This window comes from Photobacterium sp. MCCC 1A19761, from assembly GCF_037389125.1.
In the GTDB taxonomy this organism is placed as follows: Bacteria; Pseudomonadota; Gammaproteobacteria; order Enterobacterales; family Vibrionaceae; genus Photobacterium.
Genome location: NZ_JAZGTF010000019.1, coordinates 114434 through 166633 on the forward strand (window position 1 = coordinate 114434; position 52200 = coordinate 166633).

The 52200-nt window shown below is 52.9% G+C and carries 51 protein-coding genes (1 of these 51 running past the window's edge); 17 read left to right on the forward strand and 34 right to left on the reverse strand.

Annotation, left to right across the window (positions count from 1 at the left end):
- From VV869_RS17000 to yghU, 14 genes are all read right to left on the reverse strand, one after another.
- Positions 1-245 carry the start of a phytanoyl-CoA dioxygenase family protein gene (locus VV869_RS17000; protein WP_337736161.1) on the reverse strand. The gene continues 775 nt to the left of window position 1, outside the view, so 245 of the gene's 1020 nt are visible here — the first part of the coding sequence; the start codon lies at positions 243-245; its stop codon lies off the left edge, out of view.
- 154 nt (positions 246-399) lie between these two features.
- On the reverse strand, positions 400-801 hold the full coding sequence (locus tag VV869_RS17005) for a cupin domain-containing protein (RefSeq protein WP_337736113.1): 402 nt from the start codon (positions 799-801) through the stop codon (positions 400-402).
- Between the two features lie 83 nt (positions 802-884).
- Positions 885-1487 carry a nucleoside deaminase gene (locus VV869_RS17010; RefSeq protein ID WP_337736114.1) on the reverse strand — a complete coding sequence of 201 codons (603 nt, stop codon included), beginning with the start codon at positions 1485-1487 and terminating at the stop codon, positions 885-887.
- An 88-nt stretch (positions 1488-1575) separates the two neighbouring features.
- Positions 1576-1956 carry a DUF1801 domain-containing protein gene (locus VV869_RS17015; RefSeq protein ID WP_337736115.1) on the reverse strand — a complete coding sequence of 127 codons (381 nt, stop codon included), beginning with the start codon at positions 1954-1956 and terminating at the stop codon, positions 1576-1578.
- A gap of 99 nt (positions 1957-2055) precedes the next feature.
- The gene (locus VV869_RS17020) at positions 2056-2472 is read right to left on the reverse strand and encodes an ester cyclase (protein ID WP_337736116.1); all 417 of its coding nucleotides are present in this window, start codon (positions 2470-2472) and stop codon (positions 2056-2058) included.
- 144 nt (positions 2473-2616) lie between these two features.
- Positions 2617-3003 (reverse strand): nuclear transport factor 2 family protein, encoded by a 387-nt coding sequence (locus VV869_RS17025; RefSeq protein WP_337736117.1) that lies wholly within the window; start codon positions 3001-3003, stop codon positions 2617-2619.
- A 1-nt stretch (position 3004) separates the two neighbouring features.
- A complete protein-coding gene (locus tag VV869_RS17030) occupies positions 3005-3547 on the reverse strand; it encodes a GNAT family N-acetyltransferase (RefSeq protein ID WP_337736162.1) in 543 nt (180 codons plus the stop codon).
- 75 nt (positions 3548-3622) lie between these two features.
- Positions 3623-4030 (reverse strand): GFA family protein, encoded by a 408-nt coding sequence (locus VV869_RS17035; protein WP_337736118.1) that lies wholly within the window; start codon positions 4028-4030, stop codon positions 3623-3625.
- Positions 4031-4047: 17 nt separating this feature from the next.
- Positions 4048-4866 (reverse strand): class I SAM-dependent methyltransferase, encoded by an 819-nt coding sequence (locus VV869_RS17040; RefSeq protein ID WP_337736119.1) that lies wholly within the window; start codon positions 4864-4866, stop codon positions 4048-4050.
- A gap of 33 nt (positions 4867-4899) precedes the next feature.
- The gene (locus VV869_RS17045; RefSeq protein WP_337736120.1) at positions 4900-5934 is read right to left on the reverse strand and encodes an alpha/beta hydrolase family protein; all 1035 of its coding nucleotides are present in this window, start codon (positions 5932-5934) and stop codon (positions 4900-4902) included.
- A gap of 57 nt (positions 5935-5991) precedes the next feature.
- On the reverse strand, positions 5992-6474 hold the full coding sequence (locus VV869_RS17050) for a cupin domain-containing protein (RefSeq protein ID WP_337736121.1): 483 nt from the start codon (positions 6472-6474) through the stop codon (positions 5992-5994).
- Between the two features lie 398 nt (positions 6475-6872).
- The gene (locus tag VV869_RS17055; RefSeq protein ID WP_337736122.1) at positions 6873-7172 is read right to left on the reverse strand and encodes a hypothetical protein; all 300 of its coding nucleotides are present in this window, start codon (positions 7170-7172) and stop codon (positions 6873-6875) included.
- Between the two features lie 29 nt (positions 7173-7201).
- Complete coding sequence (locus VV869_RS17060; protein ID WP_337736123.1) at positions 7202-7666, reverse strand: hypothetical protein; 465 nt, start codon at positions 7664-7666, stop codon at positions 7202-7204.
- Positions 7667-7993: 327 nt separating this feature from the next.
- Positions 7994-8851: a glutathione-dependent disulfide-bond oxidoreductase gene (yghU, locus tag VV869_RS17065; protein ID WP_337736124.1), complete on the reverse strand. Its 858-nt coding sequence runs from the start codon at positions 8849-8851 to the stop codon at positions 7994-7996.
- A 379-nt stretch (positions 8852-9230) separates the two neighbouring features.
- On the opposite strand from yghU, the gene VV869_RS17070 reads away from it, so the two are divergent.
- The 3 genes from VV869_RS17070 (at position 9231) to VV869_RS17080 (ending at position 13331) form a co-directional block, all read left to right on the forward strand.
- Positions 9231-10796: a sensor domain-containing diguanylate cyclase gene (locus tag VV869_RS17070; protein WP_337736125.1), complete on the forward strand. Its 1566-nt coding sequence runs from the start codon at positions 9231-9233 to the stop codon at positions 10794-10796.
- Between the two features lie 445 nt (positions 10797-11241).
- The gene (locus tag VV869_RS17075) at positions 11242-11715 is read left to right on the forward strand and encodes a cell division inhibitor SulA (protein ID WP_337736126.1); all 474 of its coding nucleotides are present in this window, start codon (positions 11242-11244) and stop codon (positions 11713-11715) included.
- 212 nt (positions 11716-11927) lie between these two features.
- Positions 11928-13331, forward strand: a complete 1404-nt coding sequence (locus VV869_RS17080) for a basic amino acid/polyamine antiporter (RefSeq protein WP_337736127.1) — start codon at positions 11928-11930, stop codon at positions 13329-13331.
- A gap of 134 nt (positions 13332-13465) precedes the next feature.
- Here the strand turns inward: VV869_RS17080 and VV869_RS17085 are convergent, their stop codons facing one another.
- The 5 genes from VV869_RS17085 to phnW form a co-directional block, all read right to left on the reverse strand.
- A complete protein-coding gene (locus VV869_RS17085; RefSeq protein WP_337736128.1) occupies positions 13466-13870 on the reverse strand; it encodes a hypothetical protein in 405 nt (134 codons plus the stop codon).
- Positions 13871-14291: 421 nt separating this feature from the next.
- On the reverse strand, positions 14292-15530 hold the full coding sequence (glgC, locus tag VV869_RS17090) for a glucose-1-phosphate adenylyltransferase (RefSeq protein ID WP_337736129.1): 1239 nt from the start codon (positions 15528-15530) through the stop codon (positions 14292-14294).
- A gap of 340 nt (positions 15531-15870) precedes the next feature.
- On the reverse strand, positions 15871-16680 hold the full coding sequence (gene phnX, locus VV869_RS17095) for a phosphonoacetaldehyde hydrolase (RefSeq protein ID WP_337736130.1): 810 nt from the start codon (positions 16678-16680) through the stop codon (positions 15871-15873).
- 76 nt (positions 16681-16756) lie between these two features.
- Positions 16757-18157 carry an aspartate aminotransferase family protein gene (locus VV869_RS17100; RefSeq protein ID WP_337736131.1) on the reverse strand — a complete coding sequence of 467 codons (1401 nt, stop codon included), beginning with the start codon at positions 18155-18157 and terminating at the stop codon, positions 16757-16759.
- Positions 18154-19308, reverse strand: coding sequence for a 2-aminoethylphosphonate--pyruvate transaminase (phnW, locus tag VV869_RS17105; protein ID WP_337736132.1), 1155 nt, complete (start codon positions 19306-19308; stop codon positions 18154-18156). The genes VV869_RS17100 and phnW overlap by 4 nt, the downstream gene beginning before the upstream one ends.
- 267 nt (positions 19309-19575) lie before the next feature.
- On the opposite strand from phnW, the gene VV869_RS17110 reads away from it, so the two are divergent.
- Positions 19576-20589 (forward strand): putative 2-aminoethylphosphonate ABC transporter substrate-binding protein, encoded by a 1014-nt coding sequence (locus VV869_RS17110; protein WP_337736133.1) that lies wholly within the window; start codon positions 19576-19578, stop codon positions 20587-20589.
- Between the two features lie 161 nt (positions 20590-20750).
- On the opposite strand, the gene VV869_RS17115 is transcribed toward VV869_RS17110, so the two are convergent.
- The gene (locus tag VV869_RS17115; RefSeq protein WP_337736134.1) at positions 20751-20909 is read right to left on the reverse strand and encodes a hypothetical protein; all 159 of its coding nucleotides are present in this window, start codon (positions 20907-20909) and stop codon (positions 20751-20753) included.
- A gap of 242 nt (positions 20910-21151) precedes the next feature.
- Here VV869_RS17115 and VV869_RS17120 point away from each other — a divergent pair, with 242 nt between their 5' ends.
- Complete coding sequence (locus VV869_RS17120) at positions 21152-22231, forward strand: putative 2-aminoethylphosphonate ABC transporter ATP-binding protein (RefSeq protein ID WP_337736135.1); 1080 nt, start codon at positions 21152-21154, stop codon at positions 22229-22231.
- Between the two features lie 38 nt (positions 22232-22269).
- Positions 22270-23979, forward strand: a complete 1710-nt coding sequence (locus tag VV869_RS17125; protein WP_337736163.1) for a putative 2-aminoethylphosphonate ABC transporter permease subunit — start codon at positions 22270-22272, stop codon at positions 23977-23979.
- A gap of 39 nt (positions 23980-24018) precedes the next feature.
- On the opposite strand, the gene VV869_RS17130 is transcribed toward VV869_RS17125, so the two are convergent.
- Positions 24019-24252, reverse strand: a complete 234-nt coding sequence (locus VV869_RS17130) for a hypothetical protein (protein ID WP_337736136.1) — start codon at positions 24250-24252, stop codon at positions 24019-24021.
- Here VV869_RS17130 and phnR point away from each other — a divergent pair.
- Positions 24247-24948: a phosphonate utilization transcriptional regulator PhnR gene (gene phnR / locus VV869_RS17135; protein WP_337736137.1), complete on the forward strand. Its 702-nt coding sequence runs from the start codon at positions 24247-24249 to the stop codon at positions 24946-24948. The two genes, VV869_RS17130 and phnR, sit on opposite strands and share 6 nt — an antisense overlap.
- Positions 24949-25078: 130 nt before the next feature.
- Here phnR and VV869_RS17140 read toward each other — a convergent pair whose 3' ends face one another.
- From VV869_RS17140 to VV869_RS17165, 6 genes are all read right to left on the reverse strand, one after another.
- On the reverse strand, positions 25079-26491 hold the full coding sequence (locus VV869_RS17140) for an FAD-dependent oxidoreductase (RefSeq protein WP_337736138.1): 1413 nt from the start codon (positions 26489-26491) through the stop codon (positions 25079-25081).
- 157 nt (positions 26492-26648) lie between these two features.
- Positions 26649-28310, reverse strand: a complete 1662-nt coding sequence (locus VV869_RS17145; RefSeq protein WP_337736139.1) for a L,D-transpeptidase family protein — start codon at positions 28308-28310, stop codon at positions 26649-26651.
- Between the two features lie 354 nt (positions 28311-28664).
- Positions 28665-29318, reverse strand: a complete 654-nt coding sequence (gene folE / locus VV869_RS17150; protein ID WP_261600067.1) for a GTP cyclohydrolase I FolE — start codon at positions 29316-29318, stop codon at positions 28665-28667.
- Positions 29319-29549: 231 nt separating this feature from the next.
- The gene (locus tag VV869_RS17155; protein ID WP_337736140.1) at positions 29550-30074 is read right to left on the reverse strand and encodes a DoxX family protein; all 525 of its coding nucleotides are present in this window, start codon (positions 30072-30074) and stop codon (positions 29550-29552) included.
- A complete protein-coding gene (locus VV869_RS17160) occupies positions 30071-30940 on the reverse strand; it encodes an NAD-dependent epimerase/dehydratase family protein (RefSeq protein ID WP_337736141.1) in 870 nt (289 codons plus the stop codon). The genes VV869_RS17155 and VV869_RS17160 overlap by 4 nt, the downstream gene beginning before the upstream one ends.
- Positions 30941-31075: 135 nt before the next feature.
- Positions 31076-32056 (reverse strand): AraC family transcriptional regulator, encoded by a 981-nt coding sequence (locus VV869_RS17165; protein ID WP_337736142.1) that lies wholly within the window; start codon positions 32054-32056, stop codon positions 31076-31078.
- Between the two features lie 288 nt (positions 32057-32344).
- Here VV869_RS17165 and moeA point away from each other — a divergent pair, with 288 nt between their 5' ends.
- Both moeA and moeB read left to right on the forward strand, forming a co-directional pair.
- On the forward strand, positions 32345-33577 hold the full coding sequence (moeA, locus tag VV869_RS17170) for a molybdopterin molybdotransferase MoeA (RefSeq protein WP_337736143.1): 1233 nt from the start codon (positions 32345-32347) through the stop codon (positions 33575-33577).
- A gap of 46 nt (positions 33578-33623) precedes the next feature.
- On the forward strand, positions 33624-34370 hold the full coding sequence (moeB, locus tag VV869_RS17175) for a molybdopterin-synthase adenylyltransferase MoeB (protein WP_337736144.1): 747 nt from the start codon (positions 33624-33626) through the stop codon (positions 34368-34370).
- A 123-nt stretch (positions 34371-34493) separates the two neighbouring features.
- Here moeB and VV869_RS17180 read toward each other — a convergent pair whose 3' ends face one another.
- A complete protein-coding gene (locus VV869_RS17180; RefSeq protein WP_337736145.1) occupies positions 34494-35333 on the reverse strand; it encodes a CvfB family protein in 840 nt (279 codons plus the stop codon).
- 312 nt (positions 35334-35645) lie between these two features.
- Between VV869_RS17180 and VV869_RS17185 the strand changes: the two genes are divergently transcribed.
- Both VV869_RS17185 and VV869_RS17190 read left to right on the forward strand, forming a co-directional pair.
- Positions 35646-36989: a hypothetical protein gene (locus tag VV869_RS17185; RefSeq protein ID WP_337736146.1), complete on the forward strand. Its 1344-nt coding sequence runs from the start codon at positions 35646-35648 to the stop codon at positions 36987-36989.
- 160 nt (positions 36990-37149) lie between these two features.
- Positions 37150-38643 carry a protein adenylyltransferase SelO gene (locus VV869_RS17190; protein ID WP_337736147.1) on the forward strand — a complete coding sequence of 498 codons (1494 nt, stop codon included), beginning with the start codon at positions 37150-37152 and terminating at the stop codon, positions 38641-38643.
- Between the two features lie 124 nt (positions 38644-38767).
- Here the strand turns inward: VV869_RS17190 and VV869_RS17195 are convergent, their stop codons facing one another.
- Positions 38768-39559 carry a putative PEP-binding protein gene (locus tag VV869_RS17195; protein WP_337736148.1) on the reverse strand — a complete coding sequence of 264 codons (792 nt, stop codon included), beginning with the start codon at positions 39557-39559 and terminating at the stop codon, positions 38768-38770.
- Between the two features lie 363 nt (positions 39560-39922).
- On the opposite strand from VV869_RS17195, the gene VV869_RS17200 reads away from it, so the two are divergent.
- The 6 genes from VV869_RS17200 (at position 39923) to VV869_RS17225 (ending at position 47153) form a co-directional block, all read left to right on the forward strand.
- Positions 39923-40978, forward strand: a complete 1056-nt coding sequence (locus VV869_RS17200; protein WP_337736149.1) for a 3-deoxy-7-phosphoheptulonate synthase — start codon at positions 39923-39925, stop codon at positions 40976-40978.
- A 340-nt stretch (positions 40979-41318) separates the two neighbouring features.
- Positions 41319-41801, forward strand: a complete 483-nt coding sequence (locus tag VV869_RS17205; protein WP_337736150.1) for a YajQ family cyclic di-GMP-binding protein — start codon at positions 41319-41321, stop codon at positions 41799-41801.
- 254 nt (positions 41802-42055) lie between these two features.
- A complete protein-coding gene (locus VV869_RS17210; protein WP_337736151.1) occupies positions 42056-43288 on the forward strand; it encodes an HDOD domain-containing protein in 1233 nt (410 codons plus the stop codon).
- A 236-nt stretch (positions 43289-43524) separates the two neighbouring features.
- The gene (locus tag VV869_RS17215) at positions 43525-45186 is read left to right on the forward strand and encodes a glycoside hydrolase family 19 protein (RefSeq protein ID WP_337736152.1); all 1662 of its coding nucleotides are present in this window, start codon (positions 43525-43527) and stop codon (positions 45184-45186) included.
- A gap of 355 nt (positions 45187-45541) precedes the next feature.
- Positions 45542-46144, forward strand: coding sequence for a DNA-J related domain-containing protein (locus tag VV869_RS17220; RefSeq protein ID WP_337736153.1), 603 nt, complete (start codon positions 45542-45544; stop codon positions 46142-46144).
- A gap of 157 nt (positions 46145-46301) precedes the next feature.
- Positions 46302-47153: a pirin family protein gene (locus tag VV869_RS17225; protein ID WP_337736154.1), complete on the forward strand. Its 852-nt coding sequence runs from the start codon at positions 46302-46304 to the stop codon at positions 47151-47153.
- 106 nt (positions 47154-47259) lie between these two features.
- Here VV869_RS17225 and lpxL read toward each other — a convergent pair whose 3' ends face one another.
- From lpxL to VV869_RS17250, 5 genes are all read right to left on the reverse strand, one after another.
- Positions 47260-48186, reverse strand: coding sequence for an LpxL/LpxP family Kdo(2)-lipid IV(A) lauroyl/palmitoleoyl acyltransferase (lpxL, locus tag VV869_RS17230; protein ID WP_337736155.1), 927 nt, complete (start codon positions 48184-48186; stop codon positions 47260-47262).
- A 244-nt stretch (positions 48187-48430) separates the two neighbouring features.
- A complete protein-coding gene (locus VV869_RS17235; protein WP_337736156.1) occupies positions 48431-49012 on the reverse strand; it encodes a NapC/NirT family cytochrome c in 582 nt (193 codons plus the stop codon).
- 12 nt (positions 49013-49024) lie between these two features.
- Positions 49025-49513: a nitrate reductase cytochrome c-type subunit gene (locus VV869_RS17240; RefSeq protein WP_337736157.1), complete on the reverse strand. Its 489-nt coding sequence runs from the start codon at positions 49511-49513 to the stop codon at positions 49025-49027.
- A gap of 10 nt (positions 49514-49523) precedes the next feature.
- A complete protein-coding gene (gene napA, locus VV869_RS17245; RefSeq protein WP_337736158.1) occupies positions 49524-52016 on the reverse strand; it encodes a nitrate reductase catalytic subunit NapA in 2493 nt (830 codons plus the stop codon).
- Between the two features lie 46 nt (positions 52017-52062).
- Entirely contained in the window at positions 52063-52200 is a 138-nt protein-coding gene (locus VV869_RS17250) for a periplasmic nitrate reductase, NapE protein (protein ID WP_337736164.1), read from the reverse strand.

Below are 52200 nucleotides of genomic sequence, written 5' to 3' on the forward strand. Positions count from 1 at the left end.
GCAGTCGCCATGATCCATGCTTCAAACTCGGAAAACGTCGGCGCATTTGCATATAGAAAATTTAAGGTTTGGTGTAAGCCGATCCCTAACGCATCAAAGACAGCCCTATCCCATAGCTCTTCACCCGGCCTGTCGATTTTCTTGCCATTTAAAATGGCTTGTGAGGCCGACCACACCCTTTTGATATGTGGAACACCATCTAATCCCAATGCCGTTGAAGGTGCAATCGTATTTAAACTCTGCATCACAGAAGATCCTTTCTTTCATTGTTGGGTACATCTTTCTTGTCATGATTGAGTATTGCTGACCATGGATGATTTATATTTCAACGTTCATGAGTCACAACGACAGCGATGACGAAATGCAGGACAGAAATACCCGACGATTCTGCCAGTTTAATCACTCAATCGGCGAAATCGAGGATTGATTATCAACAACCGTCACACCGGCTTTCTCAGCGATCGTGATATATTGGCTGGGTTCTATTGCCTCCAATTCATGACTGGTCTCTGCATCGACGAATACAAAATCATGAGCGTAATATAAAGCACCATTTACTTTCAGTACGCCTTCAAGCACATATATCTGCTCCCAACCGGGGTGAAAATGCAGGGGGAGCTTCGCGCCTTTTTCAAACTTTAACAAGGCGGATCGTCCAGACTCGGAATCTTCCGAGAGCCAACTGAATTCAACACCGGCATAAGGTGTTTGCGCCCATTGACGATTTTTATTTAAACTTTCATGAATCACAATCACAGCCTCCAAAGAGCGTACAACAAAGAACCTCGTGTATTCAGCCATTTTAAAAGCCAAATACACGACGTTGGGAGTTCACAATTTCAATCGGAATGTTTAGGGTAGTGCGACTTGATACATCACCGGGCTTACTTTTTATCGCGATGGCTGTGACCACATTGTTTTTTGACCGCACTAAGTCCTTGCCAGTCTTCTAAGTCCTGGTCCGGTTTTTCAGCTCGGAATTTTGCATACTGCTCAATCCCCAGTTTATCTTCCAGAATATCAACTTGAATACCCTTTTCCCGAAGCAAGGCCTCATTCCCGCCAGCATTGATAACGTCGCCGACAACGACACGGCTGAAGCCGCGCATATACAGTAAGGTGGCGCAAACATCGCACGGGCTCAGGCTGGTAAACAAAGTCGTTTGGCTGAAGTCGAGACGTCCCGCATCCCGAATGGCTGAGGTTTCACCATGATTATAAGGATGATCTTCCTGAACCAGGGTGTTATGCCCTTTACCAACAATCTGTCCTGTGGCGTTATCAACAATCACCGCACCAATCGGACAACCGCCTTCCTCGTCACTCTTTTGTGCAAGATAAACAGCAATCCGCATGTAATCCGCATCCGTTAATTCTTGCGCAAAGTCTGGGCCAATCAACACCGGTAAACTTTGCGTCGGCATATGGGCAATGGCTCTTAAGACTGCTTCATTGTTCTCGGAATAAGATTTGAACAAGGCTTCCATCTGTTTTTCTCCAACATTTCACTGAGGCCGACTTGCATCATAAAACACCACCGCCGGAATCTATACCCGCATTCAACCCAAAGACACATTAAGTCTTTTTCTTCAATGTTTGATTGTAGTGAACTGCGGCATGAATAAGAGCCTTCAACGCTTCCGTCTCTATGGTATCGTCCTGATAGATATCGATTGCACGCCTGACTTTCCCTTCAAGGCCGGCATTAAATAACGGTGTCGGATCCGGCAGTGCAGCACCATGTGCAAACGTCAGCTTGACTTTAGATGTGTAGGTTTCTCCCGTACAAACAATCCCGGTATGAGACCAAACCGGCACCCCCGCGGGGTTACTGGGCTTACACCACTTACGCTCTTCAACCATTTCCGGCACTGCGTCCAAAATCAGCTCGCGGACCTGACTCAACACATCAGCACGCCAATCGCTCCGTTCGGTCATCTTTTCGTGTTCCAGCATGAACAGCCTCCCAACAAAAAAGACGATCTGAGCGCCTTTTTACCCAATTGCAACGCCTCCGCGACAGCGGCCCGATCCACGAGCCGCTTAACGGGAAAATTAAGACCACCCCAGTTGCTGTAAGCTCACCGTGTCATTCCAGACTTTGGTCATATGCCGGATCAGCTTGCCTTCAAACTGCATGATATAGACATAATCAGCCGCAACGACTTTCCCCGTTGGCTCAACAGGGCCACCTGGTCCGGTATTTGTGCCATGAAAAACAGCGTAAACCGCGACACACGAGCGTTTTTCATCCTCGGCACAAAACTTCAACTCATAATGACCATCCGGAATGGGGGTCAGTAGATTCTTCGTCCACTCGGTATAAGCCTGTAGCGTGTCAATCTCGGCCAGAGCCGCAGCCTGAGCCGAAAATGTTGCCTCAGGATGGCAAAACGTCTTGCAGACCTCCCATCCTTTGCCGGTTTCACACGCATCGTAAAAATGCATCGCCTGCTGCTGTCGATCACTCATCACGGTCACCTTCGGTTATCTGAAAGCCATCAGCATAAGTGTGGTTCTTCCGGCGATTGTTGCGTGATTCATTTGCAATCATCACGGCGCGGCCAGAGACTCAGCACCCACCACAACCAGACCGTTCAATTGAGATAACAGGGTTTACATGATTGATGATGCCACTTGCGTCGAATGCACAGCATGGACTTTCAAACGCCCATCCTGCGGTGCCCAGACGCGAGAAAACACAAACTCCCCGCTGGCATCCATACCATCGTAGGTTCCGTGAATTGTCGCCCGAACCTGCACCACCCCAACCGACTCAATCAACTGAACGGTCATCTCTGAGAGTTCAATGGCCTCTAATTGCAACAGGCCCGACTGATGCAGGGCTAAGTCCTGTGCTTTGGTCACGACATGGCCTAAGTGATTCACAAACACCAAATCGTCTGTCAACAAGTCAGAAAGGGCCTGAGTATCAGACCGGAGCATTGCAGACTTCAATGTTTCTTCCGCTGCGACAATTTTCTCTTTTGATAACGAATTCATCTTATCTCCAACATTCATGTGTCGTTTCCCATTCCTGTCTGAGGACGCCATATTTCACGGAGTCATAGTACTGCCCTTGGTAATAGCGGACTTTTCGCAAGCAAGCTTCTTGTTGAAAACCCAGCTTTTCAGCACATGCCATCATTCTGGGATTCCCGGACCAGGTCGTTAGACCCACACGCTCGATCTCCAAGGCTGCAAAGAGCTGACTGACCCAAAGTTTCAGGGCACTGACTGCAATCCCCTGTCCCCAGAAGCGCGAGTCGTAAATGACGACGCCGGCTTCTAACCATCGGGTTGCCTCACATTCCCAGTAATAGCTGACAGAGCCGACCGGCTGATCATTGACCGTAATGAGCCGCATGCGCCTTCCGGCACTCAATGAAGGAAATAGACCTTGCTTAAATTCGCAACGCGACGGCGTTGCGTATGGGAAATAGGGTCCGTTGAATTGGGTCCATTGTTCATCCGTCGTCACCAGCAGGAACAGGGACTCGAACTCATCTGAGCGTGCAGCCCTTAGTTGAACGGTATCGACCAATATTGAGGCCCCCTGAAACAGTGATTTGAACGTGATCTCATTGTGGGATACCCCCTCGACGAAACACCCCTCTATTCTTTATGGCTGCTCGTCATACACAGCCACGCCCCCGGGTAAGGTATACCACGCCTGTTTCTGACTGACCCAGACATGAGCGGTCGGCTGGATAAAACTCGTATCTGATAAATTGGAAGGTTTCAGTTTAATCTTATCGGGTTCATCCGGGTTGAAATGATAGATACGGTTACCGCACGTCGGGCAGAACTTGGCGCCGTTGATATTGCCGCTGTCTGCGGTTCGGCACCACTCTGCTAGTTCGCCCTGAAATTCAATATCCGTTGCATTTACGATTGCGGTAATACTAAACGCGCTGGTTGAGAGCTTCTGACACGCTTTACAATGGCAGGCAACCACCATCAAGGGTGCTGCGTGGAGCTGATAAGTCACACCGCCGCACTGGCATGACCCTTCTACCGGATAATTCATTGTTTCTCCTGATCGAATCAATGTTCGCTGCTCACCGCATCCCCGGCAAACGTCGCAATCACTAAGCCGTGATTACTGGCACCGAGCAATGCAGGCTCTGTACAAGTGTTTAAATGATGGGCTAGCCAGGTATCATATTGCGCGGGCGTAAACTGATTCACACCGGCGGCGATGTAGCGACCAATGCCATCTGTCGCAAGATGACTCGAGAGCTGAAATCCGTTGGATGTGAGCAACTGCTCCATTTCCTGTGGTGTCGCGAAATATCCGACCCGGAAAAAAGAATCCGCCTTCGGATCGGTCACGAGGCCGTTCTCCAGCAATTGACTCAGTACCTCCGGGCAAATCAACTCAGGAAACCGTTGCGCAAACAGTCCGGCGACAAAGAATCTCGAAATATAAGCAATCGCCACGACGCCATCCGGCTTAAGGATCCGTTTGGCCTCTTCAATCACCTGCGCCCTTTCGGCTTGTGATTGCAGATGATAGAGCGGCCCCAGGATCACACAAAGATCCTGCGACGCATCCGGGATCATCGGCACATGGCAGGCATTGCCCACAAATGATTTAAGCGACACCCCCTGAGCTTCAGCCTTGGCCTGCAACATCTCAACTTGCTCCGGAGCCAGCTCTACCGCCGTCACATCACACCCCATCTGCGCAAATGTCAGCGCATACCGACCAGTCGCAGCTCCCAACTCGCACACGCTTGCTCCCGCCGTAAGATACGGGGCCAAAGCATGCATCGTGGTGTCAAACTCCATGCGTGTAATGTACTGACGAACCAAGCGGGCGTCTTCGTCCGCGCCGGTGTACTGAGCAATTAATGCGTCCAAGCTTATTACCTCCCTGTCTGTTCGGTGGTGGATTCAGTCGGTGTTTTTCAGCGTCTGTGTCAGATATGCCACAATCATGGCACTCAACTCTTGATGAAACGCGCTCCGGTCAAACCCCGCCAGGTCTTCAGCAACCACGCCGAGTTCAGCTTTGATGGATTCCGGATATGGCGTAATAAATGCGTAATGGCCAGCATCTTGAATCGTCACCTCAGTGAGCTTCGCTTTGCCGTTATTGTCTGTCTTCCCTGTATAGCCTGCCGCAATCACCGCTGAGTGATAGGGTTCCGTTAACTCTTCATCTTTTTCGGCCCGGATGAGCAGCGTCGGAATATCAACTTTCGCGAAAGCATCTGCGGCACGAAAAGCCAGCCCGACCGGCGCCATCAGCACCGCCGCTTTGATGCGCGGGTCTTTGGGAGTTTCAATCCGTACCGCCGCGAGCTGGTTGCCCTGAACACTCAGGCAAAACGGGTCTTTCATGTCCGTCTGTGATGTACATTGCTCGATGATCTGCCCGGTATCCGCGACAGCACCGGCAGCCGCTAACGCTGCATAGCCGCCCATAGAGTGCCCTATCACCGCAATACTCCCGACATCCAGACGCTTGGACAGCTGCGGGTGCGTCACTAACGCATCAATGGCCGCGCGAAGATGCTTCGGCCGGTTCTGCCAGTTGCGCGTCGTCCCCTCGGCCTGATTATTCTCAAAGTTGTTTCCCGGGTGGAGCGGCATGCCGACCACAAATCCTTTACGGGCCAGCGCAAAAGCGATACTCCGATGCGCCAAATTACTACCACCTGAGCCGTGAGAAATGAGAATCAGCGGAAATTGGCCGGATGATATCTCGCTGCCAATCGCGAGCGCCATGGCAAACGGCCCAAATTGAACCTGGGTTTCAGGCGTCTGCGTCGGGTACACCACCGACATCGGGAATTGCTCGCCGGTGTCCTTGGATTCAACCATCACTTTGCGAAATCCGACGTGATAGTCAGCCTCCGCCGCATTCGCGGAAAGCGCCCCCAGAAAGCAAAACACAAGCAAGACCATCAGCCGTAAGTTCATCATATGTCCCTAAATGTAAACTAAAACATCTATCTAATAATTCATCCCAAGCGCCGGATTTCAGCTGCGCGGCGGTCGCTTATACGGTGTGCCATCTTTTCGCGATGCGACCCACTCCCCGTCATCGGTGACGACCCACTTAAAATCATCATCCGGGTACACGGCTTCATCGCCATTCACCCGGCTGCCAACCACGATGAAGGTAGCAATTTCCGAGCTTCGGTTGATCAAGTGATGCCCGTTCCCCTCTCCTGCAGGAAAACCGACGCACATCCCTGACAGCAATCTCTGCTCGCCTTCATCGGTCACCAGCACCAAGGAGCCGGACAACACATATAAGAACTCATCCGATTTGGTATGCCAGTGCCGCAATGCCGACTGGGCACCAGACTGTAAAACTTCAAGGTTGACCCCAAACTGTGACAGCCCGAACGAATCTCCCAGGCTTTTACACTCGGCGCTGCCAAGCCGGGTCTTTAAGGGTTCCGGAAATGGGTTAAACGTATCGCCTTCAATTTCCAAGGCAATTTTCGCTTTCGGCATGCTTGTTCCTGTTACATTGAATTGAACTTTGCTGAGGGCAAGTGACTCCAAGTCAGTTCACATGCCCTGAAACAAAAGACATCAAAAAAGAGCCATGAAGGCTGAAGGTTAGTCCAACGCTGAATTGGTGAAGTTGAGGAGCGGCTCGGCCATGATGTATCCATCCGGCACGGTCATTTCCCATGCTACCGCCCCTAGGTAACGCTCCCACAAACGATGAATGATGCGCACGAAGCACAACATCAACCGATTGAATATCATTTCGTATCGTTTTTCAATGAGTTATATGAAAAACATTAACATTTGAAAAATGAAATCGTCATCAATGGGTTACAAAAAGGAAAATTCATATGACACCTTTTGCCTCATACGGAAAAGGTTCAGGGACAGTCGGTTCTTTAATGGCGTAGAACGGCAAGCCATTGCTCCGGGTTGGCCAGGATAAACTCAAAAACTTGACCGTCTGATAAGGTGATCCGAATTGCATCTGTCGTGACGGGAATAAAACCGCCCCCTTTACCCAAGCACTTTTCAACGTGGGCAATCGATTTTCGCTCAATTCGATAGGGACCTAAACCAAACGCCTGATTATGCGGTTCAAACTGAAGCTCAGATTCGGTGACCCATAATTTGCCATCAGCTCTTGCAACACCACACTGCACGGTCGCGATCGATGATTTGAGCATCTGTTCCGACATATAAATTCCTCCTGGATTTACCATGAACCTTATTCGCGAATGCCAAACTGTATTTCAATCACGTTTTTCGCCGACTCCGGGCCATGCCATTGATGATAGATTTCCCGACTTTCTCCGGTCAACGCACAATTGTTATCAGCCATCGCCTGGAGCAGCGGCTGATACCCCGCTTCAAACAACTGACTCAGCGATCCAGAATATTGGGTACTGGCGCATCGAAAATAACGACTTTCCTTCAACTCGACCCCATCCCCTGGCACACCATGACATTCTCCCGAAACCGGTAGCGTAAATTCAATCTCGAACTTGGTCTGTGTGTCTTGCGGCAATCCATGAGCAATAAAATGCCAGGGCCCCGCAACATCCAACCCGGATTGCTCTGCGGCCTCTTGAATTGTCCGGCAACACGCCACACTCGCCGCCCCGACTTCAGGAATCGTCAGACGTTTGCGCATACACAACACCGTCCCCAGTGTAATGTCTTTAATCTCCATAATTCATTTCCCTGCTGAAGCTGAAACACGAAACCCTTCGCGAGTAAAAATTGAAAGTCAACCGGACCATACTCAAACACAGGCTGAAGCACGGTCCGATTCCACTTTAGAAAACTACAGTTGAACTGTGACAAATAATACGCAACTGATCACAATTGTGCTGATCTCACCCTCTAAATAACCAGAGCGTTTGTGTGGATAGCGCCCGGTAAACAGCACCTCAAATAATTAAAGGGCGCCGCATTACATCGAATGCTGGCGCCCATCCAAAAACAGCGGATTAACCTGAAAACACATCAGCGCCTGAAAGGCTGGAATCTGTTGAGGTTAAGGTTGTTTGTTCAACACTTCGTCAATGTCGGCGGCATGATGACGCTCAGCCAGAATCTCCCAGTCTTCTCCCCAGGTTCGATTAACAATTCTTCCCCGTTGCACGGCAGGACGCTGCGCAATCTCTTTCGCCCAGCGCAAGACGTGCTGGTAACGCTCGACATCAAGAAACACCGCTGCATCGTACAATTTGCCAAGGACCAGGTTTCCGTACCATGGCCACACTGCAATATCTGCAATACTGTACTCATCCCCGGCAATAAACGCATGACGCGCCAGTTGTTTGTCGAGAACATCCAACTGCCGTTTCGCTTCCATCGAAAACCGGTTGATCGGATATTCAAACTTTTCCGGCGCATAAGCATAAAAGTGACCAAATCCACCGCCCAGGTACGGCGCAGAGCCCTGAAGCCAGAACAGCCAGTTCATCACCTGGGCCCGAGCCGTCGGCTCTTTCGGTAACAAGCGACCAAATTTTTCGGCCAGATAGAACAGAATCGCTCCGGATTCAAACACATTCACCGGCGTATCTGTTGAACGGTCCACCAGCGCCGGGATCTTAGAGTTCGGATTCACCTCAACAAATCCGGATGAGAATTGTTCCCCCTCGCCAATCTGAATCAGGTGGGCATCATATTCCGCCTCGCTCACCCCATCCGCCAGGAGTTCTTCAAGCATAATGGTGACTTTCTGCCCGTTTGGGGTCCCCAGGGAGTACAATTGCAGCGGGTGCGAGCCAACGGGAAGCGCCTGGTCGTATCGGGCACCGGCATCAGGTCGGTTGATACTGGCCCACTCCCCCCCATTTTCTGAATCCATCGTCCACACTTCGGGTACTTTATATTCGTTTGACATATTCTCTCCTGGCCGAAAAGGCCGCATCAGTCCTTGAAAACACGTCATCAATATAGACATACTTGAACAATCATTCAAGTAATGATAGATATCCGTTCAAGTCCGATACAGCATAACCCTTATAATTCATATTGATTTGTTCGTGTCATCACAAAAATCCGTCATGAAATTGACGGATTTTCGTCAGCAAACCTGCATCAACCACAAACCCAACAGACATCCTTTGCCTTAAGGCCCTGTTAACACTATCATTTGCCGCCTGCCCTTAATGATGTGCCAGAGAAATAGTGCGACTGAGGCCGAGCCCCTCAGTGATAAAAACAAAAACTACTGACCCTGACGCCCCTTGGAGAAGCTTGCTTTGAGCGCCCAAAGAATAATGCCATTTCACGTTCTGAAACGATTGAATCTTCGTCTGCTGATCCTTTCACTGGCCATGCTCAGCGTCTTGGTTACGCTGGGTAACAGTTTCTATGCGACTTACCAGGTGCAACGCGATTTACTGATCAACAATACCCTGGAAGCCAACCGGGCCTATTCCGCCAAGCTGGCGAAAGATACCGACAACTTCTTTGCCGTCGCCCAAAGCCAGCTTCAATACACTGCCGATCTGATCGCCGCACACATGGATGATGAAGCGTACCTGCAAACAGAAGCAACGCGCTTACACAAACAAAATGCACTCTTCGATTCCGTGTTTATGGTGAATGCCGATGCCACCATCGTTGCTGCATCGCCAAGTGTTCTGAACCTAAAAGGAAGACAGCTCTCAAAGCCCGATGCCATCGAAGCTTTCCACGCCCAAAAGCCGATGATATCCAATCCTTTTATCTCCCCTGTCGGCAACTATCTGATCAGTATCTCCCACCCTATTTTTAGCGCTGATGGCCACTATCTGGGCTATGTGGCCGGCACCATTTACCTGCAGGAAAACGGCATCCTCGGTAATTTACTGGGTCAGCATTACTACCAGGACGGCACCTATGTGTATGTGATCGACCCAACCGGAGTGTTGCTCTACCACCAGGATCCCAACCGAATTGGAGAAAAAGTCACCGTCCATGGTTTTCTTGAGGCCGTCATCAAGCAGCAAAGCGGACATGCTGAAATGACCAACTCTCGTGGCATCGACATGCTGGCCGGGTATGCTCCCATCGCCCGCACCGGCTGGGGCGTGGTGGCGCAACGACCCAAAGCCGTCACCCTGACCAAACTTGAGGAACAAATTCAGGTCTTCTCAGTCAAAACCTTGCCCTTAACGCTCATCACCTTAATCTTCATTTGGGTCTCAGCGCTTCTGATTGCCCGGCCACTGAAAGAACTCGCGAATAACGCCCGGGTTCTGGACCAAAAACAGGCACAGGATCGCATCCAATCCATCCGCGCCTGGTATTTTGAATCAGCCCAGCTCAAAAGCGCCATTCTCAAAGGCGTGGGCTTACTCAACGAAAAAATCTCCAGGCTTCAGGCAGACAGCCATACCGACCCGATGACCGGGCTCTATAACCGCAGGGGAATGCAAAAAGTCCTGGATTACTATCAGGATGTACAGCAGGACTTTGCCGTCATTTCCTTAGATATCGATCACTTTAAGCAAATCAATGACCACTATGGCCATGATGTTGGTGATCAGGTCATTCAATCTCTGGCGCAATTAATGCGTGACAACTCCCGTAAGGATGACGCGCTCTGTCGCTCTGGCGGAGAAGAGTTCCTCATCTTCCTGCCGAATGCAACTTTAGAAATCGCAGAACGGATTGCCGAGCGCTTACGCCAAAATGTGGCACAGCATAAAATGATCGGTCTATTCTCGATCACCATTTCTCTGGGTGTGGTCCAATGCCAAATTGACAGCATATCACCGAAAGATGCCCTGAAAATTGCAGACAATGCCCTCTATCAAGCCAAGCGCAACGGGAGAAACCAGGTGGTGAAAGCTGCTTGAGTTCCACTCTCACAGGACAAAGCAGCCAGCTTTGGCTGCTTTGTTCGGCCTATTGACCTCTTTCGGCTCACACGGCCGCAACCTCACACGGCCACAACCATGGTCTCTTCGAACGCCGTTTCATCCTTCCACACGCCACCTGCTAAATAGCCTCAGTACTGTATACACCTGTATAAACCTGCTGTCATTCACGTGAATTAACTCAAAATTTCAGCCTTTGAACCACAAAATTCCGAGCTTCCCCTGAGTAGAAATACGAGCAAAACAACGCAAAAAACTTATAAATATCACTCACTTAAAACAAAACTCACCTCCTTTAAAGCCGACAAGAACACCTCAAACCGTAGCAAGCATCGCCACAAAAAAAGCTTGCATCCCTGCCTGAATAAAACTACTGTATAGGCATACAGCATGTACATATAACCACTGGTAAGGATGACAAACGATGACAACGTATTTCGATAACTCGCAATCAGTCACTGCATCTCAGGTTTACAAATCGACTTGTGCAACGGCCGCTCACTCGCCGTCATCTGTTCAACCGGTGAACTGCCCGATTGAAGTCTGTTTCTCAGACGAAGCTCAGGCTCAGTTAGCGTACTTTCTACGATTGCTCAAGCAGGCCAGCCAGCAGAGTCGCTGGATCATGTTTATCGGGGAAGAAGCGTTAATCGATAAGCAGCTGCTGAAAGGCGCCGGCATTGATACCAATAAAGTGCTGCTGCTCAAAAACAAGAAAGGCATTTCGGACGAGACATTAATGGCAAAAGCGCTGAGTAGCGGCAATTGTAGTGCGGTGATCGCCACCGGCAGTATCAATACCTTCCTGCGGGAAGACATTCGTCACGCGGCGGAATCCGGATCGAGCTATGCCTTTGTGATTAATCGTGAATTTAAAAATAAAGTCACCCTTCACTAACCTTGTTCAACCATTTTGCATACACTTAGCTTACAAAAACATTCCAATCACCAACGATTCTGCTGGTGGTTTTGCATCGAACTCAAGGAATTGGTTTTTCTGACTATTTATTGAGCCATTTTTAGTGATATTTTAATTATTAATGCAATGGCAGCGATATAAAATACAACCCATGATTGGATTTATGGTTTTTTCAACCGGATTATTGCAACATGGAAAAGAAACTTGGCTTGGGGGCGTTAACCGCTCTTGTCATCGGCTCAATGATTGGCGCTGGCGTCTTCAGCCTTCCGCAGAATATGGCAACCGTTGCCAGCCCGGCTGCGGTGATCATTGGCTGGACGATCACCGGGATCGGGATGATCTTTCTCGCGCTGGCCTTTCAATACTTATCACGACTGAAACCGGACATTACCAGCGGGGTGTTCGGCTACGCCCAAGCCGGCTTCGGTGATTTCGTCGGGTTCTGCTCCGCCTGGGGCTACTGGCTCAGTGCGATGCTGGCGAACGTTTCTTACCTGGTCATTGTCTTCAGTACCCTGGGGATGTTTTTCGATCAGCCCGATCAAATCCTGTTTGGTGAAGGTAATACGTTGCTGTCCGTCATTGGCTCTTCCGTCCTGCTCTGGCTGGTCCATGCGCTGGTGCTTAAAGGCGTGCAAACCGCTTCCGCGATCAATGTTCTGACCACCATCGCCAAACTCATCCCACTGTTCCTCTTCATTGTTTTTTCCTTTATCGCCTTTCGTTGGGAAACTTTCCTCTTTGATTTCACCGGACTGCAATTTGGTGCGGAGCATGATCTGCTGGCTCAGGTCAAAGGCACCATGCTGATCACCGTCTGGGTCTTTATCGGGATCGAAGGCGCCGTCGTGGTGTCCAGCCATGCGAAACATCGCAAAGATATCGGCCGGGCAACCATTTTGGGATTGCTGACCGCCCTGACGATTTATGTACTGGTCACGCTGCTTTCCATGGGCGTCATCTCCACCCAGACGCTCGCAACATACCAGAACCCATCCATGGCACGAGTCCTAACTGAAATTCTCGGCCCTTGGGGCGCTGTGCTGATTGGTTGCGGGTTAATTATTTCGGTCTGCGGTGCTTTTCTGAGTTGGACCGTTCTGGCGTCTGAAGCGCCGTACCTGGCCGCACGCGATCGCATGTTCCCGCGTGCATTTCGTCGTGAAAACCAGGCCGGCAGCCCGGTGACATCACTCCTGCTGACCAACTGCAGCGTTCAGATCGCGCTCATTTTTGTGGTCTTCGCGGGAAGTACATACGACATGCTGTTGGTCATTGCTTCCGAGATGATCCTGGTCCCTTACTTCCTGGTTGGTGCCTACACCCTGAAGCTGGCGATCCAACAAGGCGAGCGCGGAGCGCTGCTCTGGGTCGGGTTGGGCGCAACCCTGTACGGCACCTGGCTACTCTATGCCTCCGGATTGAACTATCTCTTACTTTCAGCACTACTGTATCTGCCAGGGCTCTATTTTTATATCCGAGCCAAGCGGGAACAGAACGTGGTGCTATTCAACGGGAAAGAAAAAGCAGCTGCGGGTGTGCTCACCATCGCAGCCGGGTGTGCCGTGCTATTGCTCTATCAGGGCATATAATACCTGAGCTCATGGATATCCAAGCTCATGGATACCCAAGCACTTGAATACCCAACGCGTAGATGCAAACAAGCCAGCCGTCAATTCGGCTGGCTTGTTTTCAGGTTTGACGCGACATCCGTAGTCTCAAAGCCTTATTGCTCGACGAGCATGGCGCGCAGCAATTCCCCACTCTCTGAAGCCAGAATGATCTTGCATTCTGCTCTTTCTTCAATGTAATCGAGCTGATCGCTGTCGAGCGCGTATGGCAGGGTGATCAACAATTCCTGAATCCGCTCCTGCCGAGCCAGGCGAATTAGGCGGATCAAATTATTGGTATCGCTGGTACTAGTGGAAAGCACCTTCAGTGCCTGCGCTTGAAGTTTTTCTGACTCTGACAGCCCCTCGGGAAGCGCAGAGGTCCAGGATACCGTCAATGATGGAATCAATGCTTTCAGTGCATCAATAAATGTCAACCGGTATTGACAGGAGGCAGATAAAAACGATGTGTAATTAAACACGACGCCACTGTCTTTTGAGATTTCAATTGGTGTATCCATAACCATCCCTAAAGAAACATGACCTCGACACACTGACAGGATTCAATATCTCGATTGGTCGGTTGCCGTCTGCTTTATACTTAAAGAACACTTCCCAACTATACGTTTTACTTGATGCTGAGGAATCATGAATTTTAGAAAATTTGCGGTCGATCTTACTTTTGGACCAAGAAAACCAAACACAAAATATTTACCACACAATTGATTAACATCAACAAAACCGTAAAAACAAAAGATTTACCCCATTCATATTGATTTAACTTATGTTTTTTCGGCGCTGTTTGCGCTGAATAAAACCACAAACACCCCCTATCCGCAAAAGAGTTTGTATAAAACAAGACCTGTATCACGCCCGTTTACCCGATGAAATTCATCACCTTTTTCGAGCAAACCCGCAGCCAAAGATACCTCTCAGGCATCATTACTTCGTCTTCTCCGCTTCGGGAAATTGATAGGATGACGGGATCACGACCACGCCCTGTTCTGAGATCTGAAACCGCGCCGCATCCTGCTTCTTGTTCACTCCAATCACGGTCCCGGCGGGAATGGTGACATGTTTATCGACAATACAATTTTCCAGATGGGCATCTTCTTCGACCGTGACCCCTTCAAATAAAATACTGTTGATCACCACCGCAGCATTTTTTACCGAGACCCGCGGAAACAGCACTGAATTTTGCGCCGATCCTCCGGCGATGACCACGCCATCAGAAATCATCGAGTTGATGAAGATCCCTTCATTGCCGGTGGCGGACGACACCGTTCTGGCCGGCGGCAACTGTGGCTCATAAGTCCGTATCGGCCATTCTGGCTGATAAATATCTAACGGCGGCTGTACCGCCAGCAAATCCATATTGGCCTGGTAAAACGCATCAAGGGTCCCGACATCACGCCAGTACGCATCCTGGCTCACCCGCCCCTCTACGCCGCCAAACTGATAGGCGTAGACACGTTCAGAGTCGATCAAGCCGGGAATAATATCGTTGCCAAAATCGTGACTGGACTGCGTATTAGCAGCATCCCGCTCCAGCACCTCGACCAGGGTCTCCATCGAGAAGATATAAATGCCCATCGAGACCAGACTCGATTGCGGTTTGCTGGGGATAGAAGCGGGCTTCTGCGGCTTTTCTTGAAACGCAATCACCTGATTCTGGGTGTTCACTTCCATGACGCCAAATGCACCAGCATCTTCACAGGGAACTTCCATACACGCCACCGTCAGGCCGGCCTGCGTCTCTTTGTGGTGCTTGAGCATCGGCGCATAGTCCATTCGGTAAATATGATCGCCGGAGAGCACCACCACATACTTCGCGCTGCTGCGCGACAACAAATACAGGTTCTGATAAATCGCATCGGCCGTGCCCTGATACCAACTCGCCCCGGTGCGCATCTGCGGCGGAACAGCGGTGATGTATTCCCCCAGTTCCGGATTAAAGACCGACCAACCATCGCGCAAATGCTTCTGCAACGAGTGGGACTTATACTGAGTCAGAACCAGAATTTGCCGTAACCCGGAGTGCAGACAGTTGGTCAGGGTGAAATCGATAATGCGATATTTGCCGCCGAACGGAACTGCCGGTTTTGCCCGGTTATCCGTCAGCGGTGACAAACGCTTCCCTTCTCCGCCCGCCAGAATGACCGTAATTGTTTCATCTTTCATCAGACATCCCCTGTATCATTAATCAGTGTTCCGTGTTTCAACCATGGCCTGACAGCCCGCAGTATCCGGCATAGATCGTGCCAGTGCCTGTCATGTTAGCTTCTGTCAATCTAAGCAATTATCCTAGGCAATTATCGGGCCAGCTCGACCGATGCCTGTCCTGTCAGGCTTCATATCGAAATCCAGCCCCCGCAGCGCACCAAACAGGTGCAGCCCCGCGCAGATGCACCAACTTCATCCGTCCCGGCCAGAAAACAAAAAAGCCTTTGCACCATCATCATGCAAAGGCTTTTTGAGTTTAGACACGAATGCTCAGTATTGAGATGAAATCACAGGTCTTTTACGGGCGCTCACCGTTTGCCAGACGTTGCTCAATATCGGCAATGACTGATGGCAGATCCGCAATGGTATCAATCTGGTAATGGGCACCTGAGTGAGCAAAGGCATCTTGTGCCTTCACCCGGGCAGCCGCCAGCGTCGCTTCATCCGCCACTTCAAACTCAGCCTGGGTCAGGCCCGCTTCGTTACCGGACAACAGCAAAGCAACCGTCCACATCCCGGCATTCAGCCCTTCCGTGATCCCCGGCACCGAGTCATCGACTTTCACGCAGGCTTTGACGTCACTGACCGCAAGTTCCAGCATGTTTTGCAACAACATATAAGGCGCCGGGCGGCCGCCTGCTTTCAGATCATCGGTTGCAACCGCGCAATCCGGGCTATAGCCATTGGCTTTGGCCGCCGGGAGCAACGCATCGAGCACCACACGCGGATAACCGGTACATGAGCCGATTTTCAGCCCTTGCTCACGTAAGCCATCAATCACAGCTTTGGCACCTGGGATCAAATCCGCATGCTCGCCGACTTTCTTCACCTGCAGTGGCATGAAGGTCTGATAAATTTTGTCAATATCTTCGTGTTGCATCGGGCGGCCAAACCTGGCTTCCCAGCGCGCCGCCACTTCCGGCAGCTCACCCACGGCTTTGATGTGATCCCACTTGCCCAGTCCCATCGGAACCCGGGCTTCTGCCAGGCTGATCGCAAAGTCATATTCGCGCTTGAATGCTTCAACAAAAATAGTGGTCGGGGCAAACGAGCCGAAATCAACCACAGTGCCCGCCCAGTCAAACATAACCGCTTGTAAATGTTGCATCCTGATGTTTCCTCATTCTTGGTAAAGATGTCCTGCGTCTCCAGGCACACCTGATGAATCGTTATTGTGAATCGAATTAATTGCCGGCAGCGTCGACTTCGCCAATTACCTGCTCGACGATATCCAACGCCCGGGCAAGGGCGTCGCGACTGATAATCAGGGGAGGACTTAGCTGCAAGACGTTACCCTGTGACACCTTAAAGCTCAGCCCCAGCGCCAGACAGCGATACATCACCTGCTCGGCAGCCGCGAAGGCACGTACTTTTGTGTCCCGATCGGTGACCAACTCAATGCCCCAAAGCAAACCCATGCCACGCACATCACCGATCAGGGAGAATTTCTCTTGCATGTGCATCAACCGCTCGCGGACATACATCTCATCGGTTTTGACCTTATCGAGCAGGCATTCCTGCTCAATCACCTCAATCGTCGCCAGCGCGGCAGCGCAACAAACCGGGCTTTTCTCGTGGGTGTAATGTCCGAGGGAAACCTGTGAAGCGGTGTTGTATCGATCTTTGGTCAGCAGCGCAGCCAACGGAACGATTCCGCCGCCCAGGCCTTTACCGATACACAGAATATCGGGCTCAATACCGAACGCCTGGTGGGTAAACCAATGGCCGGTGCGTCCCATGCCGTTGGGAATATCATCCATGATCAGCAACACCTTGTGCCGATCGCAAATCTCCCGTACCCGCTGCCAATAAGCCCGGCTAGGCACCTGAACATCGGTATTGCGAATACCTTCGGCGATAAACGCGCCGATCCCGCCTTCTTTTTCAATCACATACTCAAGGTAGTCGGCGTAGTGAACATCGCTGCCGTCCGGGGAGGGCAAGGCTCCGCGATAGCTGACAGCCGGTGGGATCCGCTCCACCCCGGCCATCAACGGCCCCATCCCCTCACGGAAACAGGCTTCGCCGCCAACCGAAATCGCATCCATCGATGCGCCATGAAACGAATCCCACAGCGACACCACCTTGGCATTGCCGGTAACAAAACGCGCCAGCTTGAGCGCCATGCCGATCACTGAGGTTCCTCCCGGAGCAAACAACACCCGGTTCAACTCACCTCCGGCGATTTCCGTTAATCGGCGGGCACAGTCGATCGCCGTCTGATTGGTAAAGCGCCGAGGTGCAAAGGGCAAAGTGGCCAACTGTTGCTGCACCCGTTCAATCACATACGGATGACCATAGCCCAGTTGATGCACATTGTTGCCATGAAAATCCATGTAGCGCTTACCCGCCGCATCTTCGAGATAGATCCCCTGCGCGCCCACCAGCGCATCCAGACAAGGGGTCGACATTGCTTGGTGGAGAAAATAACGGCTGTCCTCAGCCAGCATGGCACGGGTGTTTTCATCAGCAATGGTCTGGTTCCAGGCCGCGCGCGCCGGGGAGGTATTGGTATCCCCTTCGCTGCGCAGGGATTGCTCGGACAAGCCCGAATGGTCGGGCTCGTTCATCGGCAAAAAACTCATGCCTGAGGCTCCTGCGTCCCGGCTGGGGTGCTGTTTTCAACGTCATGTTGCCAGTACATGGCAGTACCAATGGCGTCAATCAGGCGATGGATATCCTGGTTGTAGACTTCGCCGATATTGCCGATGCGGAAGCAGTCTGCATTGGAGACTTTCCCCGGATAAATCACGAAACCCTTTTCTTTCAGCAGGTGATAAAAGGTTTTGAAGTCATAGTCCGGATGCGCCGGTGAATAGAACGACGTAATAATCGGTGAGTGAAGCGATTTATCCAGCAGACAGCGGAAACCCAGGCGTTCCATCCCATCAACCAGGATTTGCTGATTGCTGAGATAGCGCGCATAACGGGCTTCCACGCCCCCTTCCGCCAGCAGTTCCTGCAACGCCTGATAGAAAGCACGCACGGTATGGGTTGGTGATGTAAAGCGCCATTTTCCGTGATTTTTTTCCATGCACTGCCACTGTTCATACAGATCCAGCGTCAGCGAACGGGCACGGTCCTGACATTGTTCCAGCTCCGCTTGTTTGGCCAGGACAAAACCAAATCCCGGGACGCCCTGGATGCATTTGTTGGCGGAGCTGATCAGAAAGTCGATCCCCAGCGCACCAACATCCAGCGGGATCCCGCCAAAGCTGGACATCGCATCGAGGATCATCACTTTGCCGTGCGCTTTCACCAACTCACACACCGGTGCGACCGGGTTCAGCATGCCCGTCGTGGTTTCGCAATGCACCATGGCCACGTGGGTAATGGCCGGGTCTTCGGCCAGAATATTCTCCAGCGCCTGCATGTCCGGTTGCGCCACTTCACCCAGCTCAACAATATGGTGCGCAATATTCAGGTATTGGGCAATCTGTCCGATCCGCTCGCCGTAGGCCCCATTGTTGATCACCAGCAATTTGCCATCGGCCGGGATCACCGAGCCGATCGTCGCTTCCACCGAGGCGGTACCGCTGCCCTGCATCAGCACGCAGGTATAGCCATCCTGAGCTGTCGCCAAGGCAACCAATTGTTGGCGAATCACCTCAACGATGCCCTTGTTATAGTCATCATCCCAGGTACACCAGTCTTTCAGCATCGCCTCGCGCACGGTACGGCTGGTTGATAACGGACCCGGGGTTAGCAGCAAGTATTGATTTTCTACAGTTTCCATCTCTTGATTCCCATTCTGGACTATACCAATTTGATGAAAACTATAGCGAGCCAGGCGAATTGATGTAAATCCCCCTACCATAGACTTAATAAAACTTTCATAAACAGCAGTGAATGATCGAAATTTGAGGAACATGTTGCAATTAACAACTCACATAACTGTTAGCAAACTGACATCTGGAAATCATTGAATTGTCATATTTGCTCCCTAGCATCTTCCGTGTCGAACTAATCTGGTACATACCAAAATACTCATGGAGAATGAACAATGAAGCACCATTGGATGATTGCGCCTCTGACTGCGATTGCCGCCCTATCTGCGACCTCGGCGTTTGCCGCTGAGGAACTGACGGTTTACACCGCCTACGAAACAGACATGCTGGCCAAGTTCAAAAATGGATTTGAAAAAGCCAATCCGGATATCAAAATCAAATGGGTTCGTGATTCAACCGGGATCATGACCGCCAAACTGTTGGCTGAAAAAGCCAACCCGCGCGCCGATGTGGTCTGGGGCCTGGCTGGCTCTTCAATGGCTCTGCTGAAAGATGAAGGGATCCTGAAGCCTTATACACCAGCCGGTCTGGATCAAATCCGCCCGAATCTGATTGACCCGGAGCAAGACAAAGCCTGGTTCGGCAACGACGCCTTCTTCAACGCGGTCTGCTTTAACGAAATGGTTGCCAAAGCACAGGGGCTGCCGAAACCGGAAAGCTGGCAGGATCTGCTGAAACCTGTCTATAAAGGCCATATCGCAATGCCGAACCCGGCCTCTTCCGGCACCGGCTATATGCAGGTTTCCGCCTGGATGCAGTCCATGGGTGACGATGCGGCCTGGGACTACATGGAAAAACTGGATAAGAATATTGCCCACTATACTCACTCGGGCTCCAAGCCTTGTGTTCAGGCCGGCATGGGTGAAGTGGCGATTGGTATTTCCATGGCGATCCGTGGCGCGAAACTGAAAACCCAGGGCGCGCCGATTGATATCATCATGCCGACAGGCGGTGTGGGCTGGGAATCTGAAGCGGTCGGTCTGGTGAACACCCAATCGGATGCGGCGAAGCGCCTGGTTGACTGGTCCCTGTCGAAAGAAGCCAATCATTTGTACAACGCCTTCTACCCGGTGGTCGGCCACAAAGCGGTCAACAAGCCGGTGAAAAACTATCCGGATGTCGAAAGTGCGATGGTGAAAATGGATTTCTCGAAAATGGCGGTCAGTCGTCAGGACGTGCTGAAAACCTGGTCTGCCAAGTTTGACGCCAAATCTGAGCCGCGCTCGTAAGCGTCAGCAGAACCTGAGTGAAATGAGCGCAAGAAAACAAGAAAGAGTGATGGTGAGCCGCCATCACTCTTTTTGTATCTCAATCTGGGAGGATGTCAGGGTAAATTTTGAAAGAAAAAGACCCCAAATTTGATTCAGATTGATCAGTCTTCTGCAATTCGCTAGTGCTGTTTTTCTTGCAGAATCGCCTCTTCGTTTTCGGGCAGCACCGGTTGCTCTTGCTGCTCCCACCTCGCATCCAGTACCGCCAGTTCCTTCTTCATTTCCGACAACTCACGTTCCATATACGAAATATTTCGAATCAGCATTTTCCTTTCCATCACTTATTCCTTATTAGATTAAGCTCACGTGGATAGTAGCAAATTGAATGGATTAAAACGCGGCTCTCTATTCAATAATCTTTTTTCACGCCAAGTAAAAAAAGTTCATTCAGCTAGAGTTAAGTATTGACCCGATGACAGAAATTTACCACCGGATCTGTCTTTTTTTCGTCAAACGGATGTCATTGAAGTGTAACTGTCGGCGCGTATGTTTGGTATATACCAAATAATCGAGCACACACATGAAGACTTATCTGAAGATTGAACATCTCAGCAAACAGTACGGTCAGTTTACTGCGCTGACCGACATTTCTCTCGACATTCATCAAGGCGAGTTCATCTGTTTCCTCGGCCCTTCCGGATGCGGAAAAACCACCTTGCTCCGGGCCATCGCCGGTTTGGATCTCGCTTCTTCCGGCACCATCACCCAAAACGGTCAGGACACCACCTTTCTGCCACCGGAAAAGCGTGATTTCGGCATTGTCTTTCAGTCCTACGCCCTGTTTCCGAACCTGACGGTTGCAGAAAATATCGGCCTGGGACTGCGAAACCAAGGCAAAAGCATCAAAGCAGTGGATGATACCGTCAACCACTGGCTCAACCTCATCGGACTGCCGGATGCCGGGGTGAAGTTTCCCAACCAGCTCTCCGGTGGCCAGCAGCAACGTATCGCGCTGGCCCGTGCCCTTTCATTATCCCCAGGATTGTTACTGCTTGATGAACCTTTGTCGGCATTGGATGCAAAAGTACGCGGCCACCTGCGGGAAGAAATCCGTCGCTTGCAGCGCCAGCTGGGGATCACTACCATCATGGTGACCCACGATCAGGAAGAAGCCCTGGCGATGGCCGACCGCATTGTGGTGATGAACCATGGTTGTATCGAGCAGGTCGGCACTCCGGAAGAAATTTACCAACAACCGGCATCGCGCTTTGTCGCTGACTTTGTCGGGAACATGAACTTCATCACCGGCTCCGTCGTCAGCAATACCCAAATCCGCATTGGTGAAACCCTGTTGCCAAAACCGGCCGACTACCTCAAGCGCGGCGAGACATTTGAGCTCGGCCTGCGCCCGGAAGATCTGCATTTTGCGGATATCGGTGAGTCCAGCGAGGCCAGTTTTCCGGTAATGATCGAGGATCTCGAATTTCAGGGCACCTTTGTTCGCGCCGAATGTAAATTGCAGGGGGAGCACCATGCGCCGACACTTCGGGTCGATGTGCCGATCCGCGAACTTCGCCGTCTGGCCCTGCAACGCGGACATTTCCACCGGGTGAACCTCTCGAAAAAGCACACACACATCTTTCAGGCGGGGCAGTCATGACGACAACCAAAATACCCCCAATGACCCGTGAGCCATCCATGAGCCATACTCAGACGCGCAGCAAGCCGCGGCTCCATCAGATCCGCAACACCTTTAGCCGTGACAACCTTATCCTGGCGATCGTACTCGGCGGGGTTGCGATCATCCTGGCGCTTTTCGTGCTGGCGCCTCTCGGAGCCATGCTGCAAAAAAGTGTTCTCGACCGCGACGGAAATTTCGTCGGACTGGCCAATTTTGCCGAATATTTTACTTCACCCGCCCTGTGGTTATCGCTGCAAAACACGCTGGGGATTGGGTTTATCGTCACCCTGGCTGTCGGCCTGCTCGCGTTCGGCTATGCCTTCGCCCTGACCCGCAGCTGTATGCCGTTTAAAGGATTGTTTACCGTCATCGGCGCAGCCCCGATTCTGGCCCCGTCGCTATTACCGGCAATCAGTCTGATCTACCTGTTCGGCAATCAGGGGATCGCCAAAGACTGGCTGATGGGTTATTCCATCTACGGCCCAATCGGGATTGCCCTGGGCTTAGTTTTCTGGACATTTCCGCACGCGGTAATGATCCTCACCACCTCGCTGAAAACCTCCGATGCGCGCCTGTACGAAGCCGCCCGGGCACTCAATACCTCGCCGGTGAAAACCTTCTTCATCGTCACCCTGCCTGCGGCGAAATACGGCCTGATCAGTGCGCTGATCGTGGTCTTCACCCTGGTGGTGTGTGACTTCGGGGTGCCGAAGGTCATCGGCGGGCAATACAATGTGCTGGCAACCGACATTTTCAAACAGGTGGTTGGACAACAGAACTTCTCAATGGGTGCAGTCACCAGTGTGATCCTGCTGCTCCCTGCCCTGCTGGCGTTCGCTGCCGATCGCTGGGTTCAGAAGAAACAACAAGGGCTGTTTGATTCCCGCTCCGTGGCCTACACCCCGAGCCCGCACAAAATCCGGGATGGATTGTGTTTTCTATTCTGTGCCGGGATCTCGGTGGCTATTCTGGCGGTGATCGGGATGGCGGTTTACGGCTCGCTGGTCACGTTCTGGCCGTGGAATCTGACCCTGAGCCTGAACAACTACAACTTTGCCGAGTTCAGCACTTACGGCTGGGCCCCTTACTTCAACTCGATTCAGCTGGCCAGCCTGGTGGCCGTGATCGGCACCGTAGTGATTTTTATCGGTGCTTACTGTATCGAAAAAGGCCGGAGCTTCGGCCCGCTCCGGAGCCTGCTGCAAATGATTGCGATTGTGCCGATGGCCGTTCCCGGCATGGTCTTGGGGTTGGGATATATTTTCTTCTTTAACCACCATGCCAACCCGATGTCGGTGCTGTACGGCACTATGACGATTCTGGTGATCAACACTGTGATCCACTACTACACAGTCGGCCATATGACCGCCCTGACCGCGCTGAAACAGTTGCCGGCGGAAGTGGAGGCGATCTCAGCCTCGATCAAAATGCCGCAATACAAAGTGTTTCTCAAAGTGACGGTTCCGGTCTGTACGCCGGCCATTCTGGAGATCGCGGTGTACCTGTTCGTTAACGCCATGACCACCACCTCAGCCATCGTGTTCCTGTACGCCACCGATACCATGCCGGCTTCCGTGTCTGTCCTGAACATGGACGACGCCGGACAAACCGGCCCGGCGGCAGCAATGGCGGTCATGATCCTGCTCACCGCAGCCGGGGTGAAACTGGCCCATGTGGGTGCAGGACGCCTGATTGAACGCTCGACCCAGGCCTGGCGAAAACGCTGACCCGAATCAGGGACATACAATCCCATTCAATGCCCCTGTTCATTGAATGGTCATAGAAAACAGATAGGCTGCTTTAACAAGAAATACCAAGCTGAAGATAGGGGAAACTGCTTGTGCGGCCCCAAAAATCAGCTTGGTATTTTTATAATAAATCACTGAAACGCGATACGTTATCTTCAGCACCGCCGCGGCGATACCGTATGCCCCGGGCCGAAAGTTGATATAATGCCCAAGCGCACCGCGCATGACATGAATGAAAGGTAGATCGTGCAATATTTAAAAATCATGGAAGCCATCAACGAGCAGATTGATGCCGGACTTCTGATTGCAGGCAATAAACTGCCGGCCGAACGTAAACTGGCCGAATCTTTTAATACCACGCGGGTAACCCTGCGGGAGTCTTTGGCCTTGCTGGAAGCGGAAGGCAAGCTGTATCGCGAAGATCGCCGCGGCTGGTTTGTCTCCCCGGAGCCTTTAAAATACGATCCCACCTACACCACGAACTTTCCGGCCATGGCGAGAGAGCAAGGCCGGGTTGCGCGCTCCCAGCTCCTCTCGGCCAAACGGGTTCCGGCCAACCGCCGGGCAGCCTCCCTGCTGCAACTGCCGCCGCTGACGGAAGTGTACCGGATCGATCGCCTGCGTTTTTTGGATGAGCGCCCGGTTGTCGTGGTGACCAACTTCGTTCTGCCCCAGTATTTTCCGAACCTGCTGGATCATGACGTCACCAACTCGCTGACCACCACCTATCGCGAGCAGTACAACGTGATTTACTCGAAAACCCGCTACCGGGTCAGTACCTCCTCCCTGTTGGGAGATACGGCTCAGGCGTTGCGCGCCACATCCGGCAGCCCGGCCATGTTTGTCGAGCGCCTGAACTATGATCAGCACAATAATCTGATTGACTGCGACCTCGAATACTGGCGCCATGATGCGATCTGCATCGAATCGCTGGCCACGCTGACCTAGCCCCACCGCTAATCAGTAACTCAGCAACCCAGCAACCCAGAGCCCACAACAAAAAACCGCCAATCTTAAACAATTGGCGGTTTTTTCAAATCGAAAACGCAGTGCTGAAATGCCGAATAACTGGGCGTGATTAGCCTTTATCCGCCTTCCCGGCGGCATTGGCAAATTTTGCCAATTGCCGATCCAGCCAGTTCGGCTTCAGACCGGCATCCTCGGCGGCTTCTTTGCGACGGATGGCATTTCGGACCAGCATTGCCCCACTCCAGCGCACCGGCTCCGGCGGGAAATAGCCTTTCGGTCCGGAGACTAACCCGCAGCGACGCCAGGCGTTGTCCTGCTCCAGCACCAGAGACGCCAGGATCTGGCCGCCAATCCAGGTCTGCGCCACCCCGTTGCCGGAGTAGCCCAGACCATAGACGATATTCTCGTTCTGCTTGAGATGACCAAAGAACGGCAACCCGGTCACAGAACGATCCGAAGCCCCGGTCCAGGTCGTCGCAAACGGCTCATCCGCCAACGATGGAAAGAACCCGGCAAAGGCCCGGCGCAACAGCAACTGATAACGGCTCGGCTGATCAAACAACGGGCTCACCCGGTTGGCAAATGAGAAATGATTCCCGCCCTTACCCAGCATCAAGCGGCCATCCGGCGTCGTGCGGTAGTAATGGACGAAAATCCGCGAATCCACGACCGCCTTGCCATCAGCCAGGCCGAGCTGCGCCAGCTTGTCCGGGATCGGCTTGGTGATCGCCATATCGGAAGACACCAGCACGATACTGCGGCGAAATTCGGGAAACTTCTCCACCATCCAGGCGTTGAGCGCCAATACCACCTTTCCGGCAAAAATATCAGCCTGCGGTGTCGTAATGGTAATCGGCGCATCGGTATTGATATCTTCCATCGGGGTATGCTCATACACAGTCACCCCCAATTGTTCCGCCACCCGCTTCAGGCCCCGTGCCAGCAGCGCCGGTTGCACACTGCCGGCAGCCGGAGAAAAGAACCCTTCCCGGTGCAACGTTGAGCCCGCAGCCTGCTGCACCTGCTCGGCTTCCCATTGCTGCCAGCTATTGATTTCCTGTGCATCCAACGCCTGCAACACCGGATCCAGACTGCCTTCCTGCGCGGCATTAGTGGCGGTATACAGCGCGCCGTGACGCCTGAGCTGGGCATCAATCCCATGCGTGTGACAAAAGGATTCAATCTCATAAACCGCCTGCTCAGACGCCTTAACCAACCGGACCGCTTCTTCCTCACCGAAGAGTTTTTTCATCGACAGGTACTTGGTCGACCAGGTCAGCATACAACCACCGTTCCTGCCCGATGCCCCGCTGCCGCAGAGCCCCTTTTCGATTACCACCACATCCAGCGACGGTTGCTGTTGCTTCAGATTGATTGCCGTCCAGAGCCCGGTAAAGCCCCCGCCGACAATACAGACATCGGTTTGAATATCGTGTGTGAGGACTTTTGCCGTCGTCGGCGATTCCGCTTTCATCGCCTGGGCAAACCAGTACGGCTGGAATGCCTGATGATTTTTGTGCATGCTTCACCTTGGTATAGACCAAATTAGAGCTGCTAATTTAAATCCATCCTGTGAACAATTGATGATCCCCGCTCGCTGACACAAAAAATTCATCCCCAAACGCAAAAAGACCCGATCCAGTTTGATCCGGACCGGGCAATTGGTGGCTTGCAATGACTCAGTAACTGAAATCTTTCAGGGTAATATATTGCGGCTCAACTGGTTTGACACCCGGCCGGTCGTAGCCGTAGATATCTTCTCGCATTTGCAATTGCTGATGATCGTCCAGCCAGGCCGTCACATAGGTGAAGTCCACATCGACCCGCTTTGCCAGGCTAATCGTATCCTGCGCTTCGTCACGAACCATCGTCCGATAAGGCGGAATCCCCGGACGCGCCTGGTAATCGAGCAGAAATTCGGCCAGCTCATCGGCTTTTTCGACCCGAACACACCCCGAGCTGAAGCTGCGTTTTTGCTTCTGGAACAAACCACGCGCCGGGGTGTCGTGCAGGAAGACCGAATAGTCATTAGGCATCAGGAACTTCACCCGGCCCAGGGCGTTTCTCGGTCCCGGTCCCTGCTGAAACTCATACGGGAAAGTGTCCGGATCTACCGTACTCCATTCAATTTGTTCCGGCGCAATTTCACTACGATCACGCCAGCTCCGGACAATCCGTATATTCCGCTCGGTCAGATAACTCGGCGAGACTTTCACGCTCGGGATCACGTCTTCCTGCTTAATCGTCGTCGGCACATTCCAGTACGGATTCACCACCATGGTGTTGAGCGAGGAAGAAAAAAGATACGTGGGCCGACTACTGCGCCCGACAATTACTTTCGACTCGAACAGTAACTGGTCATCTCGGGTGACCCGCAGCATATAATCAGGGATATTGACCTCAATACGCGGCCGATCTGTACTTTGCGAACCAAAGCGGCTGCGTTGCAGATTCAGCGCAATCACCCGTGCCACCTCCGTGTAGGGCAGCGTCAGCTGGTGTGCGGTCGACGGGCCGATGATCCCATCATCGACCAACCCATTGCGGCGCTGAAAGGCCTGAATCGCATGATGCATCTCACCACTGTTGGTGATCGTGTCCTGCTCCTCCAGCAACTTATAATCAAGCTGGCTGATATCCCCATACTGCAACAAGACATCCAACAGCTGATGCCCATTCGGGATCACCTGATGTTCCTTAATGAATCCCCGGCGTGAGAATGCCAGTTCATGAGGCGGGAGAGCATGGAACTTTTCGGCCAGCGCGACAGCGCTTGCCAGCTGCTTGACCTGAGGACGCAGCTGATACAGCTCATCGGCCAATTTCAGTGACAGTTGAGACAACGTGGATGCTTCAACCGGTTGAGCCATAAAAGGAAAACTCTGGTGAACAAATAACCGGCTGGGCTTTGCCTCGACTTGTTGAATTGCGGATTTATAGACTAAAAAAGTATCCGTGGCCAGAATATCGAAAGCACGTTGATCCCGCTCGTGTTTCAGCTTCTCCAGCTCAGTGATCCGCAACGTTAACCCGGGAACTAACTCGGCATAAGCCAGGGACTTTAATTGCAGAAATAACTCATCGCGCAACGTCTGATTAATCCAAATCGGATAATAATTATTGGCTGCATACACCTGCTCCAATAAGCCGGGGAAGCAGACCTTCTCTGAGCGATGCGGGCATAAACTTCGCTGACTGACCGGCTGATAGCTTGCCAGCGGCTCCAGGCCTAACCGTGCTTCAGCCTGCACGGTGCCGGAAGAGAGTGCAACGGCTGCTGAAATAGAAGAAATGACTCCGAATTTCAACGCGACATACAAGGTACGGCTAACTTCGAACATTATTAACAATCCTTATTAAGGAAGAAGACTATTAATGCTCTCAATCCATGATGGCTATTATTTTCATATCGCCTGATTAAATATCCTTCATTAACCAAGCGATATTTAATATTTAGTCAACAAAGTAACAATATGACAAATAAATACCAAAAATACTTTTAAACCCCTGTTTTCAAATAACCGAAAATATATACCTCTTCGTCAACCCAGAAATTATTTCATACTTTTTTACTAAACACGGGTCGTTGATTTGGTTTACCCATCGGTATTCACTGGCCGGATGAATTATCGCGTCAGAAAATAAAAAAGGCCGGCTGATATATCAGCCGGCCTTTCAAATTACAAAAAATTCTATTAACGCAATCCGTTCAGAAACTCCGCACGGGTTGCCGGGTTGCGCTTGAAAATACCGCCTAGGGCTGTTGTCGTCGTTGTGCTGGTCGCATCCATCACCCCACGCGCTTTCACGCAGTAATGTGTCGCGTCCATCGTGACGGCAACATCGTCGCTTTCCAGCAACGTTTGCAGAGCCACCAGGATCTGCTGCGTCATGCGCTCCTGCACCTGCGGGCGCTGCGCGAAGAAGCGGACAATCCGGTTAATTTTGGACAAGCCGATAATTTTGCCGCGTGGGATATACGCTACGGTTGCTTTACCGTCGATCGTCACCAGGTGATGCTCACAAGTACTGGTGAGGGTGATATCTTTAACACGAACCATTTCATCACAGTTCATCTTGTTTTCAATGACGGTGATCTTCGGAAAGTTTGCGTAATCCAGACCGGAGAAGATTTCATCCACATACATTTTTGCAATTCGATGCGGCGTTTCCATCAAGCTGTCATCGGTCAAATCCAGCGACAGTAGCCCGAGGATTTCACGCATATGGTATTCAATTTGCTCTTTCTTTTCTTCGCGGCTGACCACCCGGTCGGTCATCGGTGTTTCAAGCCCGCGCGCTTCCAGTGCGTTACGCACTTTTAATGCAGATTCACTTAATGCCGTCATTCTTTCCCCTCCAACTGGCCCAGGCGTAATGCAGTATCAGTGCCTAAATATCAGCAGCCAGCGATAATCAAGCCCGAAGGATACCTGTAATCGCCGCAAAATACACTACGTAATTGCGAAATGGCTATTCCGGGCCCGTGCGGCACCAGCCTGAGCATTTATTTCCCTCCTGTTGATGGGGAGAAGATAGCGGATCGCGCCAGTACAAAGGGGAAATCAGACAAGCCCACATTAATATGAATGTTTTCTCTTTTCTCGTACCGGAATCGGCTTCAGGCAGAAATAATAAGCCCAGGCAATCAAAATACACTGCAGGGGCGCGCGGATCAGTAAGTAGACGGGCCCCCACTGATGGCCGCCTAATCCGACCTGATGCATTGCCGCATAGATGTTGGCAGGGAAAAAGATCACAAACACCCCAATCGCCAGTTGCGCTGTCCGGATCCGAAATCTCGGGATCAATAACCCGGCCGCGATGACCAGCTCCAGGAGTCCCGTGGCATACACCAGTTCAAGTCGCATCGGCAACCAGGGGGGCAGCATCGCAACCATGCCTTGTGTTTCCACCCCGTGACCGATGGCAAAAAAGATAAAAGCCAGGCTTAACCCCCAAAAGGCCTGCTGTTGCCGGACCAAGGCAAGGCTCTGAGCCGACGGCTGAACCGGGTGCTGTCCCTGAGGTTGTCTCCGCCCCAGCAACCCGGCAATCAGCATCGGGCCGGTCAGCAGCAGGAGAATGATGATTGGCGTGATCATGCGAACGCCTCCCGGTCGGTATAAATCCGTTTGGGTATCCAGCCCAGTGTCGCTTCTGCCTTTTGGCTGGAAAAAACCTGCTTTAATCCATATCCCTCGGTCCAGTCCCCATAAATCGCACGCCACTGTTCATCGGCATGGGTCAAAATGGGTCCTGCCGCGAGCGATTGAGCCAGGGTTTCCACACTCACCGCCGGATCGCCGACGCCGATATATTCTTCCCCTGGCGCACCTTTTTCCAGCACCAGCCGATACAATTCAGCCAGATTTTGCCGCTCCACCAGCGACCAGGTCAGTGACAGCGACGTAGGGACCGTCGGCTGCCCGTTGCGTTCCAGCTCCATCAGCATAATGGGCGGAACATATTGCTCTTCGGCGCGAATCACATTGGCCGGAGTGACAATCCGCAGATCGACATTCGGCTGCGCTGCCAGCCATGTCCCGTTGTCATTCATCCATTGAAACGCCTCAATCGACCGGCGCTCAGCTTGTTCGGTGATCACTTGCTCATGGTTGCCGTAAGTCCAGCATCCGTTGGTATAGAGCGCGATTAAAGGAGTTTTCCGCATTTTGGCATGTGAGGCTATGGCCTGCACAAAGCAGCGATCTTCGGCTGCCATGCTTTCCTCAAAGCCGCAGGCGGTGTGGATCACGGCATCAACCTGTTCAAGATACGCCGACCAGATTTCCGGTTCCGCCATGTTGCCGTTCACCGGCAAACACCCAGCGGCGGCCGCCTGCTGCGCACTGGCCGAAGAACGGCACAAGGCAAGGACCCGGTATCCATGGTTCAGCAGCGCTTCGGCCACGGCACTGCCGATATTGCCGGTCGCCCCGGTTAGAAAAACGGTTTTGTTCTGACTCATGCTTCTCTCCCTGACATCGTCTTGTCTCTCACGAGGTTGTCTTTCAACGCAATTATCTCTTAACGAAGTGGTCTCTCAACTTCGTTTTATGCAACTTACGGGCATCATAAAGAAAGGAAAAGACACGGGCAGCCGTTAGCGATTGATCGTCGATAGCAACGGAAGAATCGTCGATTTTTCGGTGCGACTTCCCTGTTCGCCCAACCGGTATTGCTTGGGTGTGGTCTGGTGAAATTGCTTAAAGTTACGGATCAATACATCGCTGGACTGAAAGCCGCAGTATTGCGCAATTTGCTGGACCGAGTCAGAAGTCGTCACTAAACGTTCGGCAGCGATAAAGCAACGCCATTGCCGTAAGAACTGAAGCGGTGTCGTCCCGGCGATCCGTTTAAACCGTTCGGAAAACGATGAGCGCGACAACGCGGCGAGACTCGCCAACTCTTCCACCGTCCAGTCCCGGGCAAAATTATTCTGGATCGCCAGAATCACGGGCGCCAAATGCCGATCGTGCAACGCACGCAGCCAGCTCGGGTTAATGGCCAGAGTATTCAGCCCCCGTAACATCTCGAGAAAAAACAGCTCCAGCAAGTGCTTCATGGCCAGATCATGTCCGGCGTCCCGCTCCAGGTTTTCCTGGTAAATCCAGGTCAGATAATTCTCCAGCCGATCCCCGGGATCAATATCAACCACGATGGTATTCGGCATCCCGCCAATCTTGGGATCCTGCCCCCAATGCTGCACCATGGAAAAGCGGATATTGCCGCACATCAACTGGCACGGTGCGCCATCCCCGCCAAGGTTCATCTGCCGGATCGCTTCCGGCGTCTGATCATCAAACAGCGCGCTGACCGACAGGCAAGGCACACCGGGCTCACTCATAATGCGGTGCGCACAGCCATAGGGCAGCAGGATCAGTTGTCCTGCCCGTAGGTGGATCGGCGCCTGTCCTTCCACTTCCACCACGCAGCGGCCCGAACGCAGGTAACTAAACGCCCCGCAATCGAGCTGGGTTTCGGCCATCCCCCACGGCTCGCGCAGACCGACCTGGGCGAACACTTCCACCTGCGGCGAAAGATGGTGAATAAACTGACTCAAGGGATCTTGAAAGTGCATCATCACAATCCATATCAAACGATGTGATGATTCAACGGCGAAAGCCGGGAAGCGTCAAGCCGGGACCTGGGATCCTCGGCGTCCTGTCACAACTTCTCGCTTTCTCACAGACTTCATGCCGGCTCACACCCTTCACGTGCTATCTCGCGCGATGTCCCACTGACCGCTCTATCACAAAAGAGTTATTCTGCCCGGGTTGCCACAGACAGATTAGTGAACCCTCTGTTTTTTTGTCATAATGGCTTTCACGCCAAATATGTATAAGCCGTTGACGACAAACAGGTACACTTTATGGGATGTTGTGATGTGCCAGGCCTGATGCCTGTAGAAGATGCCCTGACCAAAATCTTGGCAGAGGTCAAACCCTTAACGAAAACCCACACGGTTGCACTGGCCGATGCCATTGGACTGGTGCTGGCTGAAGACATTTGCTCACCAATCAATGTCCCGCCTTTCGCAAACTCAGCCATGGATGGGTATGCCCTACGCTGTGCCGATCTCGAACATACCGACACCCTGACTCAAGTCGGCAAATCCTTTGCCGGGGCACCGTTCGATGGTCGTTGCGACGAAGGCCAGTGTGTACGCATCATGACCGGGGCGGAAATTCCTGCCGGGGCCGACACTGTGGTGATGCAAGAAGAAACCGAAGCCGATGGCGATCAAATCCGCTTCCTGGCCCGACCGAAAGTACAACAGAATATCCGCCCGATTGGCGATGATGTCTGCCAGGGCGATGTGGTCGTCGCCAAAGGACACCGCCTGACAGCCCGCGAAATGCCGCTGCTGGCATCCCTGGGGATCGCCACAGTGCCCGTTTATCAGCGTCCGTGCGTGGCCTTTTTCTCGACCGGGGACGAACTGCGCCCGGTTGGCGAGCCACTTGAAGCCGGTCAAATCTACGACAGTAACCGTTACGGCATTCGTGCCCTGCTGGAGAAATTCGGCTGCGAGGTGATGGATCTTGGGATCATCCCGGATGAACCGGAAAAACTGCGCGCTGCATTCCAGCAGGCAACGCAAGCCGACGTGCTGATCACCTCCGGCGGCGTCAGTGTCGGCGAAGCGGACTACACCAAGACGATCCTGGATGAGCAAGGCGAAATCGGTTTCTGGAAAATTGCGATGAAACCGGGCAAGCCGTTTGCCTTTGGCACCATCGGCAACACCTGGTTCTGCGGTCTGCCGGGCAATCCGGTATCCGCCATGCTGACCCTGTACCAGCTGGTGCAGCCCATGCTGGCAAAACTGGCCGGACACAGCCAGTATCAGTCGCCTCAGCGCCTGAAAGCCAAGGCCACCACCGTCTTTAAAAAGCAGCCGGGTCGGACGGATTTCCAACGCGGGATTTACCAAATTGGTGCGGACGGACAATTTGAAGTCGCCACCACCGGCAATCAGGGCTCCGGCGCTTTCAGCTCCATGCATCTAGCCAACTGCTTTGTGATTTTAGAGCGTGAGCGCGGCCGGGTTGAGCCGGGGGAAACCGTCACCATCGAGCTGTTCAACCAGACGATGTACTGATGAACCCCACCTTCAACTGCCCAGTGAGAATGAACAGGAATAACCCGTGGTAGAACTTAGCGACGCAGAAATGCTGCGTTACAACCGCCAGATCATCCTGCGCCAGTTCGATTTTGACGGTCAGGAAGCCCTGAAGGCGTCATCCATGCTGATCCTCGGTGCGGGCGGCCTCGGCTGCGCGTCAACGCAGTACCTGGCGGCAGCCGGGGTTGGCAAGCTGACCTTAATTGATGACGACACCGTTGAAGTCTCGAACCTGCAACGCCAGGTGCTGCACAGCGATGCGACGGTCGGCCTACTCAAGGTGGAATCGGCCAAACAAGCGCTGCAAACCATCAACCCCAATACTCAGGTCGACACCCTGGCCCGCCGTCTTGACGACAGTGAGCTGCTGCCGCTGATCGCCCAGCACAGCCTGGTGCTCGATTGCAGCGACAATGTCGAGACCCGCAACCAGCTCAACCGCTTGTGCCACCAGAGCCGCACGCCCCTGATCTCAGGCGCGGCAATTCGGATGGAAGGGCAAATCAGTGTCTATACCTATCAGGATGACGAGCCCTGCTATCAGTGCCTCAGCGCCCTGTTCGGACAGCAGGCCCTGAGCTGCGTGGAAGCCGGGATCATGTCGCCGGTGGTTGGGATTGTCGGTGCGGTGCAGGCGATGGAAGCGATTAAAGTGGTTGCCGGTATGGGTCAGCCGCTGAACGGTAAAATCCTGATGCTGGATGCCATGACTATGAGCTGGCGGGAGATGAAGCTGAGCAAGCAACCGAGTTGTCCGGTCTGCGGATGATCAGGTGCAACTGAACATTCTCCCAGCCTCAGGTTCAAAGACAACAAAGCCGGTCAAATGACCGGCTTTGTTTTTTTGTGTGGGGCGCTGGATGGCATCACCCCAAACATCGAAGCGTTCAAGTTAGTTGTCGTTGAGACGGATCCCTTCACGCTCAATGAGGATCAGGCCTTTTTTGTACAGGCCGCCAATCGTTTTCTTGAACGTGGCCTTACTGGTGCGGAACTCTTTGAAAATCGCTTCCGGAGAAGACTTATCGCTCAGCGGGACAAAACCGCCCTTGCGTTCCAGCGTCGTCAGGATCTTATCCGCCAGATCATCCACTTTTGCCCGACCGACTTTTTGCAGAGACAGGTTGATCTTACCATCCGGACGGATTTCCTTGATAAAGGCTTTCAGCTTTTTCCCCGGGAACAGTTTACCGAAAGATTCCGTGCGGAAAAGCAAACCCCAGTGCTGATCTTCGATCACCGCTTTGTAACCCAGATCCGTCACTTCCGCGATTTGCACCTGAACTTCCTGGCCAACCTGATAGCGTGCCGGGGTTTTATCCAGGAAGCGGTTGAACTTGGTTGAACCGACAATCCGGCCGGACGCTTTGTCGGTATAGATGCGAACCATGATGTCCTGACCCACTTCCAGTCGACGGCGCTGCTCACTGAACGGTACCAGCAGATCTTTCTTCAGGCCCCAATCGACGAAAGCCCCGACGCCACAGATCCCCACCACGCGCAGCAATGCAAAATCACCCACCTGCGCCAGCGGACGCTCCGTCGTGGCGATCACGTCATCTTCAGAATCAAAATAAATAAAGACTTCGAGTTCATCGCCCAGCTCAGTGCCGGCCGGGACATCTGATTTCGGCAACAGAATATTGCCAAAGTCTTCACCACCATCAAGGAATACGCCAAAATCTACCTGCTTGACGACCTCTAACGTGTTGTATTGTCCAATTTTAATCATCTGTTCGACACTCTCTGGGTAAATAAAAACGAACCAGGCAACCCGCCTGTCAGGCCGCTGACAACCATTGCAGCCCATCATTATCGGTTGTAGGCGGCGCATTATACGTGATGTTGCTCCACCCCGCCTCGCCTATCGGCACTTATTTGATTGTTTTTCCGGCTAACGAAGCCCCATACTGGGTTATACAATAAGATTAAACGATTAATTTTACGAAAAATCACCCGACCGCTGACATTTCTGTCAAAAGTGAGTGATAATCTGCATCATCTTCTTTTCCATCACAAATTCATGACGAGGTCTTAAAGCATAGTGATCACTGTTGAGAAAAAAGACGGCCATAAAATAAAAATCTCCCACGTCATCCAAGAAACCACCAATCGACAGCTTGATCTCTACCTTTTCGTGCCCGGCGAACTGGGACTCAACCCCAACATTCTCTCCGAAGATGAGTTCTACCACACCGCCCTGATCGGCAAGCGAACCTATTACAGTGATGTGAACCATCTGCCGTTGGTTCACAGCCGGCTCGCCAGCCGAGGTAAACTCTCGACCGAACAATACCGCCTGAGCCTGAGTTTGTATGCCTACCAGTATGCGCTGGCACTGGAAGAAACCGTCCAACAGCTGCTGGATGACAAGGCTGAACGAACCCTGGAGGAAGTCAGCGAAGTCGCCGATTTGGCGTTACGGATCTTAAAGCGATTACGTCGGAATGTGCCCAGCGACAAGAAGCTGCACAAATACTACGAAAACATCGATAACTACCTGTCCTGGTATACCGAGCAACGCTGCCTGGCGCTGATTGCGCACCTCCCGCGCAGCAGTGACTATCCGGAGATTAAGTCGCTGCTGATTGAGATTTGTGAAAATGAAGCCGCGCACCGCCTTGAGCATGACTACAACTCCTCCCGGGCCACCCAGGATCCGACCCGGATGTCGAACAAGATGCGCCTGCTGCGCCGCCTGATTGAATATCCGGTCACCATGAAAGAACAAACCATGGAGCTGGGGCAGAATACCAAGAAAATTGTCACCGGATTTGCGGCCGGATTTGTGATGATATTCGTCACCCTGATGCTGATTAAAGCGCGCGGGGTGCTGGGCGATATTACCGCGTCCTTTATCCTGGTGCTGTCGTTTATCTACGCAGCGCGGGAAGTGTTTAAAGATGACCTGAAAACCATCCTGTGGCGCTGGGTGCGCAAAGGCAAACCCAAATGGCGCAAACAGTTCTTCGATGCCAACTCCAATCGCCTGATCGGCCGTCAGTTAGAGTGGCTGGAGTACACCAGCTATAACGATCTGGCCGAAGAGATTAAAAAGAAGCGCAAACACAAAGTCTCGCAGCGGGAAGAAACCATCCTGCACTACAAGAGCACTACCCGGATGTCGACCACCAAGTTTATGACCGGTTACGAACAGAGCCGCGAGTCGCTGCAACTTGATCTGCGGGTGATTTCGAAAATGATGGAAAAAGGCTCACAGCGGGTGTACCAGCTGAATGACGGTCAAGTGTCCAAAGAGTCGGTGGAAAAACGCCACCTGATCAATTTGATCACCAAGGAAACCGACGAAGACAACACGGTGCGGATCCAGCGCTGGAAGATCATCGTCAACCGTTCCAAGATTGTCGACATCGAGGCCATCGACTAAGCGAATCCCAATTCACCGACCGGAATCGCTATGCTTAATTCAGGGCACCGGTTCGGCCGCGACGCAGAAAGCCCCTACTTTTTATCCCTTGTTTGCGGCCGATAACTTGCTACCCTGACCGGACTTTCTACTCCCTGCTTCACTCGCTAAGGTCAGCTTGATGCGCGCACTTTCAGAACTGGTTTTCCATAACACTTACAGTGAATTACCGAGTGACTTCGGTACCCGGGTCGTCCCCCAGCCACTGAGCGAGCCTTTCCTGGTCAGTGTGAACCCGCAGATCTGCGCTCTGCTGGAACTGGACCCGGCTCAGGCACAAACCGAGTATTTCATAAACCTGTTTACCGGCAACGATGAACTCGCCGGGTTTGACCCGATTGCAATGAAATACACCGGCCATCAGTTCGGCCAGTACAACCCGGCTCTGGGTGACGGACGCGGCTTACTGATGGGCGAAGTGTTGACCAGCGAAGGCAACAAGTGGGATATCCACCTGAAAGGCGCCGGCATGACCCCCTACTCGCGTCAGGGCGACGGACGGGCCGTATTGCGCTCCAGTATTCGGGAATATCTCGCCAGCGCGGCGATGCATGGATTGGGGATCCGAACCACGCATGCCCTGGCCGTTCTCAGCAGTACCACCCCGGTCTACCGAGAGAAAGTCGAGCGCGGCGCAACCCTGATCCGGGTGGCGGAAAGCCATCTGCGTTTCGGCCACTTCGAGTACCTGTTCTATACCGAAAAGCACGGCGACCTGAAGCTGCTGGCGGACTACCTGATCCAACATCATTTTCCGGACCTGCTGACGGATGAAAATCTGCAAGCAAACACACAGCCGGATCGCTATGCTGCCATGTTCCACCGTATTGTCAGCCTGACCGCCGAAATGATTGCCGACTGGCAGGCGGTGGGTTTCGCGCACGGGGTCATGAACACCGACAACATGTCCGTACTGGGCCTGACCTTCGACTATGGTCCCTACGGCTTTCTCGATGACTATCAGCCGGGCTTTATCTGCAACCATTCCGATTACAGTGGCCGCTACGCCTTTAATCAGCAGCCGTCCATCGCCTTGTGGAACCTTTCCGCGCTGGGCTATGCCCTGTCGCCGCTGATTGAGAAAGAGCTGATTGATGAAGCGCTCAACACCTATCAGCCACAATTGCAGCAACACTACAGCATCCGAATGCGCAGTAAACTCGGCCTGCAGGCGCAACAGCCACAGGACTCCCAACTATTCAGCGATATGTTTGCCCTGCTGACCCATCAGGCGGCGGACTATACTTTGTTTTTCCGGACCCTGTCGGAGATCCCCCGGGCAGAACTGGCGCAAAGCGCGCACCGGTTTGAATCTTTCTTCGGATGTACCCAATCCCTGTCTGCCTGGCTGGCGCAGTACGCAGCCCGGCTGAATGAGGAAACCCGAGCCGACAGCCAGCGCCTGGCGGCGATGAAAGCTGCGAATCCGAAATTCATCCTGAGAAACTATCTGGCCCAGCAAGCCATTGACGCTGCGGAGCAGGGAGACTTTACGATGATTGAACAACTCCTGCAGGTGCTGGCAGCCCCGTTTGAAGAGCACCCGGATTACGCACATCTTGCAGATGTGCCGCCGCAATGGGGCAAAGAGCTGGAAATCAGCTGCTCGTCCTAAACCCGAGCCGTTCAAACCGGCGCCGTCTCAGAACCTTCGCCGACTCTAGATACACATGCCCTAATACACATGCCCCGCGAACGGGGCTTTTCTTGATTCAATCGCTTCCGTCGTATCAGTCGCTTCAGTAGGAGATCACCCCGTTAATCCCCTGCTCGATCAACCACTGTTGCAGCTTGGGTGACTGCTCGATGGCGCGGCTGACTACCTCACATGGTTTGCCCGCCGCCACCGCTGCCTGAATCGCATGGTGCAGCAGTTTGAGGATTGCCTCATTCTGATCATCATGCAGGTCATTCAGCGCCGGATGGGCCTGATCCAATCCCAAAGCAAACTGCCCGAGCTGATCGACATCGATCAGCATGCCGTCAAAATACGGCAGAAACTTCTCGGCCAGCAAGGCGTTGGTCGGTAACTCGCACATCAGATGGACATTCAGCCCCTGAACACCACGATACAGCCCCTGCTCTGCCAGCAAATCGATCATCGTGGCCGCTTCGCAGTATGTCCGGACAAAAGGGAGCACCAGCTCGATACGTCTGCCGCCTGCGGTTTGCCGGGCCAACTTCACCGCTTCACATTCCAAATCGAAACTCGGACGATGGGCCGGATCGGCAAAACGGGACGCACCCCGTAACCCGATTAACGGATGAACCTCCGGCGCTTCCAGCTCGCTCCCGAGCAAGCTGCGTCGGCTATGCGAATCCGCACCGCTCAAACGAACCCGTAACGGATGATCGCCGTTGTGCGCCGCGGCCTGCTCCAGAAACTGGGCCAGGGTATGGACAAACCATTCCTCAGGGGTAGCATCACCGGCACGTGCCAGGACGGCCTGCTGGGTCGCTTCCGGCAAGCGCATGGTTTCAGCAATCGCATACGGGTGAATGCCAATCAGCCGATGAATTAAATCGTCCATAGAAACCAGCCCTATCGGCAATGTCAATTGCGTCAGTTGCGCCGGATCGTTCAATAGCTGTGAAAATTGTAAACCTGTCGGTGAATTGCCTGTCATCTCTGCTTCCTGCCTTCCGTTACTGTGCCCTGTACCTTATGTCAATTGTCATCCGTCAACCCTGCTACTTCACCGTCTAAGCTTATACCAACAACGACGCAGCAACGTTCTGACCGATTATATTGGCTCACACAATTTTGCAACTAATTCAAACGGGTATTCAGCAGAAAAAGTTAAGCCATATCACAAGTTTGGTTTATTCCTGCGGTCATTTGGGCTATCTTAACGCGTCGTTATTTTTTGATATACCGAGATAGGCAACAAATTATGCCAATGAAAACAGATGAACTCCGCACGGTGAGCCTTGGCTTAATGCCGACACCGGCAGAAGTTGAAGCCGCTTTCCCGCTGACTGATGATATCGCAGCCCATGTCGCGAACGCCCGCCGCCAGGTTGAGGCGATTCTCTCCGGGCAGGACAGCAGGCTCCTGGTTATCGTTGGCCCTTGCTCGGTGCACGACCCGGAAGCGGCACTGGACTATGCCCGTCGGCTGAAAGCCATTCAGGCGAAATACCAGGATCAGCTGTGTATCGTGATGCGCACCTATTTCGAAAAACCTCGGACCGTGGTGGGCTGGAAAGGACTGGTTTCCGACCCGCATCTGGACGGAAGCCTGGATCTGGTCAGCGGCCTGCACAAGGCCCGCAAACTGCTGGTGGATATCAACCAGATGGGCGTTCCGACCGCGACTGAATTTCTGGATATGATCACCGGCCAGTATATTGCCGACCTGATCACCTGGGGGGCCATCGGTGCCCGCACCACAGAATCGCAAATCCACCGCGAAATGGCTTCTGCGCTCTCCTGCCCGGTCGGCTTCAAAAACGGGACCGACGGCAACATCAAAATTGCCGTCGATGCGATCCGCGCGACCCGCGAGTCCCATGTATTCTGCTCACCGGCCAAAACCGGCGAGATGACCATTTACCGCACCGCCGGCAACCCTTACGGCCATGTCATTCTGCGCGGCGGTAAAATGCCGAACTATCATCAGGAAGACATTGCCTCGGCCTGTGAAATCCTGGCCTCCTTTGATCTGCCAACTCGCTTGGTCGTGGATTTCAGCCACGGAAACTGCCAGAAGCAACACAAGCGCCAGTTAGATGTCGCCGCGGATATTTGCGAGCAGATCCGAAACGGCAGCCAGTTCATCGCCGGTATTATGGCAGAGAGTTTCATTACCGAAGGTAACCAGGCCGTTGATCCGGCGCATCTGGATCAGTTGACCTATGGCCAGTCGATCACCGATCCTTGCATTGGCTGGGAAGATACGGTGACCCTGCTGGATATGCTGGCAAATGCAGTAAAGTCGCAAAAATAAGCTATATATAGAATCAGTTGGGGTGGTCGCGGAGCGTTTCGGTGGCTCCCTCTTCCGCACCCTTGATACCCGCTGGGTTCAGTTGATGGGCTACTTTTTAGAAAGCAGATAGCCAAAAATCCATCCGGCTGGGATTTATACCAATCACAGTCAGTAAGTGATCAGAAATAGCGCAGGAAAAACGTTTGAGAACAAGGCGGAATTTTTCGATAAGTAGTTATTCTACAATCAAAAATTCTAACGCAGTTATCGAGCGTTTTAACAAGCTAGGATGACCAGTTATTGACTACGATTGGTATTATCACCGAAAACAATTTCATCTTTAGACTAGGACAGAGACATGCCCTCTTTTGATATTATTTCTGACGTCGATTTTGTAGAAGTTCGCAACGCCGTCGACAACGCTTCCCGTGAGCTGGAAACTCGTTTTGATTTTCGCGGCGTCGAAGCCAGCTTCAAACTGGAAAAAGAAGTCGTCAAAGTTGTTTCAGAGTCTGACTTTCAGATCGATCAGCTGATGACCATCCTGCGCGGCAACCTCGCCAAGCGCAATGTCGATGCCGATTCCATTGATCAGAAGCCAACAACCCGCTCAGGCAAACTCAACATGTGCGATGTTGCCTTCAAGCAAGGGATCGAAACCGCCACCGCGAAAAAGCTGGTGAAATTGATCAAAGATTCCAAGATCAAAGTTCAGGCTTCCATCCAGGGCGACAAAGTTCGCGTCACCGGCAAAAAACGTGATGACCTGCAAGCCGTGATGGCCTTGGTTCGCCAAGCTGAACTGGAGCAACCATTCCAGTTTGACAACTTCCGCGACTAAATCATTTCGCAGAAGCACAGCACGCTAGACAAGCAACACCCCCAAACAGTCGGCACGCAACGGTTCAATTCCAATCAGCGTCCGACTGTTTGCTGATGAAACCAGCACCAACAACCGGCTTTACTGATACTTAAAACAATTACGACATGATAAACTAAGACCTTTATTACCAATAAGAATATGTAGAAGAGGCCTGTCATGTCCGACTCAGGCTTACAAGACTTGTTGATTTACCATAAGTTAGGGGGTCATTCGTGGTAGAGTCGATTTTTTCTGAGAAGCGCTATACCAAAGAAGCGCAAGCTGCCGCATCAGAAATAAGTCAACAGGTACAACAACGCCATGCCAGATGGATGGTGAGCCAACAGTATTTGGTCAACCAAGATGATGTTGATCATCTTTTAAGCCGGGAAACCGAATTCTGCGAAACCATCATCCTGTACGAAGAAGAGCGGGTCACGAACAATCAGCGCCTGCTACTCAGCTGCGAAACCGATAAAGTGCTTGAGCGACGCGCAGAGAGCGTGGTCCGACAAGAACGCCACAAACGGCTGGTCGAGCTGGTTCAAAAAGCCGCCGGCAAAGTCATGGAAACCCGATTCCAGCAAACGGATATTACCCGTCTGCTCAGTATCCACGAAGGCTTCGGTGATTTCGCATCATTTGCCTACTCCCCGACCCTGAATTTCCAGAAGCTGGGTTCGCTGGCGATCCTGTACCACTCCCTCGGAGTCAATCTCCTGGATTTGGTCAACGAACCGAAGTTCTGCCGACAAATGGGCAAAGCACCACGAAAACTTTCAGATCCGAAAACAGCTATTGGCTTTCTGGGCATCGACAACTGCCGGATGCTGTATCCGATCCTGATGGCCAAACCCCTGCTGAAATGGGCTGACAAGAACACCAAGCTGATGGCGCCAAAAATGTGGCAACATGCCATCATGCTGGCGAATGCAACCCGTATGCGATTGAGCGACGTGAACTACCGGGAGCCGGACGAAGGCATCTTCCTCGGGATTGTCCGTAGCATTGGTCAGTTTACGATTTGTAACCATTTCACCAACTGCTTCGATATCGCCCTGGAGAGGGTCATGATGGAGCTGCGGGAGCAAGAACGCCGGGAAGATTACTTTGCCTGTGCCGAGATTACCCATTCGATGGAGTTCCTGCCCGAAGTGCTCGCGAAGTGGGAAAAGAAACTGACCCAAAAAATTGTCGACTATATTGAGTGGACCCCACGCACCCTGCACCTCAAGAATGCGCTGGAAGAAGACATCAATGACGTGCCGATTTACGAGCGAAGCCTGCACGGTGCTGCGCTGGGCCAGGGCCGGGTCTTTACCATTTACGACATGATGAGTAAAAGCAAAGCCTTTAGCCATGAGCAGGCGCCGTACTGGTTTGCCAACATGCAGATGGACGGCAAAATTCTTCAATCCATCAGTCGCCGTAACCCGGGAAAATTTACCCTGTCGATCACCGGATAACTCCGTCCTCCACGACGCATGCCAGTCTTGCAAGTCGCCCGACCTGCAAGACTGGCAAACTACTTCGGTTTCCGGCCGATATCACACCCCATGCGATAGCCGACATCCACATCAGAAGATGATGTTGAATTGACTCGCAAACTCATTGTTTCATGCCGCCACCTGACCAATCTCTTTCTATCGTTGATCCCTGAAAGCATCACAGCTTCAGTCACTCCAATAACGATGGTGAAACAATGAAAAAAATAACACATCACAAACGCGGCAAAGCCCTTCGCATACGCAGTATGGCCCTGCTTAGCGGGATCATCTCCGGCACGCTGTTCCTGTCAACGGGCGCTTTAGCTGCCTACCCCAACTACAACCCGGACGCCGTCTATCAGAGCGGAGATCAGGTCCTCTACCAGGGGCACCTCTATGAAGCCCGGCAATCGGTGCAAAACATTGTCCCGGCACCCGACGCTGAGAGCGACAGCTGGCAATGGCTGGGCGAGCGAAGCGAACAGCCAGAGGTGCAGGCGGCACTGGCCACCAGCTATCCGGCCTATCAAGTGAGTCATATTTATGTCAACGGCGATCGGGTGTCCTACAACGGTCAGGTTTATGAAGCCAAATGGTGGACCCAGGGCGAAGCGCCGGATGCGCCCAACAGCACCGGGGTCTGGCAACACATTGCTGCCAATCCAGGTCCGGGGCCGGGTCCAGGACCTGATCCGGATCCCGGCACGCCTGAAAACGGCATTATCGGCCAGAACCCCGATGGCAGCTATATCATGAGCAAAGCTTTTCTGGATGCCCGGGAAGCGGCACTCACCAGCTCGCCGCAATTTGACGCGGTACGGGCCTCCATCAGAACCCGGGACAACACCATTGTAGATGCGATTGTCCCGGGCGCAGCCAGCAACCCGGACAACGTGAAGCGGGTTGAATCCCTCGTCAGTGAGCAGCAGTGGGATCATCGGTTTCCGGAGCGAAACGCCGCCTACACGTACACCAACTTCCTGAAAGCAGTCGGCAAGTTTGAAGGATTCTGCGCCACCTATACCGACCACAGAGCCGCGAATTCAGATGCAATCTGTGCCAAATCTCTGGCCGTCATGTTCGCGCACTTTACCCAGGAAACCGGAGCTCACAACCCGCACTCACCGAATGAAGAGTGGCGACAGGGGCTCTATTTTGTCCGCGAAGCCGGCTGTTCGGACGATGTTGGCTCCTGTGGCTACAACAGCGAATGTGCCGCCACCAACTGGCAAACCGAACAGTGGCCCTGCGGGACCACACCAGACGGCCATTATGTGAAGTACTTTGGTCGCGGTGCCAAACAGCTGTCATATCACTACAATTACGGGCCGTTTTCAGACTTTATCTTCAATGACGTCCGTGTGCTGCTGAACAACCCGGATCAAGTCGCCAACACCTGGTTGAACCTGGCTTCCGCGGTGTTCTTCTTTGTCTACCCGCAGCCGCCGAAACCCTCAATGCTGCATGTGATCGACGGCACCTGGCAACCCACTGCGACCGATATTACCGAGAAGCGCACGTCGGGCTTCGGCGTGACGACGATGATCATTAACGGCGGCATCGAATGTACCCTGGAAACTGAAAAGCCACAGTCCGTCAACCGCATCAAATACTATCGCGGCCACGCGGCGGCACTGGGCGTTCCGATCCCGGCAGATGAACAGCTTGGCTGTGCCGGCATGAAACCGTTCAAGAAAACCAGTGACAACAGCTTTGGTTTGTATTGGGAAAATGACTGGGGCTACTACAAAGACAATCCGGGCGGTGCCAGCTTCGCCTGCCGAATCGAGTCGGGCTACCAGACTGCCCACACCACGCTCAAGCAAGGGGATTACGCCAAGTGCGTACAGAAATACTACGGCGTGACAATTGAATAAACCAACTTAGTCACAGGGTCACTTCTATATCAATGGCCGGTAAACCTATAGCAAAGTTTGCGTGGTTCACGCCGGCCACTATTTGAACTAAATTGCAACACTAACCGAGTTCACTGCTTACTCATCCCCGGTGCTTCCCCTCTTTTGACCGGGACGATGTCCCCGAGAGTTGACAGTACCCCGCTCTCTTCTGTTAGGCTTTCATCAACGCACGACGCAGAATATCTTCGCGCAGACGCCTCTACACAGACGCCTCTACACAGACGCCTCTACACAGACGCCTCTACACAGACGCCTCCACACAGACGCCTTTACGCAGACGCTTATACGCACAGCCCCTTACGCAGGAAGCCTTATGGATCTCAATGCTGAACCGGAATACGACAACCCGCTGATCTGGCCGATCCTTACCCTGCTGAATACGGAGCCTTCCGGCTGGAAAATCCACACGCTGTCCGATGCCCTCAAGCAACAGGGGCTTCTGAACCCACTCGATGACAATCCTGAGCAGGATCTGTTCAAACGTAATTTCCTGCTGATGAATGCCTTGTACCAGTTGCAAGCACTGCTACTGCCATCGCAATGGTTGCAGGTTCAGGCGATGGATATTCAGCTGCTGGAGCATCCAGAGCCCGGCCACGCGCTTGATCCACATGATCCCCTGCGGCGTTACTATCTCGACTGGCACAACTACCACACCGATGCCTCAGCGGTAAAACGGCTGCTGTCCTCCTTCTGGAACCGCTACCAGCGCTATATCGGCCATGCGACGCCAATCCCAGACACTACACGAGTCCAGGATTTGACCCGGCTCGACCTGCCGGAAGATGCCACCCAACAACAAATCCGCCGCCAATGGCGCAAACTGGCCCTGCGCTGGCATCCGGACCGGCCCAACGGCGATGCCGACACCTTCCGCCAAATCTGCGAAGCCTGGCAGCGCCTGCAATCGTCCTGAACCAGCACCGCTGGCTTGTCACGCGCGATGAACCAGCGTGATTTCCCTGACCTAAACTGGACTTGTTCAAATTTTTCTAACAACCTGTTCATCCCAGCGCGCTGTTCCGCCTGCACTTGCCCGCCTACACTATCAGCAATGAAACATCGGAGGACTTATGGCTATCAGACGTATCAAACAGATCATTGCTTCCCATCCTTCAGTAGATGGTGATGGCGTTAAAATACAGCGGGTCCACGGCTTTAACGATGCCCGGCTTTCTCCTTTCCTGATGATTGATGAATTGAAATCGGACCATCCGGACGATTACATCGGCGGTTTTCCACCGCACCCGCACCGGGGGATCGAAACCCTGACCTATATGCTCAGCGGTCACTTCCAGCACCGGGATCATATGGGGAATACCGGGGAATTACGGGACGGTGGCGCCCAGTGGATGTCTGCCGGGCGCGGGGTGATCCACAGCGAAATGCCGATCATGACCGAGGGCAAGCTGCACGGATTCCAAATCTGGATCAACCTGCCGGCAGCGAAGAAAATGCAGCCGGCGCAGTATCACGATTTTCAATCCGACGTGATCACCGAAAAAGTGCTTGCCGACAACAGCCTGATCCGGGTGATCGCCGGTGATCTGACGATTAAGGGCGAGACCCTGATCGGTCCGTTGCAGCAAACCGGGGTACCGACCACCATTGCCAACTGGCAGGCCGGAAAAGGCGCGCACTTTACCAGTTGCCTGAATCCAGATTTCCAGGCATTGCTCTATGTCTACCAAGGAGAAATCGACATTGATGGAAGCACGGCCAAAGCGGGTGAGCTGGTGATCCTCGACCATGGCGAAGGGCTGGCGATTGATGCGATCGGCGAGCAAACCGGGCTGTTACTGCTTTCCGGAATGCCGATCCACGAACCGGTCGTACATTACGGTCCGTTTGTGATGAACAGCATGGATGAGATCGAACAGGCCATCTCGGATTATCAGCATGGGCAGCTGGTCGCGCCGGAATAAAACCTCCCCCGCTGCCATGTCTGACGTTTACAGAAACAACAAGGGCAGAGATTTCTCTCTGCCCTTATTCACTTCAAGTCCAGCGGCACTTGCCGTGTATCTCAAATTAATACAATGACGGCTCGCCTTCCGGCCGGGTTTTAAACCGGCGATGCAACCACATGTATTGCTCCGGCGCTTCCATAATCGAGCGCTCAATCGCCTTGTTGACGTACGCCGCGGCGGCATCCGGATCGTTATGCGGGAATGCATCCAACGGTGGAAAAACTTTCACTGTGTACTGGCCGGAGTCGGTATCCCTGACCATGGCGAATGGCACCAAAGCGCAACCAGAGGCATCGGCCAACAGACTAGTGCCCGTGGTGGTACAGGCTTTCTCGACCGCAAACAACGGGGCAAACGTCGAGCGTCGGCGACCATAGTCATGATCCGGCGCGTACCAGACCCATTCGCCGTTTCTCAGGGCATGCAACATGCCCTTCACATCTTTGCGATCGATAAGGTATTTGTTCGAGCGCACCCGGCCCTTAAACTGAAAATAATCAAAACAAGGATTGTTATTCGGACGGTAGACACCCACGCCCGGCGCCTTCAAACCAAAAGCCCGGCCCCCAAGCTCCAGATTCAGTGAGTGAACGGCGATCATCAACGCGCCTTTGCCCTGTTTTTCCAATGCTTCCAGGTGCTCGAAGCCTTCATAGCGGACATGGCGCTTCACCCGAATATCGGGCCAGAACCAGGCCATCCCGGTTTCAAACATCGCGAGACCAGTATTGTCGACATTCTTGCGCGCAATGGCATCCCGCTCTTCCTTCGGCATGTCCGGAAAACACAGCTCCAGGTTTCGGGCAATGGTTTTCCCGCGTTTTTTAATCAACTTTATCGCCAGACGGCCCAGCCCTTGTCCGAGGCGGAACTGAATAAAGTACGGCAACCAGCTGATCAGGTACATCACACCAACCAGAAGCAGCGTCAACCAATAACGCGGATGGAGAAACGCTATCTTAAACGTTGGTGTTGCAAACTTACTCATATCAGAAATTCAAATCCCATGGTTATTATTGTGGCTTCGTCATGGTATCGACAGGAAGGCGATGTTTGTATCGAACATCGTATTCTATTGACAGAGACGAATTTCTGCAAGAAAGGGTTCGCCGGAATGGCAGGCTGTTCAGTTCAACGCAAGCTGCTCGTACGAAAAGCAGGCGATGAACGCCGGGTGATGACGCCAATCCGCGACAATCGAGAAGAAGCCCTTCATCGTCAAGGGCTGGTGATTAAAAACCTTCAACGCCATGCATCTCCGGCAACCGGTGGGCGATCCCTTTATGGCAATCAATACAGGTTTTACTGCCGTCGGCCAACGCCGTTGAATGTTGGTTAGAAGCGCGCAGTGACTGGCGGGTGAAGTCCATATACACAAATTCATGGCAGTTCCGGCACTCCAGGGAGTCATTTTTTTTCATCCGGGCCCACTCACGCTCCGCCATTTCCCGTCGCCGGGCATTGAACTTATCCAGTGTCGAAATCGCGCCGGTGACCCAGGCATACACTTCTTTGGACGCCTGCATCTTGCGCGCCATTTTATCGGTCCAGTCATGGGGCACGTGGCAGTCTGAACAAATCGCCCGCACCCCGGTCCGGTTGGTAAAGTGGATCGTGCCTTGGATTTCCTGATACACGTTATCGCGGTGGCAACTCACACAAAAAGGTTCGGTATTGGTCAGCTCCATCCCGGTATTAAAGGCGCCCCAGAAAATGATCCCGGCAATAAACCCGCCCAAGGTCAAAAAGCCCAGACTGAAGTACTTGGACGGTGATGTGACCAGCGCCCACCATCTTTTGATCCAATTCCACATCACGACGCCTCCTCACTCTTCTTGATCAATCAAGGTATCAAGATCGGTGAATTGAGAAGCCACCAGCGGCTTGGCATCAGTTTGCACCACATGGCACTGCTGACAAAAATACCGGCGGGGCGACAGCTCGGCCAGAAAGTTCCCGTCCCGATCCATATAGTGCGTCACACTGATCATCCGGGCCTGAGTTTCTTCGACCCGGCTGCGGGCATGGCAGGCCATGCATTTGTTGACCTTCAAGTCGACCTGGTAATTGTCGATCTTGTGGGGGATCAAGGGAGGCTGCATCGGATAATTGCGCCCCGGGATCACATCCGTATTCAGGGGCTGGCTCATCCGCGGTGGTTCAGGCTCGGTATTCAAGTCAAACTGACGCAGCGTGGCCAGATCCCGATCCGTCACTGCCGTTGCCCCCGGACAGACAAATACCAAGGCCAGCGCTGTGAGAATCGTCCGATCAACCGCGGTTGAACGGCGAAGTATTGAGAACAATCGCTTCATCACGCATCTCCTACACTTTCTCCAACTTGACCGCGCATTTTTTAAAGTCGGTTTGCTTCGACAGCGGATCGGTCGCATCCAGGGTCACTTTGTTGATCAATTGACTGGCATCGAACCAGGGCACAAACACCAGCCCTCGCGGTGGCTTGTTTCGTCCCCGGGTTTCGACCCGCGTGACGATTTCGCCCCGGCGGGAAATCACCCGCACCGCATCCCCGCGCCGGAGCCCGCGCGCCCGCGCTTCTTCAGGATGCAGGAATACCTGCGCATCAGGATAAGCCTGATATAACTCCGGCACCCGCTGCGTCATCGAGCCCGAGTGCCAGTGCTCAAGCACCCGCCCCGTCACCAGCCACAAGTCATACTCTTCATCCGGACTTTCCGCCGGTGGCTCATATGGCAGGGCAAAAATCACGGCTTTACCATCCGGTTTGCCGTAAAACTCAAACCCGGTCCCCGGTTTCACATACGGATCCGAGCCCTCCCGATACCGCCACAGGGTTTCCTGGCCATCGACCACCGGCCAGCGTAAGCCCCGGGTCTGGTGATACATTTCAAACGGTGCCAGATCGTGACCATGACCCCGGCCAAATTCGGCATACTCTTCAAACAGCCCTTTCTGGACGTAGAAACCGTAATCAGCCACTTCGTCATTGAGCATGCCTTCTTCGAGCTCCGATGAAGGGAACTGATTCACTTTGCCGTTCAGATACAGCACATCAAACAGGGTTTTGTCCCGGTAGTCCGGATTGGCTTTGAGGATCTCTTCCGGCCAAACTTCATCGGTTTTAAAGCGTTTGGAGAACTCCATCAGCTGCCACAGATCTGATTTGGCTTCGCCCGGCGCTTTGACCATCTGATGCCAGAGCTGAGTCCGGCGCTCCGCATTCCCGTATGCGCCTTCTTTCTCAACCCACATTGCTGACGGCAGAATCAAATCAGCTGCCTGTGCCGTCACCGTCGGATAGGCATCAGATACCACGATAAAGTTATCGGGATTACGGTAACCCGGCAGGGTTTCTTCGTTCATATTCGCCCCTGCCTGAAGGTTATTGTTCACCTGAATCCAGTAAACATTGATGTCCCCATCACGCAGCATCCGACTTTGGAGCACGGCATGAGCGCCGACTTTTTCAGGAATGATCCCGGACGGCAGCTTCCAGATTTTTTCCGCGGTCTGGCGATGCTCGGGATTGGTCACCACTAAATCAGCCGGTAACCGGTGGGCAAACGTGCCGACTTCCCGGGCGGTTCCGCATGCTGACGGCTGCCCGGTCAGGGAGAACGGGCTGTTGCCCGGCGTGGATATTTTCCCGGTCAGCAAATGAATGTTGTAAATCAGATTGTTACACCACACGCCGCGGGTATGCTGATTGAACCCCATGGTCCAGAATGAAACGACTTTGGTCTGTGGATTGGCGTACAACTCAGCCAGCTCGGTGAGCCGCTCGGGCGACACACCGGTCATTTCCGCGGTTTTCTCCAGAGTGTAATCGGCGACAAACGCTTTAAATTCTTCGAACGTCATCGGCTCCGATGCACCGCTGTCTGGGTTTTTCGCCTGTTGCTGAAGCGGATGCTCCGGCCGCAGGCCATAGCCGATATCAGTCGCCCCGCGACGAAAGTTGACATGCTTACCAACAAAATCCTGATTTACTTTGTCATTGGTGATGATGTAGTTGGCGATAAAATTCAGGATCGCCAGATCCGTCTGGGGATGGAACACCACCGGCACATCCGCCAGTTCGAAACTGCGATGTTCAAACGTCGACAGCACCGCCACTTTCACGGCCGGATTTGATAACCGGCGATCGGTCACCCGGGTCCAGAGAATGGGGTGCATTTCCGCCATATTGGAGCCCCACAACACAAACGCATCCGCCGCTTCAATATCGTCATAACACCCCATCGGTTCATCGATACCAAAGGTGCGGATAAAACCGACAACCGCGGAGGCCATGCAATGGCGGGCATTGGGCTCGATGTTGTTGGAGCGAAAGCCGCCTTTCATCAGCTTGGAGGCCGCGTACCCTTCATAGACCGTCCACTGGCCGGAGCCGAACATCCCGATGGCTTCGGGGCCTTTAGCTTTGAGCGTAGCTTTCCACTTCTCCGCCATCAGGTCAAACGCCTGATCCCAGGACACCGGGGCAAACTCGCCCTGTTTGTCGAACTTACCGTCTTTCATGCGAAGGAGTGGCTGGGTAAGGCGGTCAGCGCCATACATGATCTTGGAAAGAAAATACCCTTTGACACAGTTCAGGCCGCGGTTCACCGGCGACTTGATATCCCCATGCGTCGCAACCACATGGTTATCTTTGATCCCGACATTCACCGAGCAACCCGTACCGCAAAACCGGCAGGGTGCCTTTTGCCACTTAAGGCGCGTCATCGACGCGTCCGTGACCACATTGCTGGCGCTGATCGGAAGCGTGATCCCGGCAGCGGCGGCCGCAGCGGCTGCCGCCTGCGCCTTGATAAACTTACGGCGAGAACATTTCATCTTGACCTCTCTACCTGCGCGTCCCGGCAGATCTCAAGGTGGCCGGCTAGCCAGTCAATACCTGGAGAAACCACACCAGAAAGCCGTATCCCCCCACGACCGCGACTGCCAGAATGGGAAACAGGATCACGGTAATAAACAGGAAAGCTCTGAGCTCAGCGCGACGTCGGGTGTTGTCTGCCAT

What these genes read in the sequence shown, in the direction of transcription:
- VV869_RS17005 (WP_337736113.1), bottom strand. Translation starts at nt 801, where the DNA reads ATGGCTGAATACACGAGGTTCTTTGTTGTACGCTCTTTGGAGGCTGTG.
- VV869_RS17010 (WP_337736114.1), bottom strand. Translation starts at nt 1,487, where the DNA reads ATGGAAGCCTTGTTCAAATCTTATTCCGAGAACAATGAAGCAGTCTTA.
- VV869_RS17015 (WP_337736115.1), bottom strand. Translation starts at nt 1,956, where the DNA reads ATGCTGGAACACGAAAAGATGACCGAACGGAGCGATTGGCGTGCTGAT.
- VV869_RS17020 (WP_337736116.1), bottom strand. Translation starts at nt 2,472, where the DNA reads ATGAGTGATCGACAGCAGCAGGCGATGCATTTTTACGATGCGTGTGAA.
- VV869_RS17025 (WP_337736117.1), bottom strand. Translation starts at nt 3,003, where the DNA reads ATGAATTCGTTATCAAAAGAGAAAATTGTCGCAGCGGAAGAAACATTG.
- VV869_RS17035 (WP_337736118.1), bottom strand. Translation starts at nt 4,030, where the DNA reads ATGAATTATCCGGTAGAAGGGTCATGCCAGTGCGGCGGTGTGACTTAT.
- VV869_RS17045 (WP_337736120.1), bottom strand. Translation starts at nt 5,934, where the DNA reads ATGATGAACTTACGGCTGATGGTCTTGCTTGTGTTTTGCTTTCTGGGG.
- VV869_RS17050 (WP_337736121.1), bottom strand. Translation starts at nt 6,474, where the DNA reads ATGCCGAAAGCGAAAATTGCCTTGGAAATTGAAGGCGATACGTTTAAC.
- VV869_RS17055 (WP_337736122.1), bottom strand. Translation starts at nt 7,172, where the DNA reads ATGTCGGAACAGATGCTCAAATCATCGATCGCGACCGTGCAGTGTGGT.
- VV869_RS17060 (WP_337736123.1), bottom strand. Translation starts at nt 7,666, where the DNA reads ATGGAGATTAAAGACATTACACTGGGGACGGTGTTGTGTATGCGCAAA.
- yghU (WP_337736124.1), bottom strand. Translation starts at nt 8,851, where the DNA reads ATGTCAAACGAATATAAAGTACCCGAAGTGTGGACGATGGATTCAGAA.
- VV869_RS17070 (WP_337736125.1), top strand. Translation starts at nt 9,231, where the DNA reads ATGCCATTTCACGTTCTGAAACGATTGAATCTTCGTCTGCTGATCCTT.
- VV869_RS17075 (WP_337736126.1), top strand. Translation starts at nt 11,242, where the DNA reads ATGACAACGTATTTCGATAACTCGCAATCAGTCACTGCATCTCAGGTT.
- VV869_RS17080 (WP_337736127.1), top strand. Translation starts at nt 11,928, where the DNA reads ATGGAAAAGAAACTTGGCTTGGGGGCGTTAACCGCTCTTGTCATCGGC.
- VV869_RS17085 (WP_337736128.1), bottom strand. Translation starts at nt 13,870, where the DNA reads ATGGATACACCAATTGAAATCTCAAAAGACAGTGGCGTCGTGTTTAAT.
- glgC (WP_337736129.1), bottom strand. Translation starts at nt 15,530, where the DNA reads ATGAAAGATGAAACAATTACGGTCATTCTGGCGGGCGGAGAAGGGAAG.
- phnX (WP_337736130.1), bottom strand. Translation starts at nt 16,680, where the DNA reads ATGCAACATTTACAAGCGGTTATGTTTGACTGGGCGGGCACTGTGGTT.
- VV869_RS17100 (WP_337736131.1), bottom strand. Translation starts at nt 18,157, where the DNA reads ATGAGTTTTTTGCCGATGAACGAGCCCGACCATTCGGGCTTGTCCGAG.
- phnW (WP_337736132.1), bottom strand. Translation starts at nt 19,308, where the DNA reads ATGGAAACTGTAGAAAATCAATACTTGCTGCTAACCCCGGGTCCGTTA.
- VV869_RS17110 (WP_337736133.1), top strand. Translation starts at nt 19,576, where the DNA reads ATGAAGCACCATTGGATGATTGCGCCTCTGACTGCGATTGCCGCCCTA.
- VV869_RS17115 (WP_337736134.1), bottom strand. Translation starts at nt 20,909, where the DNA reads ATGGAAAGGAAAATGCTGATTCGAAATATTTCGTATATGGAACGTGAG.
- VV869_RS17120 (WP_337736135.1), top strand. Translation starts at nt 21,152, where the DNA reads ATGAAGACTTATCTGAAGATTGAACATCTCAGCAAACAGTACGGTCAG.
- VV869_RS17125 (WP_337736163.1), top strand. Translation starts at nt 22,270, where the DNA reads ATGAGCCATACTCAGACGCGCAGCAAGCCGCGGCTCCATCAGATCCGC.
- VV869_RS17140 (WP_337736138.1), bottom strand. Translation starts at nt 26,491, where the DNA reads ATGCACAAAAATCATCAGGCATTCCAGCCGTACTGGTTTGCCCAGGCG.
- VV869_RS17145 (WP_337736139.1), bottom strand. Translation starts at nt 28,310, where the DNA reads ATGTTCGAAGTTAGCCGTACCTTGTATGTCGCGTTGAAATTCGGAGTC.
- folE (WP_261600067.1), bottom strand. Translation starts at nt 29,318, where the DNA reads ATGACGGCATTAAGTGAATCTGCATTAAAAGTGCGTAACGCACTGGAA.
- VV869_RS17155 (WP_337736140.1), bottom strand. Translation starts at nt 30,074, where the DNA reads ATGATCACGCCAATCATCATTCTCCTGCTGCTGACCGGCCCGATGCTG.
- VV869_RS17160 (WP_337736141.1), bottom strand. Translation starts at nt 30,940, where the DNA reads ATGAGTCAGAACAAAACCGTTTTTCTAACCGGGGCGACCGGCAATATC.
- VV869_RS17165 (WP_337736142.1), bottom strand. Translation starts at nt 32,056, where the DNA reads ATGATGCACTTTCAAGATCCCTTGAGTCAGTTTATTCACCATCTTTCG.
- moeA (WP_337736143.1), top strand. Translation starts at nt 32,345, where the DNA reads ATGGGATGTTGTGATGTGCCAGGCCTGATGCCTGTAGAAGATGCCCTG.
- VV869_RS17180 (WP_337736145.1), bottom strand. Translation starts at nt 35,333, where the DNA reads ATGATTAAAATTGGACAATACAACACGTTAGAGGTCGTCAAGCAGGTA.
- VV869_RS17190 (WP_337736147.1), top strand. Translation starts at nt 37,150, where the DNA reads ATGCGCGCACTTTCAGAACTGGTTTTCCATAACACTTACAGTGAATTA.
- VV869_RS17195 (WP_337736148.1), bottom strand. Translation starts at nt 39,559, where the DNA reads ATGGACGATTTAATTCATCGGCTGATTGGCATTCACCCGTATGCGATT.
- VV869_RS17200 (WP_337736149.1), top strand. Translation starts at nt 39,923, where the DNA reads ATGCCAATGAAAACAGATGAACTCCGCACGGTGAGCCTTGGCTTAATG.
- VV869_RS17205 (WP_337736150.1), top strand. Translation starts at nt 41,319, where the DNA reads ATGCCCTCTTTTGATATTATTTCTGACGTCGATTTTGTAGAAGTTCGC.
- VV869_RS17215 (WP_337736152.1), top strand. Translation starts at nt 43,525, where the DNA reads ATGAAAAAAATAACACATCACAAACGCGGCAAAGCCCTTCGCATACGC.
- VV869_RS17220 (WP_337736153.1), top strand. Translation starts at nt 45,542, where the DNA reads ATGGATCTCAATGCTGAACCGGAATACGACAACCCGCTGATCTGGCCG.
- VV869_RS17225 (WP_337736154.1), top strand. Translation starts at nt 46,302, where the DNA reads ATGGCTATCAGACGTATCAAACAGATCATTGCTTCCCATCCTTCAGTA.
- lpxL (WP_337736155.1), bottom strand. Translation starts at nt 48,186, where the DNA reads ATGAGTAAGTTTGCAACACCAACGTTTAAGATAGCGTTTCTCCATCCG.
- VV869_RS17235 (WP_337736156.1), bottom strand. Translation starts at nt 49,012, where the DNA reads ATGTGGAATTGGATCAAAAGATGGTGGGCGCTGGTCACATCACCGTCC.
- VV869_RS17240 (WP_337736157.1), bottom strand. Translation starts at nt 49,513, where the DNA reads ATGAAGCGATTGTTCTCAATACTTCGCCGTTCAACCGCGGTTGATCGG.
- napA (WP_337736158.1), bottom strand. Translation starts at nt 52,016, where the DNA reads ATGAAATGTTCTCGCCGTAAGTTTATCAAGGCGCAGGCGGCAGCCGCT.
- VV869_RS17250 (WP_337736164.1), bottom strand. Translation starts at nt 52,200, where the DNA reads ATGGCAGACAACACCCGACGTCGCGCTGAGCTCAGAGCTTTCCTGTTT.